Annotated in this window: 53 protein-coding genes and 1 tRNA gene (1 of these 54 running past the window's edge); 29 read left to right on the forward strand and 25 right to left on the reverse strand. The window is 71.1% G+C overall.

From position 1 onward, the window contains the following. The first annotated feature begins 252 nt into the window (after positions 1–252). Complete coding sequence (locus tag ACFXJ8_RS29320) at positions 253–1,527, forward strand: serine protease (protein WP_379647196.1); 1,275 nt, start codon at positions 253–255, stop codon at positions 1,525–1,527. Between the two features lie 162 nt (positions 1,528–1,689). Here the strand turns inward: ACFXJ8_RS29320 and ACFXJ8_RS29325 are convergent, their stop codons facing one another. Next, positions 1,690–3,159, reverse strand: a complete 1,470-nt coding sequence (locus tag ACFXJ8_RS29325) for a phosphodiester glycosidase family protein (protein WP_379647197.1) — start codon at positions 3,157–3,159, stop codon at positions 1,690–1,692. Positions 3,160–3,443: 284 nt separating this feature from the next. On the opposite strand from ACFXJ8_RS29325, the gene trpS reads away from it, so the two are divergent. Continuing rightward, positions 3,444–4,406, forward strand: a complete 963-nt coding sequence (trpS, locus tag ACFXJ8_RS29330; RefSeq protein WP_379647198.1) for a tryptophan--tRNA ligase — start codon at positions 3,444–3,446, stop codon at positions 4,404–4,406. 3 nt (positions 4,407–4,409) lie between these two features. Here trpS and ACFXJ8_RS29335 read toward each other — a convergent pair whose 3' ends face one another. Genes ACFXJ8_RS29335 through ACFXJ8_RS29345 form a run of 3 tightly spaced genes read right to left on the reverse strand, consistent with a single transcriptional unit; the run spans position 4,410 to position 6,955 of the window. Then, on the reverse strand, positions 4,410–4,727 hold the full coding sequence (locus ACFXJ8_RS29335) for a cupin domain-containing protein (protein ID WP_379647199.1): 318 nt from the start codon (positions 4,725–4,727) through the stop codon (positions 4,410–4,412). Next, the gene (locus ACFXJ8_RS29340; protein ID WP_379647200.1) at positions 4,724–6,340 is read right to left on the reverse strand and encodes a PucR family transcriptional regulator; all 1,617 of its coding nucleotides are present in this window, start codon (positions 6,338–6,340) and stop codon (positions 4,724–4,726) included. The genes ACFXJ8_RS29335 and ACFXJ8_RS29340 overlap by 4 nt, the downstream gene beginning before the upstream one ends. Before the next feature lie 60 nt (positions 6,341–6,400). Next, on the reverse strand, positions 6,401–6,955 hold the full coding sequence (locus tag ACFXJ8_RS29345; RefSeq protein WP_379647201.1) for a MauE/DoxX family redox-associated membrane protein: 555 nt from the start codon (positions 6,953–6,955) through the stop codon (positions 6,401–6,403). Between the two features lie 205 nt (positions 6,956–7,160). Here ACFXJ8_RS29345 and ACFXJ8_RS29350 point away from each other — a divergent pair, with 205 nt between their 5' ends. The 7 genes from ACFXJ8_RS29350 to ACFXJ8_RS29380 all read left to right on the forward strand — a co-directional run bounded on the left by ACFXJ8_RS29350 (position 7,161) and on the right by ACFXJ8_RS29380 (position 10,685). After that, on the forward strand, positions 7,161–7,646 hold the full coding sequence (locus ACFXJ8_RS29350; protein WP_379647202.1) for a spore-associated protein A: 486 nt from the start codon (positions 7,161–7,163) through the stop codon (positions 7,644–7,646). 37 nt (positions 7,647–7,683) lie between these two features. Further along, on the forward strand, positions 7,684–8,364 hold the full coding sequence (locus tag ACFXJ8_RS29355; RefSeq protein ID WP_379647203.1) for a hypothetical protein: 681 nt from the start codon (positions 7,684–7,686) through the stop codon (positions 8,362–8,364). Between the two features lie 4 nt (positions 8,365–8,368). Beyond that, entirely contained in the window at positions 8,369–8,884 is a 516-nt protein-coding gene (locus ACFXJ8_RS29360; RefSeq protein WP_379647204.1) for a hypothetical protein, read from the forward strand. A 14-nt stretch (positions 8,885–8,898) separates the two neighbouring features. Beyond that, on the forward strand, positions 8,899–9,396 hold the full coding sequence (locus tag ACFXJ8_RS29365) for a hypothetical protein (RefSeq protein ID WP_379647205.1): 498 nt from the start codon (positions 8,899–8,901) through the stop codon (positions 9,394–9,396). Between the two features lies 1 nt (position 9,397). Continuing rightward, complete coding sequence (locus ACFXJ8_RS29370; protein WP_379647206.1) at positions 9,398–9,535, forward strand: hypothetical protein; 138 nt, start codon at positions 9,398–9,400, stop codon at positions 9,533–9,535. 72 nt (positions 9,536–9,607) lie between these two features. Further along, positions 9,608–10,090 (forward strand): hypothetical protein, encoded by a 483-nt coding sequence (locus ACFXJ8_RS29375; RefSeq protein WP_379647207.1) that lies wholly within the window; start codon positions 9,608–9,610, stop codon positions 10,088–10,090. Between the two features lie 16 nt (positions 10,091–10,106). Further along, positions 10,107–10,685 (forward strand): hypothetical protein, encoded by a 579-nt coding sequence (locus tag ACFXJ8_RS29380; RefSeq protein WP_379647208.1) that lies wholly within the window; start codon positions 10,107–10,109, stop codon positions 10,683–10,685. Positions 10,686–10,733: 48 nt separating this feature from the next. On the opposite strand, the gene ACFXJ8_RS29385 is transcribed toward ACFXJ8_RS29380, so the two are convergent. The 4 genes from ACFXJ8_RS29385 to selD form a co-directional block, all read right to left on the reverse strand. Beyond that, positions 10,734–12,533 carry a BTAD domain-containing putative transcriptional regulator gene (locus ACFXJ8_RS29385; protein WP_379647209.1) on the reverse strand — a complete coding sequence of 600 codons (1,800 nt, stop codon included), beginning with the start codon at positions 12,531–12,533 and terminating at the stop codon, positions 10,734–10,736. 85 nt (positions 12,534–12,618) lie between these two features. Continuing rightward, positions 12,619–13,074, reverse strand: a complete 456-nt coding sequence (locus ACFXJ8_RS29390) for a rhodanese-like domain-containing protein (protein WP_379647210.1) — start codon at positions 13,072–13,074, stop codon at positions 12,619–12,621. A 26-nt stretch (positions 13,075–13,100) separates the two neighbouring features. Continuing rightward, positions 13,101–13,196, reverse strand: a tRNA-Sec gene (locus tag ACFXJ8_RS29395). A gap of 10 nt (positions 13,197–13,206) precedes the next feature. Next, positions 13,207–14,193, reverse strand: a complete 987-nt coding sequence (gene selD, locus ACFXJ8_RS29400; RefSeq protein ID WP_379647211.1) for a selenide, water dikinase SelD — start codon at positions 14,191–14,193, stop codon at positions 13,207–13,209. A gap of 33 nt (positions 14,194–14,226) precedes the next feature. On the opposite strand from selD, the gene selA reads away from it, so the two are divergent. Beyond that, positions 14,227–15,513: an L-seryl-tRNA(Sec) selenium transferase gene (gene selA / locus ACFXJ8_RS29405; RefSeq protein WP_379647212.1), complete on the forward strand. Its 1,287-nt coding sequence runs from the start codon at positions 14,227–14,229 to the stop codon at positions 15,511–15,513. Continuing rightward, positions 15,504–17,315, forward strand: a complete 1,812-nt coding sequence (locus ACFXJ8_RS29410; protein ID WP_379647213.1) for a SelB C-terminal domain-containing protein — start codon at positions 15,504–15,506, stop codon at positions 17,313–17,315. Before selA ends, ACFXJ8_RS29410 begins: the two co-directional genes overlap by 10 nt. On the opposite strand, the gene ACFXJ8_RS29415 is transcribed toward ACFXJ8_RS29410, so the two are convergent. Then, positions 17,312–18,019 carry a TetR/AcrR family transcriptional regulator gene (locus tag ACFXJ8_RS29415; protein WP_379647214.1) on the reverse strand — a complete coding sequence of 236 codons (708 nt, stop codon included), beginning with the start codon at positions 18,017–18,019 and terminating at the stop codon, positions 17,312–17,314. The two genes, ACFXJ8_RS29410 and ACFXJ8_RS29415, sit on opposite strands and share 4 nt — an antisense overlap. A gap of 55 nt (positions 18,020–18,074) precedes the next feature. Between ACFXJ8_RS29415 and ACFXJ8_RS29420 the strand changes: the two genes are divergently transcribed. After that, entirely contained in the window at positions 18,075–19,526 is a 1,452-nt protein-coding gene (locus tag ACFXJ8_RS29420; protein ID WP_379647215.1) for an MFS transporter, read from the forward strand. A gap of 27 nt (positions 19,527–19,553) precedes the next feature. Here ACFXJ8_RS29420 and ACFXJ8_RS29425 read toward each other — a convergent pair whose 3' ends face one another. Continuing rightward, positions 19,554–20,258, reverse strand: coding sequence for an alternative oxidase (locus ACFXJ8_RS29425; RefSeq protein ID WP_379647216.1), 705 nt, complete (start codon positions 20,256–20,258; stop codon positions 19,554–19,556). A 241-nt stretch (positions 20,259–20,499) separates the two neighbouring features. Here ACFXJ8_RS29425 and ACFXJ8_RS29430 point away from each other — a divergent pair, with 241 nt between their 5' ends. The 5 genes from ACFXJ8_RS29430 to ACFXJ8_RS29450 all read left to right on the forward strand — a co-directional run bounded on the left by ACFXJ8_RS29430 (position 20,500) and on the right by ACFXJ8_RS29450 (position 26,517). Next, entirely contained in the window at positions 20,500–21,774 is a 1,275-nt protein-coding gene (locus ACFXJ8_RS29430; RefSeq protein ID WP_379647217.1) for an aspartate aminotransferase family protein, read from the forward strand. Next, a complete protein-coding gene (locus tag ACFXJ8_RS29435; RefSeq protein WP_379647218.1) occupies positions 21,761–23,266 on the forward strand; it encodes a CoA-acylating methylmalonate-semialdehyde dehydrogenase in 1,506 nt (501 codons plus the stop codon). Before ACFXJ8_RS29430 ends, ACFXJ8_RS29435 begins: the two co-directional genes overlap by 14 nt. 161 nt (positions 23,267–23,427) lie before the next feature. Further along, complete coding sequence (locus tag ACFXJ8_RS29440; RefSeq protein WP_379647219.1) at positions 23,428–24,657, forward strand: extracellular solute-binding protein; 1,230 nt, start codon at positions 23,428–23,430, stop codon at positions 24,655–24,657. 187 nt (positions 24,658–24,844) lie between these two features. Then, positions 24,845–25,930 carry an LLM class flavin-dependent oxidoreductase gene (locus ACFXJ8_RS29445; RefSeq protein ID WP_379647220.1) on the forward strand — a complete coding sequence of 362 codons (1,086 nt, stop codon included), beginning with the start codon at positions 24,845–24,847 and terminating at the stop codon, positions 25,928–25,930. After that, entirely contained in the window at positions 25,927–26,517 is a 591-nt protein-coding gene (locus ACFXJ8_RS29450) for an FMN reductase (RefSeq protein ID WP_379647221.1), read from the forward strand. Before ACFXJ8_RS29445 ends, ACFXJ8_RS29450 begins: the two co-directional genes overlap by 4 nt. Here ACFXJ8_RS29450 and ACFXJ8_RS29455 read toward each other — a convergent pair. Together ACFXJ8_RS29455 and ACFXJ8_RS29460 are read right to left on the reverse strand one after the other, a co-directional pair. Beyond that, complete coding sequence (locus tag ACFXJ8_RS29455; protein ID WP_379647222.1) at positions 26,456–29,245, reverse strand: NACHT domain-containing protein; 2,790 nt, start codon at positions 29,243–29,245, stop codon at positions 26,456–26,458. The genes ACFXJ8_RS29450 and ACFXJ8_RS29455 overlap by 62 nt on opposite strands. 86 nt (positions 29,246–29,331) lie before the next feature. Continuing rightward, complete coding sequence (locus ACFXJ8_RS29460; RefSeq protein WP_379647223.1) at positions 29,332–30,759, reverse strand: aldehyde dehydrogenase family protein; 1,428 nt, start codon at positions 30,757–30,759, stop codon at positions 29,332–29,334. 214 nt (positions 30,760–30,973) lie between these two features. Here ACFXJ8_RS29460 and ACFXJ8_RS29465 point away from each other — a divergent pair, with 214 nt between their 5' ends. Then, positions 30,974–31,612, forward strand: coding sequence for a TetR/AcrR family transcriptional regulator (locus ACFXJ8_RS29465; protein WP_379647224.1), 639 nt, complete (start codon positions 30,974–30,976; stop codon positions 31,610–31,612). Here ACFXJ8_RS29465 and ACFXJ8_RS29470 read toward each other — a convergent pair. Continuing rightward, a complete protein-coding gene (locus ACFXJ8_RS29470; protein ID WP_379647225.1) occupies positions 31,557–32,981 on the reverse strand; it encodes a PucR family transcriptional regulator in 1,425 nt (474 codons plus the stop codon). The two genes, ACFXJ8_RS29465 and ACFXJ8_RS29470, sit on opposite strands and share 56 nt — an antisense overlap. Before the next feature lie 124 nt (positions 32,982–33,105). Here ACFXJ8_RS29470 and gabT point away from each other — a divergent pair, with 124 nt between their 5' ends. Together gabT and ACFXJ8_RS29480 are read left to right on the forward strand one after the other, a co-directional pair. Further along, positions 33,106–34,452, forward strand: a complete 1,347-nt coding sequence (gene gabT / locus ACFXJ8_RS29475; protein WP_379647226.1) for a 4-aminobutyrate--2-oxoglutarate transaminase — start codon at positions 33,106–33,108, stop codon at positions 34,450–34,452. Between the two features lie 151 nt (positions 34,453–34,603). Next, on the forward strand, positions 34,604–34,819 hold the full coding sequence (locus ACFXJ8_RS29480) for a hypothetical protein (RefSeq protein ID WP_379647227.1): 216 nt from the start codon (positions 34,604–34,606) through the stop codon (positions 34,817–34,819). On the opposite strand, the gene ACFXJ8_RS29485 is transcribed toward ACFXJ8_RS29480, so the two are convergent. From ACFXJ8_RS29485 to ACFXJ8_RS29495, 3 genes are all read right to left on the reverse strand, one after another. Next, complete coding sequence (locus ACFXJ8_RS29485; protein ID WP_379647228.1) at positions 34,816–36,036, reverse strand: saccharopine dehydrogenase family protein; 1,221 nt, start codon at positions 36,034–36,036, stop codon at positions 34,816–34,818. The genes ACFXJ8_RS29480 and ACFXJ8_RS29485 overlap by 4 nt on opposite strands. 68 nt (positions 36,037–36,104) lie before the next feature. Beyond that, a complete protein-coding gene (locus ACFXJ8_RS29490) occupies positions 36,105–37,301 on the reverse strand; it encodes a trypsin-like serine peptidase (protein ID WP_379647229.1) in 1,197 nt (398 codons plus the stop codon). A 56-nt stretch (positions 37,302–37,357) separates the two neighbouring features. After that, on the reverse strand, positions 37,358–38,350 hold the full coding sequence (locus tag ACFXJ8_RS29495; protein ID WP_379647230.1) for a trypsin-like serine peptidase: 993 nt from the start codon (positions 38,348–38,350) through the stop codon (positions 37,358–37,360). Positions 38,351–38,499: 149 nt separating this feature from the next. On the opposite strand from ACFXJ8_RS29495, the gene dxr reads away from it, so the two are divergent. From dxr to ACFXJ8_RS29520, 5 genes are all read left to right on the forward strand, one after another. Beyond that, complete coding sequence (dxr, locus tag ACFXJ8_RS29500) at positions 38,500–39,687, forward strand: 1-deoxy-D-xylulose-5-phosphate reductoisomerase (RefSeq protein ID WP_379647231.1); 1,188 nt, start codon at positions 38,500–38,502, stop codon at positions 39,685–39,687. A 35-nt stretch (positions 39,688–39,722) separates the two neighbouring features. Next, positions 39,723–40,889 carry a flavodoxin-dependent (E)-4-hydroxy-3-methylbut-2-enyl-diphosphate synthase gene (gene ispG / locus ACFXJ8_RS29505; RefSeq protein WP_379647232.1) on the forward strand — a complete coding sequence of 389 codons (1,167 nt, stop codon included), beginning with the start codon at positions 39,723–39,725 and terminating at the stop codon, positions 40,887–40,889. 825 nt (positions 40,890–41,714) lie between these two features. Beyond that, positions 41,715–43,295, forward strand: a complete 1,581-nt coding sequence (locus tag ACFXJ8_RS29510) for an alpha/beta hydrolase (RefSeq protein WP_379647233.1) — start codon at positions 41,715–41,717, stop codon at positions 43,293–43,295. A 51-nt stretch (positions 43,296–43,346) separates the two neighbouring features. After that, entirely contained in the window at positions 43,347–44,189 is an 843-nt protein-coding gene (locus tag ACFXJ8_RS29515) for a GNAT family N-acetyltransferase (protein WP_379647314.1), read from the forward strand. A 21-nt stretch (positions 44,190–44,210) separates the two neighbouring features. Next, on the forward strand, positions 44,211–44,336 hold the full coding sequence (locus ACFXJ8_RS29520; RefSeq protein WP_379647234.1) for a hypothetical protein: 126 nt from the start codon (positions 44,211–44,213) through the stop codon (positions 44,334–44,336). Positions 44,337–44,341: 5 nt separating this feature from the next. Here the strand turns inward: ACFXJ8_RS29520 and ACFXJ8_RS29525 are convergent, their stop codons facing one another. The 3 genes from ACFXJ8_RS29525 to ACFXJ8_RS29535 form a co-directional block, all read right to left on the reverse strand. Then, positions 44,342–45,034: a DUF4097 family beta strand repeat-containing protein gene (locus ACFXJ8_RS29525; RefSeq protein WP_379647235.1), complete on the reverse strand. Its 693-nt coding sequence runs from the start codon at positions 45,032–45,034 to the stop codon at positions 44,342–44,344. A gap of 325 nt (positions 45,035–45,359) precedes the next feature. Continuing rightward, complete coding sequence (locus tag ACFXJ8_RS29530) at positions 45,360–45,662, reverse strand: hypothetical protein (protein WP_379647236.1); 303 nt, start codon at positions 45,660–45,662, stop codon at positions 45,360–45,362. 28 nt (positions 45,663–45,690) lie between these two features. Then, positions 45,691–45,936 carry a hypothetical protein gene (locus ACFXJ8_RS29535; protein ID WP_379647237.1) on the reverse strand — a complete coding sequence of 82 codons (246 nt, stop codon included), beginning with the start codon at positions 45,934–45,936 and terminating at the stop codon, positions 45,691–45,693. Between the two features lie 45 nt (positions 45,937–45,981). Between ACFXJ8_RS29535 and ACFXJ8_RS29540 the strand changes: the two genes are divergently transcribed. Both ACFXJ8_RS29540 and ACFXJ8_RS29545 read left to right on the forward strand, forming a co-directional pair. Next, the gene (locus ACFXJ8_RS29540; RefSeq protein WP_379647238.1) at positions 45,982–46,347 is read left to right on the forward strand and encodes a VOC family protein; all 366 of its coding nucleotides are present in this window, start codon (positions 45,982–45,984) and stop codon (positions 46,345–46,347) included. Further along, positions 46,334–47,164 carry an SMI1/KNR4 family protein gene (locus ACFXJ8_RS29545; protein ID WP_379647239.1) on the forward strand — a complete coding sequence of 277 codons (831 nt, stop codon included), beginning with the start codon at positions 46,334–46,336 and terminating at the stop codon, positions 47,162–47,164. The genes ACFXJ8_RS29540 and ACFXJ8_RS29545 overlap by 14 nt, the downstream gene beginning before the upstream one ends. Positions 47,165–47,168: 4 nt before the next feature. Here ACFXJ8_RS29545 and ACFXJ8_RS29550 read toward each other — a convergent pair whose 3' ends face one another. From ACFXJ8_RS29550 to ACFXJ8_RS29570, 5 genes are read right to left on the reverse strand one after another with little or no spacing between them, the layout of a single operon-like run. After that, positions 47,169–47,546: a DUF3037 domain-containing protein gene (locus ACFXJ8_RS29550; RefSeq protein WP_379647240.1), complete on the reverse strand. Its 378-nt coding sequence runs from the start codon at positions 47,544–47,546 to the stop codon at positions 47,169–47,171. After that, positions 47,546–48,355 carry a HipA family kinase gene (locus ACFXJ8_RS29555; RefSeq protein ID WP_379647241.1) on the reverse strand — a complete coding sequence of 270 codons (810 nt, stop codon included), beginning with the start codon at positions 48,353–48,355 and terminating at the stop codon, positions 47,546–47,548. Before ACFXJ8_RS29555 ends, ACFXJ8_RS29550 begins: the two co-directional genes overlap by 1 nt. Positions 48,356–48,383: 28 nt before the next feature. Next, on the reverse strand, positions 48,384–49,214 hold the full coding sequence (locus ACFXJ8_RS29560; RefSeq protein ID WP_379647242.1) for a TIGR03619 family F420-dependent LLM class oxidoreductase: 831 nt from the start codon (positions 49,212–49,214) through the stop codon (positions 48,384–48,386). After that, positions 49,211–50,458, reverse strand: coding sequence for an LLM class flavin-dependent oxidoreductase (locus ACFXJ8_RS29565; protein ID WP_379647243.1), 1,248 nt, complete (start codon positions 50,456–50,458; stop codon positions 49,211–49,213). Before ACFXJ8_RS29565 ends, ACFXJ8_RS29560 begins: the two co-directional genes overlap by 4 nt. Beyond that, positions 50,455–51,228, reverse strand: a complete 774-nt coding sequence (locus ACFXJ8_RS29570; RefSeq protein WP_379647244.1) for an alpha/beta fold hydrolase — start codon at positions 51,226–51,228, stop codon at positions 50,455–50,457. The genes ACFXJ8_RS29565 and ACFXJ8_RS29570 overlap by 4 nt, the downstream gene beginning before the upstream one ends. A gap of 95 nt (positions 51,229–51,323) precedes the next feature. Here ACFXJ8_RS29570 and ACFXJ8_RS29575 point away from each other — a divergent pair, with 95 nt between their 5' ends. Together ACFXJ8_RS29575 and ACFXJ8_RS29580 are read left to right on the forward strand one after the other, a co-directional pair. After that, positions 51,324–52,781 (forward strand): serine/threonine-protein kinase, encoded by a 1,458-nt coding sequence (locus ACFXJ8_RS29575; RefSeq protein WP_379647245.1) that lies wholly within the window; start codon positions 51,324–51,326, stop codon positions 52,779–52,781. 90 nt (positions 52,782–52,871) lie between these two features. Continuing rightward, on the forward strand, positions 52,872–55,049 hold the full coding sequence (locus tag ACFXJ8_RS29580; RefSeq protein ID WP_379647246.1) for a PASTA domain-containing protein: 2,178 nt from the start codon (positions 52,872–52,874) through the stop codon (positions 55,047–55,049). A 23-nt stretch (positions 55,050–55,072) separates the two neighbouring features. Here ACFXJ8_RS29580 and ACFXJ8_RS29585 read toward each other — a convergent pair whose 3' ends face one another. Continuing rightward, positions 55,073–55,517: the 3' portion of a TetR/AcrR family transcriptional regulator gene (locus tag ACFXJ8_RS29585; RefSeq protein WP_379647247.1), read on the reverse strand. The gene runs 86 nt beyond the window's last position; 445 of the gene's 531 nt are visible here — the last part of the coding sequence; the start codon falls outside the window, past its right edge; its stop codon occupies positions 55,073–55,075.

The raw sequence follows: 55,517 nt of genomic DNA on the forward strand, positions 1-55,517 counted from the left end.
TACTGCACTCGGGAGGGTGTGGGAGAGTAGGTCGCCGCCGCGCAATTCTTTAACGTTAGGCCCTGTCCGGGGAAACCTGGACAGGGCCTTTCTGCATTTCCAGGGGTGCAGAGAGAGGCCCCGATCGGGAACCTCCTACTCCATCCATTTCCGTGAAACGGAAGTGGTTCGCAAGGAGGCTGACACCGGTTGGCAAGCCGTCCGACAGCACGTCCCCGCATTCTCACTCCATGACAACCCAAGGGGTGAGCCATGCGCAAGTCAGCAGCGGCAGCGGCGGGAATAGCGGCACTGGCCGCGCTCACGGCGGTGCAGGGGGTCGCGCTCGCCGAGCCCCGACCGAAGGACGTCGCGGTGGGCACCCGGCTGGCCGCGAAGACGAACCCGGCCGTTCAGCTGATCGACCAGTCCTACACGGCGACGGTCGTGATCCGTGAGCCGGTGCCGACCAAGGCTTTCCGGGCGCTGTTCGCCAAGGCGGAACGGCTGGCGAAGGCGGGCCGGATTCCCGCCGACCACCAGAGCCGGGCCGACTGGGTGCTGAGGACGGCGGCGAAGAACGTCAAGAAGTACCTCGCGCCCGGCAAGGCCGTACGGAAGGTCGCCACGGTGGCAGGCGGTAACTGCACCGGCTGGTGGGTCACGTCTGACGGCTACATGGTGACCGCCTCGCACTGCGTAGGCGCGGCCAACGCCGAGCTGCGTCAGCTGTTCGTCAGCCAGGCGCTGTCCACGACGGTCAAGAACGACGTGCGCGACTTCACCAGGTTCGCGTCCAGGTTCGCGCAGCCCGACGAGGAGATGGCGGGGCTGGCCGAGAAGTTGTTCGTCGCCCACCACCTCAGGGTCATGCGCCTGATAGACCTCAAGAAGCCGTTGAGCGTCGTGCTGCACGACGGCCAGGGCACGATCACCCTGGGCAGCCTCGAACTGGTCGCCAAGGGGAGCAACTTCCCAGGTGAGGACTTCGCGCTGCTGAAGATGGCGGGGGCGCGGGGCCTGCCGACGGTGTCGCTGGGCCGTGACGACGACGTCAGGGTGGGCGACTCTCTCTACATCAGCGGGTTTCCCGGCATCACGGTGGCCAACCCCAACCTGGATGCGCGGTCGAAGCTGTTCCCGTCGGTGACCGAGGGCGCCTACAACGTCAAGCGCAGGACCGTGGAGGGCGTGCCGTACCTGCAGGCACAGGCGCCCGCGTACCACGGCAGCTCGGGCGGGCCGGTGTTCGGCAGCGACGGACGAGTGATCGGCATGCTGATCGCGGGGAACGTGAAGTTCGATGGAGGGTTCACGGAGAACGCCAGCTTCGTGCTGCCGGTCGGCATCATCAAGAGGCGGCTGGCCGTTGCGTCGGTGAAGCCCGTCACGTCGGCGACGTCGCGGATCTACGGCTCGGGGCTGGAGGACTACTTCGCCAGGCGGTACGGGGCGGCGCTGAAGAAGTTCCGGTTGGTGCGGGAGCTGTACCCCGCGCATCCGTATGTGGGCGGGTTCATCGAGGACACGAAGAAGGCTCTGCGCTAGCCCGGCCGAGGCGCGGACGAGCGGCGGCCACCCAATCCAAGCGGGCCAGCTACGGCAACAAAGCCCTGCGCTAGCCCGGCGCCCGCGGCCCGCGCCCCCACGGCGGGGACGCGAGCCGAAACAAAGCGACCCGTCACAAAGCGGGCCGTAACAAAGGTGGCGCTAGGGAAGGATGAGGAGCGCGTCGCCGACGGCGCGCTCGCTGCCGTCGGACGGCTTGTTGACGACCTTGCCGCCCACGACCATCGCGGTCGAGCCGCCGCCGTCGAGGTTGATCGCCTGGACCGCGCCCAGCCACTTCATCAGCTGCGCCGCCTCGATCATGTTCGCGCCGACCGTGATGCCCGGCTTGCGGCCGTCGACGGTCGCCATGACCAGGCCGCCCGAGCGCGTCACTCCGACGAGCGTGCGCGGGTGCCGGCGAAGGATCATGTTGACCGAGTCGTGACCGTCGCGCTTGGCCGTCACCTTGATGCGGCCGTTGCGGACGAGCCCGACGCCGCCGCCGATGATGCTGACGTCAGGGGCGAGCACAACGCGGCGACCGGTGCGCTGGTCGATGACCTTGGCGTCGACGTTGACGGTCCAGCTCTCCCACGCGTGCTCCCACAGCCATTCGGCCGCCGTGCCGGAGCCGTGCAGGACCCGCGATCCGGCCGGTACGGCGCCGCCCGCCTGGCGCAGGGCGGTGACCTTGCCCGTGGCGTCGATGACGGCCTCGGCGCCGCCGTCGGCAGGGGTCTTGACCCCGTACTCCTCGGTGTAGAGGACGAGTTCGTCGGCGGCGGGCAGGCGGTTGACGCCGTTGACGTCGAGGCGGGTGCCGTCCTGGGAGACGGCGACAATGGTGCTCTTGAGCTCGGTGATGCGGGCCGTACGACCCTTGAGGACGAGGGCGGAGCGGCCGGGGACGGCTTCGCTCAGCATGCGACCGCGGACGACGGAGATGCCGACCGGCTCGCCGCGCAGGGCGGGCGAGGTGTGGATGTTGAAGAAGCCGCCGTTGACGGCGGCGATCGCGTTCTGCGCCTTGGCCATCGACGAGGTGGTCTCGCGCTTGGCGACGCTGGCGCCGAGGCTGGCGGCGTAGGCGCCGCGGAAGCCGCGCGGGTCGACGGTCAGGACCTGCATCTCCCACGGGCCCGTCGTCTTCACGCCGTCGTCGCCGAGGTAGTCGGCGCGGGCCTTGACCCCCGCCTCGGCCAGCTCCTTCGCGGCCTTGTCCGCCTTGGCCTTCTCCTTGAACGGCCACAGGCCCACCCGGACCATGTAGATCTCTTCGGCGGGGTCGTCGGACACCGCGGGACGGATGATCTTCTGGAGGGTGGCGGTCTGTCCGGCGGCCTCTACCTCGGCGGCCTTGGCCTCGGCAACCTCCCGCGTGCCGTAGTCGCGCCCGTTGGGCATGAGCACGGTCACCGTGTAGCCGTCGCCTGCCGTACCCGTCGAGACGGAGTAGAGGTCGATGCCGCCGGTCACGCTCTTGTGCGTTTTCGCCGGGACACCGCGCTCGCCGAGGGGGAACCTCGCTGACGGGAAGGGCGCCGACACCTCCTGCGCGATGACGGGCACCGCGGAGGTGACCGTGAGTGCGGCGGCCGTGGCCAGGCTGGCGAGGGCGCGTCTTGACATGAAAAAACTCCCCGTGGACGAGAACAAGCCGATCTATCCTGGCGAGATCAACTACGGGGAGGGGGCGAAACACGCGAACCCGTGGGAGACAGTTATCCAATTGACACGACAACGGCGCATTGTGACCGCTCGGCGTTACCTTCCGGTAGGCCGTACATATACTGGGCCCATGACTATCAGCATGTGGTGGCGGCCGGTCGACGGCCCCTGACCCGCATGCGCACAAGGCCGTCCTCGGACGGCCTTTCGTGGTGTCTGGGGACGTTTCTCGAAGGGGACCCAGAATGAACCACACCGTGCTGACAGGTGACCGGCCGACGGGGCCGCTGCATCTCGGCCACTACTTCGGCACCCTGGCCAACCGGGTGAGACTCCAGGACGTCCATGAGGTGTTCGTGCTGGTCGCCGACTACCAGGTGATCATCGACAGGGACCGGCCAGGCGGGATCCAGGCCAACATCGACGATCTGCTCCTCGACTACCTCGCCGTCGGCCTCGACCCCGGCAAGGTGACGATCTTCCAGCACAGCGCCATCCCCGAGCTGAACCAGCTGCTGCTGCCGTTCCTGTCGCTGGTCAGCGTCGCCGAGCTCAACCGGAACCCGACGGTCAAGGACGAGATCGCGCACAGCTCACAGACCGCGGTCAGCGGGCTGATGTTCACCTATCCCGTCCACCAGGCGGCCGACATCCTGTTCTGCAAGGGCACGCTCGTTCCCGTCGGCAAGGACCAGTTGCCGCACGTCGAGGTCACCAGGCTGGTCGCGCGCCGCTTCAACGAGCGCTACGGCGCCGTCTTCCCGGTGCCCGAGGCGATGATGGGCGGCGCGCCGCTGCTCAACGGCCTGGACGGCGGCAAGATGAGCAAGTCGCGAGGCAACGCCATCTCGCTGAAGGCGAGCGAGGACGAGACCGCGGCGCTCATCCGCGCGGCGCGCACCGACTCGGACCGGCACATCACCTACGAGCCCGAGACCAGGCCGGAGGTCGCCAACCTCCTGCTGCTGGCGGGCCTGTGCCTCGGCCGCGCCCCGCAGGAGATCGCCGAGGAGATCGGGTACGGCGGGGCCCGGCGGCTCAAGGAGTTGCTGACCGAAGCGGTCAACGAGTTCCTCCGCCCGATCCGCGAGCGCAGGCGCGAGGTGGACGTGGCCGAGGCGCGCCGGATCCTGCGTGAGGGGAACGCGCGGGCAAGGGAGCGGGCGGTGGACACGCTGGAGGAGGTGCGGGTGGCGATGGGCTTCTAGCGGTCAGTGCGCCTGGTAGACCTTGCGCAGTGTCTCGTGGACGGTCCAGGTGGTTCTGGCCCCTTCGGGCAGCAGGCAGACGTCGCCGGGTCCGACCTCGACGCTCTCGCCGCCCTCGACCGCGATGGTCGCCCTGCCCGACAGCACGACGAAGATCTCGTCGCGTTCCACGTCGGTCACCACGCCGGGGGTGATCTCCCAGATGCCGCGGCCTTCGTCCAGCTCGGCCACCGAGGTGACGGGCGTGCCGGAGACGATCTGGGCGGGGTCGAGCGGGTCGGGTTCGAGCTGGACGTCGGCGACGTGCATGACGCGGATCAACGGTTCTCCCTGCGGAAGGATTCGAGGGCCAGGAGGGCGACGTGAAGCGAGAGGCAGGATTCGACGTCGTCCAGGTCGGTGTCGAGGATGCGTTCGAGGCGGCGCAGGCGGTCGTAGAAGGCGGGTCGCGACAGGTGCGCCTTCTGGGCGGCGACCGCCTTGTTGCGTCCGGCGTCCAGGTAGATGCGCAGGATGCGGGTGAGGTCGCCGCCACGCTGGGCGTCGTGCGCGAGCAGGGCGCCCAGCTCGCGCTCGGCGAACGTCTGGATCCGCGCGTCGTCGCGCAGCAGGTGGAGCAGGCCGCGCAGGCGCAGGTCGGGCAGGCGGTAGTAGGCCCTACCATCCGGCTGGCGGACCGCGACGTCGGCGACCTGCTCGGCTTCGAGGAAGCTGCGCCGTACGTCACGGATGGACTCCACCGCCGAACCGGCGGCGAGCACGAACGTCGAGCCCGGCTTCCACCGCGCGCGCAGCCGCTCGGCCAGGGCGGTCAGCGCGGGCTCGACCTGCGTGCGGGGCGGCAGCGGGAGCAGCACGCCGACGCGGTCCTGGTCGAGCGCGCCGACGAGCGCGGGCAGTTTGGCGTCGCGGCAGACGGCGGCGGTGGCCTCGGCCAGCTCGCCGAGCCGGGCCTGGCTGTCGATGGCCTGGTCGACTGGTTCGACCAGGCGCAGGACGACGCTGACGAGCTTGCGTCCGGTGAGCGGCACGCCCACCGCGCGGGCACGGGCGGCGGCCTCGTCGGGGTCGGCGTAGGCGTGGGTGAGGATGCCGGTGATGATCGTGCCGTGCGCCTGCCGTTCGAGTGACTCCTGGTGGCGCTCCAGTAACCTGCCCAGCGCCAGCGTGGTGGCGGCACGCTCGGCCAGCACCATCTCGCGGGGTCCCGGCGCGGCGTCGCAGAGCAGGATCAGCCGCCCCCAGTCCTGGCCGCGCGCGCCGACGACGGTGACCAGCCAGCCCGAGGCGGGGTCGTAGGCGGTGCGCTCCTGCGGCGAGACGGCGCGCGACCTGCTCTCCCATCCGGCCAGCAGCACGCCGGTGTCGCGGCCGGCCGACTCGCAGGCCAGCACCTGGTGGGCGAGGTTCTCCAGCAGCACGGGCCTGCCGGACAGCCTGGCCACCTGGGCCAGCACCTCGGCGGGCGAGGCGCCCTCGACGGACAGTTCGGTGAAGACCTCGTGCAACTGCTCGGAGGCGCGCAGCTCCTCCAGCTGGATGTCGATGATCCTGGCGTGCACGGACTCGGTGATCTGCACGAACGGGGTCTCGCGGGCCAGCACGATCAGCGGGAACCCGTGCTCCTCCGCGGCCTTGACGACCGCGCGGGGCAGCTCGCGCACGAACCTGCGGCCCAGCTCCACGACCAGGCCGGCCGCGCCGACGGCCGACAGTTCGCCGATGTAGGCGGCCAGCTTCTCCGGGTCCTCCGGGAGGGCGACGCCGGTGGTGAGCACCAGTTCGCCGCCGCGCAGCAGGTGCGCGATGTCGGCGATCTCGCCGACGTGCACCCACCGCACCCTGCTGTCGAGCCGGTCCGCGCCCGCGACCACGCGGGGGTTGCCCCTGCGCACGGTCTCCAGGGCCAGAACGTCGGCAATAGTGGGCAGCACGCGTGGAGCTTATCCGATCAGGATGTAATTCTGGGCATTCAACCGCTTACAGGCTGTCGATTATTTGTCCACAAATGTCGGATCTGATCGCACCAGGTCGACCATCTGCGCGACCACCACCACGACCAGCCCGACCAGCACGCCCCCGGCCAGCAAGGCGGCGCGCTCGCCCAGCCAGGCCGGCGGTACGGCGAGGCCGAGCGCGGCCGGTACGGCGGCCAGGGCCAGCACGAGTCCCCTGGCGGCGGACGCCGGCGAGGCGAGGCCGCTGTCGTCGAGGCAGCCGCACGGCACCCGGCCGCGCCTGCGCAGCAGCACGACGAGATAGCCGGCGAAGCCCGCCTGCAGCGCGGCGGTCACGGCGGCTCCGGCGGCGAACACGGGGGCGAACACGGGGTCGGAGCCCGCCAGCCACGCGCCTGCCGTGACGGCACCCGCCAGCGCCTCGGCGGCCTCCAGCCACATCGCTTGCCGTACCAGCCAGGAGGGCAGCAACCGGTGGGCGCGCAGCACCCCGGCGAGCCTGGGGCCGCGCACGAGCCGGCGGGTGGCCGCGTAGAGCAGCAGCAGGGCGCCGGGCAGGGCGAGCGCGGCGAGCATCCCCTCGTGGTTCATCGGCTCCCGTCTTCCCCGTGACAGCACCTGGTCGCAGAAGGAAAGTGAACCCCCGCCGGCTTTCTGCGCGGTTTCCGGCGCCTGTCCGTGTCGGTCAATGCGTCGATCGTCCGGTTTGAGGATCTTGACCCGCCCCGGTGCCACACAAGATCGTCAACCGCGACGGCCGACACGCGGCCACCGTTCCGGAAGGAATGCGAACCCCATGCGCACCCTCTCGCGAGTCCTGGCGCCCGCGGCGCTGGCCGCACTGCTCCTTCACGCCGCCCCCGCCGGCGCCGACCCCGTGCCCGCCGACCCCGTTCCCGCCGACGCCGCCCCTGCCGACGACGCCGTCGCCGCGGCGACGCCGGAAAGCGTGTGCGGCGCGGGCTACCGGATCATCGACTCGCTCCCGATCAGCACCCCCAGGCTCTGGGCGACCGTCTACCTGCTCTACAACAGCGGCAACGGCTACAACTGCGTGGTCACCTGGAAGAAGACCAACCTGAGCGTGCGCACCTACACCGAGGCGCGGATCCAGGTGAAGGGGTCGAGCACCATCCACCGCAACGGCGGCGACTTCTACACCTACGCGGGCCCGGTGCGGGTCAAGGCGCCCGGCAAGTGCGTCCAGTTCGGCGGGGTCGCCTCAGACGCGCCCGGCGGCCAGCGCTTCCAGTCCCTGAGCCCGTGGGGCCACTGCGGCTGACCCGCATCCAGTGACAAAGACGAGGAAAGGCGGAATCGTGATCGTACGTACGCCTGACGGTCGCACACTGACCGTCGAGGGCGAGCCCCAGCCGTTCGTGGCGGGCTGGGCCTACGCCGTCTGGGCCTACGGCCCCGACGGCGGATACCGGCTGAACGTCTCCCCGGCGGGCTCCGCCGAGTCGGTGGCCAAGAAGATGGGCGACTGGCCCCGGTACGTGGTGCGCGAGGCCACGTGGAACGGCGGCCGGATCCTGTCCCTCGAGGAGCAGGAGCAGGCCTTCACGAACATGTTGTGGATCGGGCCGCACCACGAGGTCGCGACCGTCGTCAACGGCATCGGCGTGCCACTGGAGACGTTCATGGACCGGCTGTCCCTGTTCGACGTCCGTGACGCCGCCGACGGGCTGACGCTGCTGCCCCGGGCCGGATCGGGCCAGCAACTCGGCAACATGCTGGCGGTCAACGCCATCGACCAGCTCTGCTCCGTGCAGGTCGTGCCGGTCGCCCAGACCGCCACGTACCTGCCGAACACGGCTGGCAAGAGCGTGCGCGGCGGGCGCATGTGGCGCATTGACGAGACCGACCAGCGGGGGCGCGTGAGCTCCAGGTCCGCTCTGGTGGTCAACGAGACCACCGCGACCACGATCACCGCGGCGCAGCCGGACGATCCCCGGTTCATCGCCGCCGTGGAGTCCATCACCTGCGGCCTGGGCTGAGCCCATGCAGAACATCGTCAACTCACTGGCGGTGCTGGCCTTCCTGGCCAGCGTGCTGTCCCTGTTCGCGCTCTCGGCGATGCTCAAGATGATCAGGGACCTGCAGAACGCCGCGCTGAGGGCGCCGGCCGCCGTCCGCCACGACACGCCACGCGTCGTCGAGCGGTTCGCCTCCGCCGACGGCCGTCCCACCTACGTGCTGGTGGTCTCGTCCGGCTGCGGCAGCTGCGAGGAGCGCGCGCTGCACCTGGCGCGCGTCGCCCACGCGGTGCCGGACGGCCGCCTCGTCCTGCTCGCGGCCAGCCTGGACTGCGCCGAATGGGTGGCCGGCGCGCCGGTCGAGGCGTTGATCGACGCCGAGCTGCTCGGCCGCGTCGCCGTCGGCGCCACACCCACCCTCCTCAGATACACCGCCGCAGGCGTCGAGGAGTGGCGCAGGCTGGCCGGTTCGGACGACGACCTGGACAACTTGCTCCGCGTCAACGCGGCCAGCGCCGCCGACCAGAAGGGAACCAGATGAACCAAGGGAACCAGATGAACATCGACGTCGACCGGTACTGGTCACAGGTGCCGCACGCAGACGACGACGAGAACGTCGGCACCACCATCGTCAGGAAGGCCAGGCCGTCCCGCAGGACGGTGTTCAAGTCGCTCGGCGTGCTCGGCGGGGCGCTCGCGCTCAACATCGTCTCGGCGCTGCCGCCGAACCGGGTCAGGAGCGCCGAGGCCGTGGCCGGCAACGAGTACACGAACTGCGCCGGCTACAACAACTTCACCGGCTACAACAACAACAGCAAGGCATGCGTGGGCGCGCCGTACTCGAGGTCGTACTGCGGCGCCGACGGCTGGTTCAAGCGCGGCAGCGGCACCTGCTGGAACAGCTACGCCGTCAAGGCGTGCGGGAACGGCATGACCAAGCGGAACGCCTGGCGCTGGACGCACGGGGGCACCCCGTACCGGTGCGCCGACGGCCACATCGCCACCTGCGACGGTTCGAACACCCTGTACATCTGCTCGTGGTCCAACCCCTGACATGAGGGCCGCGTCGTGGATGGCCGTCTGTGCCGCCGTTCTGGCGGCGGTCCAGACGGCCTGGTCGATCCCGCTCGACGTGCCGGCGTGGATCCTGCTGGGCGTGACGGCCGGATTCTCGCTGTCGGGGTCGGTTTGAAGCCTCAACTCAGCGGATCTGCTGACCTCGTCGGTCTGGCGAGACAAGCTTCTGATCTTCAACTCCGGGCTGATGCTCGGCGCCCTGGTCTCGGGGGCCGTCGTCGGCGCGGTGGCGGGAATCGCGTCCGTGATCCCGGAGGTGGTGCGGCTGTGGGCGCTGCTGCCCGCCCTGCTCGTCATCATGTCGTTCGAGCTGGTCGGCCGGCCCCTGTCACTGCCCCAGAACCGCAGGCTCGTGCCGCAGGACGTCATTCCGAAGGCCGAGTTCGAGGGACCGCTGCAGTTCGGGTTCGAGATGGGCACGGGCGTGCGGACCTTCACGCCGACCGCGCTGCCGCACCTGCTGGTGGCCGTCATCGTGCTGGCCGGTGGGCTCGGGCCTGGGCTGCTGGCGGGCGTCGGCTTCGGCGTCGGGCGGGCGCTGATGCCGTACCTCAGATCGCGCAGCGCGGATTCGCGGCAGTGGGACAGGGATCTGCTGCGTGCACTGTCGCGGTTGGGGCAGATCTGTGCTGCGGGCTTCCTGCTAGCCGTGGCCGTCATCCTGCTGTGATTCGGGGAAGGACATCATGAACCAGCGCATCCGCCGCGCGGGCGCGGCAGTGGCCATCGCGGCCTTGTGGGCGACCGGCTGCGGCGCCTCGGCGGCCACCCCGTCGCCCACGGCGGGTACGGCGGGCGGGCAGGACCGGCCGCTGGATGCCTTGCTGCTGGAAGCGGGACAGCTCGGCGGCGGCCGCGAGTGGACGGCGGGCGAGACCGGCAGGTCGGCGTGGGCCGGCCTGCCGGCCGACCGGGTCCCGTGCGGGGTGAAGGCGATCGCCGCCGACACCGAGCAGACCGTCAGGCGTGACTTCCGCGCCGCCAATGGGGCCGCCAATGGGGCCGCCGGCGGGGCCACGGTGTGGGAGCTGGTCGTCGCGGCGCCCGGCGAAGGGGTGCAGCGGCTCAAGCGCTTCTACGCCGAGTGCGACGCCGTCGGCGAGGTGGAGTCGGTCGGCGGGCCCGCCACTGTCGCCCGCCTTGCCGGCGGCGTCCAGATCGCGACCGCCACTGACGACCATCTGCTCGTGGTGGGCGGGAGCCTGGACGAGGCGGAGCTGCGCCGTATCACCGACGTGGCCCGCACCCGCGCGTCGGGCGGCTGATCGCCTGACAAGAACCCACGCTCGGGCGCGGGCGTGCGGGAGCGGCGTTCACCGGGCGCGGGCGGGCAGGCGGGCCATCGACAACGTGCCGGGCTTCGGCTGCCGGTAGCGGCGCAGCACCATCGCGCGTACCGGAACCAGCAGCCGGTAGCGGCGGCCCGTGGCGCTCTCGAACGGCAGCACGCAGCCACGGTCCACGAGCGCGGCGAGCACCCCCGGCACGCTCGCGGCGTCCAGCGGCGGTTCGGCGCACTCCGCCACCGCGCAGTGGAGCCCGAAGTCGCCGGGGAAGGCGGCGACCCTGAGCAGCAGCGCCCGTTGCGGGCTCGTCAGCCCCTGCCAGACCTCGTCGAGTCCGTCGGCGAAGCGCGCCGCGGCCGGGTTCACGTCGTCGATGAGCGCGCCCAGGTCCTGTTCGGCCTGCTCGGCCAGCACCCGCACCGGGAAGGCGCGCGTGAGAGAGGCCAGGCTCTCTATGACCGCGGGCACCCCGTCGGCCAGCGCGCCCAGCCGCGCCAGCCACGGCTGGTCGTCGGGCCCGAAGTCCAGTCCTGGTACGGCCTCGGCGGCCCTGGCCCGCAGCAACCGTTCGGCCGCGGCGGCGTCCAGCGGCCCCAGGCTCCAGATGACCTCACCGGACACGCCGAGGGGCCGTCTCGCGGTGACCAGCACAGTGAGTTCGGGACTGGCGGCCGCCAGCCGCTCGGCCGCGGCTCGCGCCTCGCCCATCCGCCCGTCGCAGTCGTCGGCGACGAGCAACGCGGGCCCCGTACCCGAGGGCGGCGACAACGGCTCGTGCGGCCGCGCGACCCGCACTCCGCCCGGGAAGTGCCGGGCCTCCCGTACGGCCAGCTCCGCGCACAGCCGTGACTTGCCGATCCCCGGCGGGCCGATCACGGTGACCAGCCGCCGGCTGCGCAGCAGGTCGGCCAGCCCCGCGTGGTCGCGTTCCCTGCCCACGAGCCGCGCCCGCGCCCCCGGTCCGTGCTCCCCGTCTTCCCCGTGCTGTCCGTCTTCCCCGTGCTCCCCGCGCTGCCCGTACGCGGGGCGGCCTGCCTCACTCGCGCCGCCGCTCCTGCCCTGGTTCCCGTCCGGCGGGTCGCTTCCGGTGAGGGCGCGCAGGTGAGCCTGGCGTAACAGGGTGCCGGGCTCGATGCCGAGCTCCACCGCCAGGCGCCGCCTGATCCGGTCGAACGTCACCACCGCGGCCCCCTGCTGCCCCGTGGCGACCAGTCCCTCGATCAGGATCGCGTGCGCCTCCTCGTCCAGCGAGTCGGCCCTGCACAGCCGCTCCACCAGCCCGATGGCCGGCTGCGGCCGGCCCTCGTCGAGCGCCGCCCTGGCCGCACGCCTGGTCACCGCGTCCCGCTCGGCCAGCAGCGACTCGATGATGCGGCCGTCGGCACGCCGTTCGGGCACGTTCGCGAAGGGGCGCCCCCGCCACAGTGCCAGCGCCGCGGTGAGCCTCTCGCAGGTCGCGTCGTTCCTGGCGACCTCGCGGCGGAACACCTCCAGATCGGTGAGCCCGCCGTCCAGGTCGAGGTGGTAGCCGTCCGAGCCGGTGCCCACGCGCACCCGGGTCTCGCCCGACACGCGCAGCCAGGTGCGCAGCCGGCAGGCGGCCAGATGGAGGGCGCCCTTGGGATCGCGTGGCGGCTGGTCCTGCCACACGACCCTGATGATCTCGGCCGACGGCACCGGCGTTCCCGCCGACACGGCCAGCAGGCCGAGCAACGCCCGCAGCAGTGGAGCGGACGGCGTGAGCACCACTCTGTCGCGCATCAGTCCGACGGCCCCCAGCACGCCGACCGATACGCGTCCGACTTCGCGAACCTGATCAACGTTCATGTCGCTGATCGTGGGACAGGGCGCTTTCCGCGACCTTTCCTCGGCCTTTCGCCTCCCGCGGGCGGCGGCCGGCCGCGTTCCCGGCTCACCTGGCCGCCACCCTGCCCGCAACCGTGGCCACACCAGGGCCCTCGCCGGGACCTCTGGGCCTGACCGGCACGGCGGGACGGTTGGCCGGTAGGCCCGCCGCGATCCACGCCTGGAAGCCCCCGATCACGTCGGTGGCCAGGGCCAGCCCGATCTGGCGCAGGCTCGCGGCGGCCAGGCTGGAGGCGTAGCCCTCGTCGCACAGCACGATCCACCTCACGGTGGCCGAGGAGGCTTCGGGGACGCGGGCCGCGCTCCGCGGGTCGAGCCGCCACTCCAGGTGGTTGCGCTCGATCACGACGGCGTCCGGGACCTCGCCGTCCCTGCGCCGCTGCCACTCGGGACGGGTGTCGGCGAGCAGGCCGTCGCCGGCGCGTGTCATCGCCCACGCCTGCTCGGGGGTCAGCCGCGTCAGCCCGGTGCGGGTACGCAGCAGCAGATCGTCGATGCTCACGACGCTCCACGGGAGAGGGAAGGGATTGGCGGAGGCGGACGGGAATCGAACCCGCCGCGCCGAGATACTCGGCGCCACCGATTTTGAAGACCGGGAGGGCCACCAGGCACCTTGTCGCCTCCACCCCGCACCCTAGCGGATCATGATCGTGGCGTCTCCCGCCTCCACCAATTCGCCGATCACCGGCGCGCCCGGGATCTCGCCCGCCACCAGCAGCCCACCGGAGGTCTGCGCGTCGGCCAGCAGCAGGAGCGTCTCCTCGGTCGCCGAGCCGGTGTCGAGGTGCGGGGCCACCCACTCCAGGTTGCGCCGCGACCCTCCGGGCACGTACCCGTCGCGGACCGCTTCCCGCGCCCCGGCCAGCAGCGGCACGGCGGCGGCGTCGACGACCGCGCTCACCCCCGACGCCCTGGCCAGCTTGAACAGGTGCCCCAGCAGCCCGAACCCGGTCACGTCGGTGGCGCACGTCACGCCCGCGCCCAGCGCCGCCCGCGAGGCCTCGGCGTTGAGCGTCGTCATGATCTCGACCGCCTCGGCGAACACCTCGCCCGTGGCCTTGTGCCGGTTGTTGAGCACGCCAAGACCCAGCGGCTTGGTCAGTGAGAGCGGCGCGCCGGCCTTGCCCGCATCGTTGCGCATCAGCCGATCGGGGTCGGCCAGGCCGGTCACGGCCATGCCGTACTTGGGCTCGACGTCCGTCACGCTGTGCCCGCCCGCCAGGTGGCAGCCGGCTCGCGCGGCGACCTCCGCACCGCCGCGCAGCACCTCTCTGGCCAGCTCGTACGGCAGGCGCTCGCGCGGCCAGCACAGCAGGTTGAGCCCCACCACGGGCCGCCCGCCCATCGCGTACACGTCCGAGAGCGCATTGGCCGCCGCGATCCGCCCCCAGTCGTAGGGGTCGTCGACCACGGGCGTGAAGAAGTCGGCGGTGCTCACGATCGCCGTGTCGCCGTCGATCCTGACGACCGCGGCATCGTCGCCGGTCTCCAGACCCACGATCAGATCGCCCAGCGGATCGGCGGGTGTCACACCGAACCCGGTCAGCACCTCCTCCAGCTCGCCGGCCGGGATCTTGCACGCACAGCCACCACCCTGGGCGAATTGCGTCAATCTCACCATGATCAGACTCTAGAGCGATCTATCTTGAGCCGCATGACCGATCCGCGCCGATTCATACCGCGAACTGATGCCGTGCTAGCCGACCCGCGGCTCGGCGAGGCCTTGGCGCGGCTGGGCCGTACCCGGGTGAAAGCCGCCGTCATGGACGCGCAGCGGCGCGCGAGGCAGGGTGCCATCACGCCCGGCCAGGTGGTGGAGGCGGCCCTCGACGAGCTGACCAGGTCCGGGCCGCGCAGGGTCGTCAACGCCACCGGCGTGCTCCTGCACACCAACCTCGGCAGGGCGGCGCTGTCGGCGGCGGCGATCGAGGCGGTGCGGGCCGCCGCCGGCACCACCGACGTGGAGCTGGACCTGGCCACCGGGCGCAGGGGGCGGCGGGGCGGGACGGCCATGGCGGCGCTGGCCAGGGCGGTCCCCGACGCGGGCGCCGTGCACGTGGTCAACAACAACGCCGCGGCCCTCGTGCTGGCGGCCACCGCGCTGGCGCAGGGGCGCGAGATCGTGGTCAGCAGGGGCGAGCTCGTCGAGATCGGCGATGGCTTCCGCCTGCCCGACCTGCTCGCCTCGACCGGGGCGCGGCTGCGGGAGGTCGGCACCACCAACCGGACGCGGGTCGCCGACTACGCCGACGCCATCGGCCCCGACACCGGGTTCGTGCTGAAAGTGCACCCGTCCAACTACCGTATCGAGGGCTTCACGGCGTCCCCGGCGATCGCCGAGCTGGCCGGGCTCGGCGTGCCGCTGGTGGCCGACGCGGGGTCCGGGCTGCTGCGGCCCGACCCGGCGCTGCCAGGCGAGCCGGACGCGGCCACCTGGCTGGCTGAAGGCGCGGACCTGGTGACCGCCAGCGGCGACAAGCTGCTCGGCGGCCCCCAGTGCGGCCTGCTGCTGGGCCGCGCCGACCTGGTCGACCGGCTGCGCCGGCACCCGCTCGCCCGCGCCCTGCGGGTGGACAAGCTCACGCTCGCCGCGCTCGAGGCGACCATCGAAGGGCCGCCCCCGCCGACGGCGCTCGCCCTGCACGCCGACCCCGCCGACCTGCTGGCCAGGGCCACGGCGCTCGCCGTACGGCTGGCCGACAAGGGGCTGGCGGCCGCGGCCGTGACCAGCGTGGCCCGTGTCGGCGGCGGCGGCGCGCCCGGCGTCGAGCTGCCGAGCGCCGCCGTCGCCCTGGACGAGTCGCTCGCCGAGCCCCTCCGCCTGGGCGAGCCGCCCGTCCTCGGCCGCGTCGAGCGCGGGCGCTGCCTGCTCGACCTGCGGGCGCTGGCCCCTGACGACGACCGGATCCTGTTCGACGCGGTGGTGGCCGCATGCGGGTGATCGCCACCGCGGGACACGTCGACCACGGCAAGTCCACGCTGCTGCGCGCGCTGACCGGGATGGAGCCCGACCGCTGGGAGGAGGAGCGGCGCCGCGGGCTGACCATCGACCTCGGCTTTGTGTGGACCGGCGACCTCGCCTTCGTCGACGTGCCAGGCCACGAGCGCTTCCTGACCAACATGCTGGCAGGCGTGGGCCCGGTGCCCGCCGTGCTGTTCGTCGTGGCGGCCGACGAGGGCTGGCGCGTGCAGTCGCAGGAGCACCTGGACGCCGTCGCCGCGCTGGGCATCACCCGCGGGGTGCTCGCGATCACCAGGGCGGACCTGGCCGACCCGGGCGCGGCCCTGGCCGAGGCGCGGGCCAGGATGGAGGGCACCACGCTGGAGGGCATCCCGGCGGTGGCCGTCAGCGGCCGCACCGGCTCCGGCCTGCCCGAGCTGCGGGCCGCCCTCGCCGCGATGGCGGCCGCGCTGCCCGACCCCGACCCGGGATCCGACGTGCGGCTGTGGATCGACCGGGTGTTCACGATCGCGGGACGGGGCACCGTCGTCACCGGCACGCTCGGCGCGGGCACGCTGGCGACCGGCGACACCGTTCAGGCCGGCGGCGAGACCCTGCGGGTGCGCGGCCTGCACAGCCTCGGACAGGCGTGCGACGAGATCGCCGGGCCCGCCCGGGTGGCGGTCAACGTGCGCGGCGCCGCCGACGGCTTGCGGCGCGGCGACGTGCTGGTGACGCCCGGCCGCTGGCTGCCCACCACGGTCCTGGACGTACGGCTGTCGCCGCCAGGGGACGTGCCGCGCCGACCGCCCCGCCAGGTGGTGTGGCACATCGGATCGGCCGCCGTGCCTGCCACCGTCAGGCCGCTGACCACGGGCACGGCGGCTGACACGGGGGCCGGCACGGGGGCCGGCACGGGGGCCGGCACGGGGGCCGGCACCGCCAGGATCGTCCTGGCGGAGGCCCTGCCGTTGCGGATCGGCGACCGGGCCCTGCTGCGCGACCCCGGCAGCCGCCACCTGTGGGGGGCGACGGTCCTCGACGTCCGGCCGCCGGAGCTGCGGCGCAGGGGCGCGGCCGGCCGTCGGGCGGCCGAGCTCGCGGCGATGGACGGCCGCGGCGACCTCGCCGCCGAGCTGCGCCGTCGCTGTCTGGCCAGGCGCGCCGACCTGGCCGCCATGGGCGCCCCCACCGACGACCTCCCCGAAGGGACGGTGGCGGTGGGGGAGTGGCTGGCCGATCCCGCCTCGTGGGCGGCCTGGCGGGACCGGCTTGCCGCCCTCGTCCAGGCGCGGGCCGTCCGGGACCCGCTGGACCCTGGCCTTCCCCTGGAGGCGGCCCGGCAGGCCCTCGGGCTGCCGGACCGGACGCTGGTGGACGCGCTCGCCGCGCCCCTGCGGCTGCGGAGGGAGCGGGGACGGCTGCTGCCGCCGGGTGCGGCGCTCCCTCCCGCCACCGAGCGGGCGGTCCGTGCGCTGGAGGCCGGGTGGGCCGCCGAACCCTTCGCCGCTCCCGACAGCGAGCGGCTGGCCGCTCTGGGCCTGGACGCCCGCGCCCTGGCCGCGGCCGAGTCCGCCGGCCGGCTCACCCGCCTGGCGCCTGGCGTCGTCCTGCCTGCCGACGCCGCCGGACGGGCCGTGGCCGTGCTGGCCACGCTGCCCAGGAGGTTCACCACGGCGCAGGCCAGACAGGCGCTGGGCACCTCGCGCCGGGTCGCGATCCCGCTGCTGGAGAGCCTCGACGCGGCGGGTGTGACCCGCCGGGCGACGGACGGCGAGCGGGAGCTCGTCGGGCCCGACTAGGCGCCGAGCCGTCGCTCCAGGCCGTCGAGCACGCACAGCAGGCCGAAGTCGAAGTTCATCTCGCGCATGGCCCGATCGTCGATGCCCTCGTAATGCTTGTTGCGGGCCAGGAGCTCGGGATAGTCGGCCGCCGCCTGCTCCACGACCTCCCGCAGGCTCACGTCGTCGAAGTCGCCCGACTCCGCCCATGCGCGCCAGGCGACCTCGGGAATGGTCGTGCCGATGACGAACGCGATGATCGCCGAGCTCGCGTAGTCCTGCTCCCTTCCGCGGAATCCGGCCAGGTAGAGCGCCTTGCGTAGCAGCTCGCCCACGCGCAGCGAGTTGGGCCCGATGGCGGGCAGCCTGCCGATCAGAGCACTGGCCCACGGGTGTGCCAGGATCGTCTGCCGCATGCCGTAGGCGAAGGCGGTGGCGGTGTCCTTCCAGCCCGCCGTCTCGGGGTCGGGCACCGGCATCTCGCCCCAGATCTCGTCATAGGCCAGTTCGAGCAGCTCGTCCTTGTTGGCCACGTGCCAGTAGAGGCTGGTGGCGCCCGCGCCGAGTCTGGCGCCGAGCTTGCGCATGCTCAGCGCGTCGAGGCCCTCCGCGTCGAGCAGTTCGAGCGCGGCGCGGACGATCTGGTCACGGGTGAGCCCCTGCCCCTGCGCCTTGCTCTGCCGGGGTTCGCGGGTCCACACCGAGGTGAACTGCTTGCTGGTCACACCTTCAGCATAAATCAACTCGCACACTGTACGAGTGATGTCGTACGCTGTGCGAGTGAACTCGAACGCTGTACGAGACCCGCGTCGCTGGTGGTCTCTCGTTGTCCTGTGCCTCGCGCTCCTGCCACTGGTGGTGGACAGCACCGTCCTCAACGTGGCGATCCCCACCCTGATGCAGGAGCTGGGCGCCAGCCCGTCGGAGATCCAGTGGATCCTCGACTCCTACGTGCTCGTCTTCGCGGGCCTGCTGCTCACCACCGGAAGCCTGTCCGACCGGTACGGCAGGCGCCGCTTCCTCATCATCGGCCTGGCGATCTTCGGCGGCGCCTCGCTGGTCGCCGTCCTGGCCGCCGAACCCTGGCAGCTCATCGCGGCCAGAGGGCTCATGGGAGTGGGCGGCGCGATGCTCATGCCCTCGACCCTGTCCATCCTGATCACCACCTTCGACGACGACGAACGGCGCAAGGCCATGGCCGCCTGGAGCGCCGTCGCCATGCTCGGCGTGATCGCCGGGCCCATCGTGGGCGGCCTCATCATCGAGAACTACTGGTGGGGCTCGATCTTCCTGCTCAACGCGCCCATCGCGGTGATCGGCATCATCGCCGCCGTCGTCCTGATGCCCGAGACGCGCGGGCCCGCGCGCAGGCTCGACCCGGTCGGCGTCGTGCTGTCGGTCGTCGGGCTGTTCTCCCTCGTCTACGTCGTCATCGAGCGGACCTGGAACCCCGTACTGATCGCCCTGGCCGTGGCGTGCCTGGTCGGCTTCGTGCTGTGGGAGCGCAGGACGGCCGACCCGATGCTGCCGCTCGGCCTGTTCGGCAACCGCAACTTCAGCGGGTCGTCGTTCTCGATCCTGCTGATGTCGTTCGGGTCCGGCGCGGTATCGCTGATGCTCACCCAGTACCTGCAGTTCGTGCTCGGGTACGGCGCGGCGCAGCTGGGGGTGGCGCTGCTGCCGTACGCGATCTCGGCGGCGGTCTTCAACGGCGTCGGCGCGGGGCTCGGGCAGAAGGTCGCCAACCGGACGCTGATCGTGGCGGGCATGCTGGTGATGGGGCTGTCGTTCGCGGTGATGGCGATGAGCAGCGGCTACTGGTCGTTGCTCGTAGCCTTCGTGATTATGGGAGCCGGTGGCGGGATCGCGGGGCCCGCGGCGTACGCGACGCTCATGGGCGCGGTACCGGTGGAGCACGCGGGCGTCGGGTCGGCGTTGAACGACACCATCCAGCAGGTCGGCATGGCCCTCAGCATCGCCGCCCTGGGAAGCGTGCTGGCGGGGGTCTACACCTCGTCGATGCCCGAGTCGGCGCCCGAGGCGGCCAGGGAGTCGATCGCCCACGCGGTACGGCTGGGCCCGGACGTGGCGGCCGCCGGGCGGGAGGCGTTCAGCGCGGCGATGACCACGGGGGCGTGGATCGGAGCGGCGTCCTGCCTCGCGGCGGCCTGCCTCGCGCTGCTGGTCCTGCGCCCCTCCGTCCCCGTCTCACCGGCCCCCGCCGAGGTCTGACCCACGATCTTTGGCGCCCGCCCCCGCTCACCGGGCGGGGGCGTAGTGCGGGTCCTTGACGTTCTCCAGGCTGTCCAGCTTGTGCGTCCTCTCGTCGTGCCCGATCTGCCGCAGCAGGTCGGCCACCGACCGGTAGCGCCCGTACTCGTCGGCGTACGTCCCCGGATCGGGCATGAACTCCAGGTCCGGGTTCTGCGCCACGAACGTCATGTACTCGTGCTCGGCGTGGTCCTCGAACTCCGCGTTGAGCCGGTAGCTCGCCTCGGGCCTGACCAGGAACAGCACCCACGAGACGTGGTAGTAGAAGAACGAGATGAACCAGGGCGCCGCCTTGTGCAGCAGCCAGTTCTGCTTCATCCCGTTCCGCTCGATCAGGTCCTGCATGATCAGCAGGTGCCACTGCTCGTTGTCCTGGTCGGCGCGGGCCTCGACGATCCGCTCGAAGACCCTCTTGGCCAGAGCCGACTTCCCTGCGTAGCGGTGCACGCCCCAGTAGCCCACCCGCTCCCACGCCTGGTACGGCACGCGGGCGATGATCTCCAGCATCGCGAACTTGGTGAACGAGCCCTGCTTGCCGTACATGAGGTCGACGGGTTTGAACATCATCTTGGCCAGCAGGCTGTAGTCCATGCGCGGGGTGGCCAGGGTCTCCTGCTGTGCCCTGCGCAGCGCCTCGCGGTCGAGCTTGGGGGGTCCGGCGGGGGCCTCGGGGCGGTCGATCGTGATGGTCATCTCGGGTCTCCTCTTTCGTCGATGACCCGATGGTGCTCGATCGGCCCATACCGGGGCGTCCGCCGCCAGAGGGCATTCGTCATGCCTCTCGCGGTGTAGCCGGGCAGGAGGGCGTACGCCGCCAGGCGCACGGGACATCCCCTAGGGGGCCGGGGCGCATGGGCAGAGTGTAAGCGGATGTGGACTCATGCCGACAGGTTGGTGGTGGGATGCACGCCGAATAGCCGCGATACTCGAAAGCATGTCGGACCTTCTCGCGCGCCACAGGGCGGTAATCCCCAACTGGGTGGCCCTCTACTACAACGAGCCCATCGAGATCGTCAGCGGCAAGGGCAACCGTGTCGTCGACGCCTCGGGCAAGAGCTACCTCGACTTCTTCGCGGGGATTCTCACCAACATGATCGGGTACGACGTGCCCGAGGTGCGTGAGGCCGTCGAGCGACAGCTCGCCACCGGCGTCGTCCACACCAGCACCGTCTACCTGCTGCGCGGCCAGATCGAGCTGGCCGAGAAGATCGCCAGGCTGTCCGGCATCCCCGACGCGAAGGTCTTCTTCACCAACTCCGGCACCGAGGCCAACGAGACGGCCCTGCTGCTGGCCACCTACGCGCGCAAGTCCGACCAGGTGCTCGCCATGCGGCAGAGCTACCACGGCCGCTCCTTCGGCGCGATCGGCGTCACCTCCAATCGCGCGTGGAAGAACAACTCCTACTCGCCGGTCAACGCGACGTTCCTGCACGGCGCCGACCGGCACCTGCCGCAGTTCGCCGGGTTGTCCGACGCCGACTACATCAAGGTCTGCGTCGAGGACCTGCGCCACGTGCTGGCCACCGGCGTCTCCAACGACGTGGCCGCGCTCATCGCCGAGCCCATCCAGGGCGTGGGCGGCTTCACGATGGCCCCCGACGGGCTGTTCGCCGCCTACAAGGAGGTGCTCGACGAGGAGGGGATCCTCTTCATCTCCGACGAGGTGCAGACCGGATGGGGCCGCACGGGATCGGCGTTCTTCGGGATCCAGAACCACGGCGTGACCCCCGACATGATGACCTTCGCCAAGGGCCTGGGCAACGGGTTCGCGGTCGGCGGCATCGTGGCCCGCGGCGACCTGCTCGACAACCTGCACGCGGTGGGCCTGGCCACCTTCGGCGGCAACCCGATCTCGATGGCCGCCGCCAACGCCACGCTCGACTACGTCCTCGACCACGACCTGCAGGCCAACGCGGCCAGGACGGGCGCGCTCATCATCGACGGGCTGCGCGAGGCCGCCAAGCGGCTGCCGATCATCACCGCCGTCCGCGGCAAGGGCCTGATGTTCGCGGTGGAGCTGGCCAGCTCCGAGCTGGCCACCAGGTTCATGGAGGAGTCCAAGAAGCTCGGCCTGCTCGCGGGCAAGGGCGGCCTGTACGGCACGGCGATCCGCATGGCGCCGCCGCTCACCCTGACGATGGACGAGGCGGCAGAGGGCCTCGGCATCATCGTCAACGCTCTGGAGACCATCAACGATGAAGTTCGTTAACCACTGGATCAACGGCTCGCCGGCGGACGGCGACAGCCGTACCGCCGACATCTTCAACCCCGCGACGGGCGAGGTCAGCGGCAAGGTCGCGATGGCGTCGGTCGCCGACGTGGACGCCGCCGTCGCCGCCGCGGTCGCGGCCTTCCCCGCCTGGCGCGACGCCTCGCTGGTCAAGCGCGCGCAGGTGCTGTTCCGCTTCCGCGAGCTCATGTACGCCCACCGCGACGAGATGGCCGCGCTGATCTCCGCCGAGCACGGCAAGGTGCACTCCGACGCGCTCGGTGAGGTGGCCAGGGGCCTGGAGGTCGTGGAGTTCGCCTGCGGCATCCCGCACCTGCTCAAGGGCGGCTTCTCGGAGGGAGTGTCGACCCGCGTCGACTCCTACTCCATCCGCCAGCCGATCGGCGTGGTGGCGGGCATCACGCCGTTCAACTTCCCCGCGATGGTGCCGATGTGGATGTACCCCATCGCCATCGCCTGCGGCAACGCCTTCATCCTCAAGCCGTCGGAGAAGGACCCGTCGGCCTCGCTGCTCATGGCGCGACTGTGGCAGGAGGCCGGGCTGCCCGACGGCATCTTCAACGTCGTCCAGGGCGACAAGGTCGCCGTCGACCGCCTCCTGGAGCACGAGGACGTCAAGGCCGTCTCCTTCGTCGGCTCCACCCCGATCGCCCGCTACGTCTACGAGACCGGCACCGCGCACGGCAAGCGCGTCCAGGCGCTCGGCGGCGCGAAGAACCACATGCTGGTCCTTCCCGACGCCGACCTCGACCTGGTGGCCGACTCGGCCGTCTCGGCGGGCTTCGGCTCGGCGGGTGAGCGGTGCATGGCGATCTCGGTCGTGCTGGCCGTCGACCCGGTGGGCGACGAGCTCGTGGACAAGATCGTCGAAAGGGTCGCCAAGCTGACCATCGGTCCCGGCGACGACGCGCGTTCGGAGATGGGTCCGCTGGTCACCGAGGTGCACCGCGACAAGGTGGCCTCCTACCTCGACCTGGGCCTGTCCGAGGGCGCCAAGCTCGTGGTCGACGGCCGCGAGACCCAGGTGCTCGGCGGCGGCAAGGCGGCCGACACTCCCGGCTTCTGGCTCGGGCCCACGGTCCTCGACCACGTGCCCGCGGGTTCGCGCGTGCACACCGAGGAGATCTTCGGCCCCGTCCTGTCCGTGGTGCGGGTCTCCTCCTACGAGGAGGGCGTGGAGCTGATCAACGGCGGCGAGTTCGGCAACGGCACCGCGATCTTCACCAACGACGGCGGCGCCGCCCGGCGTTTCCAGCACGAGGTGGAGGTCGGCATGGTCGGCATCAACGTGCCGATCCCCGTGCCGATGGCCTTCTACAGCTTCGGCGGCTGGAAGGCGTCGCTGTTCGGCGACACCCACGTCCACGGCGCCGAGGGCGTGCACTTCTACACTCGTGGAAAGGTTGTCACCTCCCGCTGGCTCGACCCGTCGCACGGCGGCGTGAACCTCGGGTTCCCGACCAACAAGTAGTGCGGGACCCCACAAGGAGCTACGCCCCGCGAGCCAGGCGCTCGCGGGGCGTCGCCGCGTCTCCTGGCGCCTGACGTGGCGCGCTCCGGCCCGCCATCCCCGGTAAAATCGAGCACGTCCCGCTTGGTTGTCACGGAACACTCACTGGCCAGGAGTCCATCGTGCCCGATCCTTCCGCGTTTCCTCCTCGCACCGAAGGACGCGGCAGGCGCACGACGAGACACCGCCTCCCCGCCATGGCGCTCGCCACCGCGGCGTGCGTGGCGATGGCCGGGTGCGCGGCGGGCGCGAGCGCGGGCCGTACCATCACGGCGCGGGTCACCCCGAGCGCGAGCCCGACCCCCTCGTCCACCCCGGCCATCAAGACGACGCCGACCGCCAAGCCCACCCCGACCGCGCTCCCGCCGCAGAGCGACGGCACCCTGCAGATCCTCACCTACAAGGGCCACGCCGAGTCCGGCGGGGCGGGCCGCAACTGGGTGGCCGACTTCGAGAGCACGACCGGCTGCCGCATCGCCAGGCTCGACACCGTGCAGACGGCGCAGGACATGCAGGCCGAGGTGGGGAAGCGGGCCTACGACGTGATCTCGGCGGGCCCCGAGGTGGCCGCGCGCCTGATCGCCGACGGCCAGGTGCGGCCCATCGACACCGCCAAGGTCACCGGTTACGACGAGCTGATCGAGCGGCTGCGCGAGCAGACCGTGGCCGGCGGCAAGGTGTACGGCGTGCCGTACCTGTGGGGTGTCAACGAGATCATCTACGACGCGGCGAAGGTCAAGCCACGTGACGCGCTCGCCCTGTACGACAGCCAGCGCTCGGCGCTGCCCGACACCCCGCTGAGCGTCGCCGACGCCGCGCTCGCCAGCGAGGTCGCCGACCCCTACGAGCTGACCCCCGCGCAGCTCGACCAGGCCATGGCGCTGCTGGACAGGAACAAGCACCGGCTCTACTGGAAGGAGCCGATCACGCTGGTGCGGGCGTTCGCCACGGGCAAGGTCGACATCGCGCTGGCCACGCCGTACTTCAGGCTGCTGTTGCAGAAGGCGCACAAGGACGTCAGGGCGCTCGACGCGCCCGTCACCGGCTGGGTCGACTCCTGGATGCTGGCTACGAACACGGCCAGCCTCGACTGCGCCTACCGCTGGCTGAGCTGGACGGCTGAGTCCGCGACCCAGCACGACGCCATCGAGTGGGTGGGGCTCGCTCCGGCCAACCCCAAGGCCTGCAAGAGAGACGTGCGGCGGATCTGCGAGGCCTACGGTGTCGAGGACGAGGAGAAGCTGGAAAAGATCTCCTTTGCGGTACGCCCACCGGGGGATTGCAAACCAGCGGAACGGGAATGCACTGACTATGCCGCCTGGGCGGCTCGGTGGGACAAACTGGTGAGTTGATCGGGGGTGCGTTGACCACAGATTTACCATGCCGCGGGCGCGCCCGTCCCCCGCTGGGCGACGCCCGTCAGGAGCGTCCCGGGTGTTCCCCCGACCCCCGGGGCGCTCCTCTCTGCCAGGCGGAATATCCTGCCAGTGGTCACTGTTCATGACGATTGAAACTTCACTGAAAGAAGCGGAGATCGCCATGCAGTTCGGTATCTTCACGGTCAGCGACGTCACCCCCGACCCGACCACCGGCACGACGCCGACCGAGGCCGAGCGGATCAAGGCGATGGTCACCATCGCGCTGAAGGCCGAGGAGGTCGGCCTCGACGTCTTCGCGACCGGTGAGCACCACAACCCGCCGTTCGTCGCCTCGTCGCCGACGACCATGCTCGGCTACATCGCGGCCAAGACCGAGCGGCTCATCCTGTCGACGTCCACGACGCTGATCACCACGAACGACCCCGTGAAGATCGCCGAGGACTTCGCGATGCTGCAGCACCTGGCCGACGGCCGGGTCGACCTCATGATGGGCCGTGGCAACACCGGCCCCGTCTACCCGTGGTTCGGCAAGGACATCCGTGACGGCATCCCGCTGGCCATCGAGAACTACGCGCTGCTGCACCGGCTGTGGCGCGAGCCGGTCGTCGACTGGGAGGGCCGCTTCCGCACCCCGCTGCAGGGCTACACCTCGACGCCCGCGCCGCTGGACGGCGTGCCGCCGTTCGTCTGGCACGGCTCGATCCGCAGCCCCGAGATCGCCGAGCAGGCCGCCTACTACGGTGACGGCTTCTTCGCCAACAACATCTTCTGGCCCAAGGAGCACTACCAGCGGCTGATCGACCTGTACCGGCGGCGCTACGCGCACTACGGCCACGGCCTGCCCGAGCAGGCCATCGTCGGCCTCGGCGGCCAGGTGTTCATGCGCAAGAACTCCCAGGACGCCATCCGCGAGTTCCGGCCCTACTTCGACAACGCCCCCGTGTACGGCCACGGCCCCTCCCTGGAGGAGTTCATGGCCGAGACCCCGCTCACGGTCGGCAGCCCCGACCAGGTCATCGAGCGGACCCTCAAGTTCAGGGAGTACTTCGGCGACTACCAGCGCCAGCTGTTCCTGACGGACCACGCGGGCCTGCCGCTGAAGACCGTGCTGGAGCAGCTCGACATCCTTGGCGAGGAGGTCGTGCCCGTGCTCCGCAAGGAGTTCGCCGTCGGCCGTCCGGCCAACGTGCCCGACGCCCCCACCCACCAGTCGCTGCTGGCCAACGCCACCGCCGTAGGAGTGTGACCCCCATGAAGCTCGCCGTCGTCTCGGCCGGTCTCAGCCAGCCGTCCTCGACCCGCCTGCTCGCCGACCGCCTGGCGGCGGCGAGCGCCGCCCGGCTGCCCGAGGTGGAGATCGAGGTCATCGAGCTGCGCGACCTGGCCGTCGACATCGCCAACAACCTGGTGGCCGGCTTCCCCTCGGGACGGCTGCGCCGCGCCATCGACGCGGTTACCTCGGCCGACGGCCTCATCGCCGTCACGCCGATCTTCACCGCGTCCTACAGCGGGCTGTTCAAGTCGTTCTTCGACGTGATCGAGAACGACGCGCTCGCGGGCAAGCCGGTGCTGATCGCGGCCACCGGCGGTACGGCCAGGCACTCGCTGGCGCTGGAGCACGCGCTGCGCCCGATGTTCGCCTACCTGCGGGCGATCGTCGTGCCGACGGCGGTCTACGCGGCCTCGGAGGACTGGGGCGCCGAGGGCCTGCCGGGCCGCGTCGAGCGGGCGGCGGAGGAGCTGGCCGAGCTGATGGGCGGGGCACGCTCCGTCACTCGGGAGGACGACGAGGTCGTTCCGTTCGAGCAGCAACTTGCAGCACTGAGGCCCTGACGAGGTGTGAGATGACCGGCTCATAGGCGCAGAGCACCTCCAGCAGCTCGGCGGCGTCCTGTGGAGGCCGCATCGCCAGATCACCGAGAGCGGCCTTGATCCAGATGTGCTGGTTGCTGGCGACCTGGTACAGCTCGGTCGGGTCCTCCTGCTCGCCGAGAGTAAGCATCTTGAAGGTCGAGCGGATGGCTTCGACGTTGTCGGTGCCCGCGTCCTGGAGGGCGTAGAGCAGTACCGCCTCCTCCGGGGCGTCGGTGAACTGGATCTGTTGCCGCAGCAGGTTCGTGATCAGGTAGGGCCTGCGCTTCCACGCTTGCGTGCTGTCCACCGGGTCCGGCTCCCACTCGCAGGACAGGTCCAGGCGCAGCATCCCGTTGCGGGGCTCGGCGTGGATCGCGCGTACCAACGCGTGCCACTCGACCGCGTCCAGCTGCGACCGCCAGAGCAGCGCGTACCGCCGCCACTCCACCTCGCAGGCCTGCCGTCCCGGCATCAGCTCGCCGATGGGCAGCTCCGGCGAGCACACCAGAGCCAGGAGCGCGAGGTTGGCCGAGTAGGAGGCGTACCGCCTGGCCGGGCCGGCCACCCTGGGCCGGTAGGCGGTGGCGGCGGTGTCGGCCCTGGTGTCCAGGCGCTCGAACAGACGGATCACCAGCCCGGACACCCGCGAACGGTCGCCCGCCAGGAGCACCGTCAGGAACGCGAGGATGGGGAGCCGCTGCGCGACGACCGCCCAGGACAGCAGCGTCGCCAGGAGGCTGTCGTCCGCCTCTCGCAACACCATGCCGGACTGCTGCCCCACCATGTCGCGCAGCAGCGAGGCGACCAACCGCGCGATGAGGAACTCGGCGAACGTCGCGTGCAGGAACTCGTACGTCTGGAGAACTCTGCCGTCCTGGGTGGCCTGTGCCCGATGGACGAAGAAGAACCTGCCGAACGCCTGCTCGCCGGCCGACAGTGACCCGGCCAGCGAGTCGGCGTGCGGAGCGGTGAAGCGCATCGCGCGCAGGTCATGGTCCGCCTCTTCGGCGGTCGCCCACTGCCTTCCCCTGTTGAACATCGCGAACGCCACGATCGACAGCCGCTGGATCTCCTGCTCGACCAGCCCGCCGACGACGTCTCTCGGGTGGCTCTTCTCCAGCTCGCGCTCGACGAAGCGGCCGATCAGCCGCTCGTAGAGCTGCGGCAGGTCCAGGCCGCGTGCGGAATGATCGCGAAGGGCGTTGCGGTCGGCGTCGTACAGCGCGAGCATCAGCAGCAGGAGCGGCTGCTCGGCGAGGTGCTGCTGGAACAGCGCCAGCTCCAGGTCGAAGGAGGCCAGGCCGTTGGCCGTGAAGTGAGCGGCGTTGGTGGTGTTCCACACGCGGAGCCAGGCGGCGATCTGCTCCCTGTCGAACGGTTCGAGCCTGACCACCGTGGTGCCGTCCGGGTAGTCGGTGCGGTCGGCGACAGCGGTGCGAGAGGTGACGATAATCGCCACCGCCCTGCCCAGGGCGTGCTCTCGTTGCTGGAACCTGGCCGCCCTCGCCAGGTAGTCGCTCTGCCGTACCCCTGTGGCCTGCAGGAGCTCGTCGAAACCGTCGAGGATGACCACCGGCAGCGCGCCGCCCGCCGATTCGGCGAGCCGGGGCCACTCCATGCGCTCCCCGCTGTGCTGGTAGATCGCCTGCTCGATCTGCTCCTGGAGATCGGCTCCCGCTGACACCTCGCGCAAGGGGACCCTGATCGGCAGGAAATCCCGCTCGGGCAGCTGCGCGGCCAGCACCTTCGTGAGGACGGACTTGCCGGCGCCCGGCTGGCCGAGCACCATGAGCGGCACCCGTGCCGCTGCCGAGCCGGTCAGGTGCCCGGCCAGGAAAGCGGGCAGGTCGGTGCGCACCTCGATGGACTCCCACCACCCCTCCCAGCTCGGGTTGGCGCCCCGGCCCGCGACCCCGGCCCTGAAGCGGTGCGGGAGGTAGGCCTGCTCCAGCGAGGGGAGCGTCACGCCGATCGGCGCGTCCCCGCTCTCCGCGACAGGGCCGCGGAGCGCCTCCCGGTACAGCGCGCTCAGCGCGGCCAGCCGCTGGGCAGGGACGGCTCCGGACACCAGGGGCAGGAGCATCCGCGACAGATCGGCCAGTCCGGCCCGAGTGGCCTGGTGCTCGTTCACCCCCGCCCACAGGGCGAATTCGGGAACGTCGGCGGCGAGCCGCCGGTAGAGGTCGTCGTACAGGTCGAGCGCCAGGTCGGCCAGGGCCGCGGCCCTGAACCGCTCGCCGACCTCGTCCCAGACCGCCAGCCCCTGGAGGAACCTGCGCAGTTGCTTGGCCAGCTGCAGGTGGTAGCGGTGGATGACCTCTCTGGTCTCCTCGTACGGCCTGCCGCCCGAAGGGCATAGCGGGCTGCCGAGGTCCGGGGCGGGTTTGTCCAGCGAGACGCCCTTGACCAGCCGCTTCTTCTCGTAGTCGATGATCTCGGGCAGTCGCAGCGTCTCGACGGCCTCGAAGAAGGCGGTCACGACCAGGATCGTGTGCGCCGCCTCGATCCGCTCGGTCCTGGAACGCCAGTCGGTCGCCGAGCGCCACTCGCGCCAGCGCCCGAGCAGGTCGTTGCCCACTTTGATCAGCTCGTTCTTGGCGTCCACAAGCGGGGTGAACGCGAACACGGCACCCGTCGCCGTGTCGATCTTCCTGATCAGTGGATCGGGGCCGCCCAGCAGCCGGAGCGCGTCGACGTAGCGGTGCACCCGTGGATTATCGCCCGACAAGCCGGGAAACGCGCGGTGAATGATCGAGCCTGCGGGACGGGCATCGCCCCGCAGGCTCGAAACGGTCAGAGCGAAAGGCCCGTGAGGACCATGACCTTCTCGTAGGTGAGGTCATCCATCGCCGAGCGGAGGCCTTCGCGGCCGACGCCCGACTCCTTGACGCCGCCGTAGGGCATCTGGTCGGCGCGGTACGACGGCACGTCACCGATGATCACGCCGCCGACCTCAAGCTCGCGGTTGGCGCGGAAGGCGACATCGAGCGAGCGGGTGAACACGCCCGCCTGCAGGCCGAACTTGGAGGAGTTGACCTCGGCGAACGCCTCGTCGGCCGACGCGACCGACTTGAGAATCATGACGGGGCCGAAGACCTCCTCGCTGGAGACCTTCGAGTCCTCGGCGACGTCGGCGAGGACCGTGGGCGGGATCGTCGCGCCGTCGCGGGTGCCGCCCGCCAGCACGCGGGCGCCCGCGGCGACCGCCTCGTCCACCCACGCGGCGACGCGCTCGGCGGCGGCCACCGAGACCAGCGGCCCCACCTGGGTCTTCTCGTCGAGCGGGTCGCCGGTGACCAGGCCGGAGACCGCCGTGAGCAGCTTCTCCTCGAAGGCCTCGCGCACCGACTCCTCGACGATGACCCGCTGGACGGCGATGCAGCTCTGCCCCGCCTGGTAGTTGGAGAACAGCGCCACGCGCGAGGCGGCCCAGTCGAGGTCGGCATCGGCGAGGACGACGGCCGCCGCGTTGCCGCCCAGCTCCAGCGTCACGTGCTTGCGCGGCACCTGGTCCATGATCGCGTAGCCGACCGGGCCCGAGCCGGTGAAGGACACCACGGGCAGGCGCGGGTCCTGCACCAGGGCGGCGGCGCGCTCGTTCTCGATGGGCAGGACGGAGAACATGCCCTCGGGCAGGTCCGTCTCGGCCAGGATCTCGCCGAGCACCAGCGACGACAGCGGCGTGGCGGGAGCGGGCTTGACGATGACGGGGGCGCCGACCGCGATCGCGGGAGCGACCTTGTGCGCCACGAGGTTCAGCGGGAAGTTGAACGGCGTGATCGCCAGCACGGGGCCGCGCGGCTGCCGGGTGACGTAGCCGAGGCGTCCGGTGGCCGCGGGCTCGGTGTCGAGCCGCTGCACGCTGCCCGACCAGCGCCTGGTCTCCTCCGCGGCGAAGCGGAAGGTCGAGATCGCGCGGTTGACCTCGCCGCGCGCCCAGAAGATCGGCTTGCCGTTCTCGCCGGTGATCAGCTGGGCGATCTCCTCGGCCCGCTCGGCCAGCCGCTTGGCCACGTGGGCCAGCGCCTCCGCGCGCACGTGCACGGGCAGCGCCGCGGCCTCCTTCTGTACGGCGGCCGCCGCGGCGATCGCCTCCTCGACCTGCGCCTCGGTGGGCACCGAGTAGGTGCCGACCACGCGACCGTCGTGGGAGTTGGTAACGGTGAGCTCGGTGTCCCCCGTGGCGGGGCGTCCAGCGAGCCAGAAGGTGCGCACGTCCATACCCCGACGCTATGCCAGAACCCTGGGCGGGTAAGTTCTCCACGTTGCACAACCACGCCGGGGCAGCAGGCCGTAACGAACAAACGCTCTTTCCTGATTGTGTAACGAAAGTAGTGCTATTTAGGGATGTTTAGCTTGTCGAGTGGTTTGAGGGATCTCCGTACTGGCTAAGTCCTCTTGGTGCGGTTCCTCCGATCGTGAAAGGCCAAGCCCCATGACCTCCACTGCGCCGCTGGGGCTTCAGGGTGCCTACCTGCTGGGCGAGAGGACCTCCCACGACCAACTGCGCGGCCGTCTCCTCGAGGTCGCCGCGAACCTGCTGACCGCCGAGGGCGCCGACGGCCTGTCGATGCGCCGGATCGCCACCGAGGCGGGCTGCTCGACGACGGTCATCTACACGATGTTCGGCAGCAGGGAGGGCCTGGCGGAGGCGCTCTACCTGGAGGGGTTCGAGAGGTTTCGCCGCTTCCTCGAAGGCGTGCCCGCGCGCAAGGACCCCCTCGAGTACCTCACCGCCCTCGGCCCCGCCTACCGCGAGGCGTGCATGGCCGAGCCGGGCTTCTACACGCTGATGTTCGAGAAGGCCATCCCCGGGTTCGCGCCGAGCGAGCGGGCCAGGACGCTGGCCAGGGCCGCCCTCAACATCCTCGACAGGGTGATCTCCGACTGCATCTCCGCCGGATACCTCGTCCCGACCCAGCCCCGCAAGATCGCCGACGCGCTGTGGGCGGCGGCGCAGGGCGCGATCAGCCTCGAACGCGCCGGTCACCTGCGTGACGGCCGCACCTACGAGGCCGTCACGATGGCGACGATCTGCGGGTACCTGACCCCGAAGAGTGCCCCAAAGAGTTGAGCGCGATCCACAGCTCGGCGCGCACCCCCGGATCGTCGAGATCGCGGCCGAGCAGCTCGGAGACGCGCTTCATCCGGTAGCGCAGCGTGTGCCGGTGCACGCCCAGCCGTTGCGCCGCCGCGTCCCAGTGGCCGTTGGCCGTCAGGTAGGCGCGCAACGACTCGATGAGATCGGCGCGTGAGCCGTACTCGGTGAGGGGGGCGAGCAGCGCGGCGGCGAACGCGCCGGCCGCCGCCGGATCGAGCAGGGCCAGCAGGCCCTGCCCCGCCAGGTCGGCGAACCTGACCGTCCCGCCGCCCGCCTTGCGCGCCGCCTCCAGCGCGCGGCCCGCCTGGTCGATGCCGCTAGCCAGCTCGCCGTACGGCACCGGCGAGCTCACCCCGACCGGGCCCTCGGCCAGGGACGGGACCTCCGCGACCAGCGCGATCCCGCCACTGGTGAACGTGCGCGGCTCCAGCGGCTCCAGCGTCTCCGCCTCGGCCGCCACCACCAGGAAGGGCTCGTCGGGCAGCCGCCCGCCCAGCGGGGACAGCGCCGCGCGCGCCTGCTCGACCTCGCCCGCCAGCAGCAGCGTCAGTACGGCCGAGCGCACCCCACGCTCGGCCGTAACCAGCGCCCTGCCCTGCTCCAGCGACAGCGTGAGCAGGGAGCCCGCCGCGTTGATCACGGTGTGCGCGACGGGGGAGAAGGGGTGCGGGGCGCCGACCGCGAAGAAGCCGCGGATGCGCCTGGACGTGCCGCCGATCGGCTGCACGATCACGTGCTCGCCGGGGGAGGACAGCGCGAGGCTGGACAGCGGCCGTTCGGCGGGATGGCCGTCCCTCGACGCGCGGCGCAGCCGGTCGAGGACGGGCATGACGACGTCGAGACGCGCGTCTGGCGTGGCGTGCTCGACCTCGCCCGACTCGCCGAGCAGCGCCGCCCAGCCCTCGACCTCCCTGGCCAGCCGGTCGATCACCGCGTGCGTGCCCTCGGGCCGCAGCGCCGCCCGCGTCAGCCTGCCCTGCGCCGCGAACGCCCTGCTGATCTCCTCGTACTGCTCGGCCGCCAGCAGCTCGCTGACCGTCTTGCCGATCGCGATGAACGGCGTCTCGCGCGGCACCTCCAGCAGCGGAAGGCCCGCCGCCGAGGCCGCCTGGACCAGTTCCTCCGGCACCCGCTCGTGGGTCAGGCCGACGGCGAACCCGAGCCCGGCCACCCCGCGCTCCACCAGCCTTCTGACATACGACCCGAAGTCGGACGTCAGCCGCATCCCCGTGGTCAGCAGCAGCTCGCCGCCTTCCAGGAACGGCGTCGGGTCCTCCAGCTCACTCACCGCGACCCAGCGCACGGGGCGGTCGAGCGAACCGGCCAGCGGATGCAGCCGCATGCGGCGCACCACTGTCTGCAGAGAAGGCGCCATCGAGTGTTTGTCCATTCCGGCAAAGCGAGCTAGGGCCATTGTGCCATCGCGACACATCGAGACCTGGCGCCGCCCGCCGTACCGTCGCAGCATGAGCAACCAGCAGGGAGGCCCCGCGCTTCCGCAGGAGCGCCGCCTCGTCACCGAGATCCCAGGACCGAAGTCGCGGGAACTGCTCGCGCGCAAGCAGGCGGCGGTGCCGCCTGGCATCGGCACCACGCTGCCGGTCTTCGTGACCCAGGCCGGTGGCGGCGTCGTCGTCGACATCGACGGCAACTCCCTGATCGACTTCGGCTCCGGCATCGCCGTCACCAGCGTCGGCAACGCCGCGCCGCGCGTGGTCGAGCGGGTCAGCAAGCAGGTCGCCGACTTCACGCACACCTGCTTCATGGTCACGCCCTACGAGTCGTACGTCGAGGTGTGCGAGAAGCTCAACGAGCTCACGCCCGGCGACCACGAGAAGCGCTCGTTCCTCGTCAACAGCGGCGCCGAGGCCGTCGAGAACGCGGTCAAGGTGGCGCGCCTGGCCACCGGCAGGCAGGCCGTCGTCGTCTTCGACCACGGCTACCACGGGCGCACGCTGCTGACGATGACGCTCACCGCCAAGAACCTGCCCTACAAGCAGGGCTTCGGCCCGTTCGCACCCGAGGTCTACCGGGTGCCGCTGGCCTACCCGTTCCGCTGGCCGACCGGTCCAGAGAACTGCGCCGAGGAGGCTGCGGCCCAGGCCATCGACGCGATCACCAAGCAGATCGGCGCCACGAACGTGGCCGCCGTCGTGATCGAGCCGATCGCGGGCGAGGGCGGCTTCATCGAGCCCGCCAAGGGCTTCCTGCCGCGCATCGCCGAGTTCTGCAAGGACAACGGCATCGTCTTCATCGCCGACGAGGTGCAGACCGGCTTCGCCCGCACCGGTCAGCTGTTCGCCTGCGAGGACGAGGGCGTCGTGCCCGACATCATCGCCACCGCCAAGGGCATCGCGGGCGGCCTGCCGCTGGCCGCGGTCACCGGCCGCGCCGACCTGCTGGACAAGGTCCACCCGGGCGGCCTCGGCGGCACCTACGGCGGCAACCCGCTGGCCTGCGAGGCCGCGCTCGGCGTGCTGGAGACGATCGAGGCCGACGACCTGGTCGGCAAGGCCCGCCGGATCGGCGAGATCATGCTGCCCAGGCTGAAGGCCCTCCAGGAGCGCTTCGACATCATCGGCGACGTCCGCGGACGGGGCGCGATGATCGCGATCGAGCTGGTCAAGCCCGGCACCAAGGAGCCCAACCCCGAGGCCGTCGCCGAGATCGTCCGCAGGTGCCACGCCGAGGGTCTGCTCGTGCTGACCGCGGGCACCTACGGCAACGTGCTGCGCTTCCTGCCGCCGCTCGTCATCCCCGAGCACCTGCTCGAAGAGGGCCTCGGCATCCTCGAAAAGGCGCTCTCCGCATAACGACCCGAAAAACGGGCATCCGGCTTGCGCTGGATGCCCGTTTTTGCGTGTCGCCATCGCCGAGTTTTCACCGTCGCTTGGCACCGCGCTAAACGATCACCGGGCTATAACGGTTCCGGTACGACCCCCCAGCGCGAGCGCGAGGAGCGTGATGGACTGGCCCGGTATGGTGACCTTCGATGCCGACGGAATGAGCGCGGCGCAGTGCGACGGCGACGCGTGCGTCGTCTGCCACAAACGCTGGCCGCGCCCCAGGGTGCACGTCGGCCGCCTCCCTGACGACTCCCGCGTGATGGCGTGCGCCGACTGCGCGGAAGCCCTGTTTCCCCTCTTTCCCGCCAGTGTGGTGGCTTTTCCCGGCGGTTAGGCGACCTGCTGCCGCGGCTGCTCCCGCATCCCCCACGGCGAGCCGTACTCGTTGAGCAGGTCGAGGAACGGCACGGCGTCGAACGCCTCGGGGCCGAGCACGCCCTCGCCCTTCCACGTGCCCCGCGCGACCAGCTCCAGCGCGACGACGGGGTGGATGGCGGTCTGCCACACGACGGCCTGCGCGCCGTACTCCTTCATCGACCAGGCGTTGTCGACCACGTGGTACAGGTACACCTCACGCGGGGCGCCGTCCTTGCCGGTGCCCTTCACCCAGGTGCCCGCGCAGGTCTTGCCGCGCATCCTGTCGCCGAGCGTCGCAGGGTCGGGCAGCCGGGCGGCGACCACGTCACGCGGCGCCACCTCCTGCTGGCCGACCTTCACCTTGTCGGTGCCGTCGAGGCCGAGCTTGTGCAGGGTCTTCAGGACGCCGATGAACTCCTCGCCGAGGCCGTACTTGAAGGTGACCCGCTTGGCATCGATCCACCTCGGGACCAGCAGCACCTCCTCGTGCTCGACGTTGACACACTCCACGGGGCCGATGCCCTCGGGGAAGTCGAACACCTCGGGCTCGCTGAACGGCTCGGTCGTGCGCCAGCCGCCGTCCTCCCAGACCACCGGCGGGTTCAGGCACTCCTCGATCGTGGTCCAGATGGAGAAGGTCGGCGCGAAGTCGTAGCCCTCGACGACCAGGTTGGAGCCGTCCCTGATGCCGACCTCGTCGATCGTCTCGAACAGGTGGTCGGCGGCGTACCTGGCGAACACGTCCGCCAGCCCGGGCTCGACGCCCATCCCGACCAGCGCGAGCCTGCCCTTGGCGCGCCAGTCGCCGTCGCGCGCGAACTGCTCGTCGCCGAGCTTCACCCCCGTCAGCTCGTACGGCCTGCGCGGGTGCGGCCTGGACAGTGACATGGCCATGTCCAGGTAGTGCGCGCCCACCTCGAGCGCCGCGTCGAACAGGGGCATGGTGAAGCGCGGGTCGACGGCGTTGAACAGCACGTCGCAGCGGTGCTCGCGCATGGCCCGGGCCACCTGGGCCCGGTCGGAGGCGTCGAGCTGGATGGCGCTGAACCGGGGGTCGTTCACCTTGGCGACGGCGGCGGCCGCCCGGTCCTGTTTGGAGTCGGCCACCACGATGTGTTCGTAGAAATCTCGGCGGGCGGCGATGGGCACGACGGCGGAGCCGACGCCGCCGGCTCCCACAAGAAGGATTCTCATGTGCCGCAGACTACCCACTGACTGGTCATTCAGCCAAATATGTGGTGACGGCCGCCTGGCTCCCCTTGTCAGGCCCTTTCGGCGGTCGCGAACAGGGCCTTGGCGCTGTCGCCGAAGTACGGGCCGTACATGGTGGCGCGGTCGTCGCTGTACTTGAAGCTGCTCACGGAGGACACCGTGCCGCGCCCGGTGACCGCGTCGAAGTCGCTCATCCACGGCCCGCCGCTCGAACCCGCCGTCATGTCGCAGCGCAGGCCCTGGTCGCGGGTCTGGCCGTGGGGGTCGTCGCCGACCCTGCCCGCGCAGTAGATGAGCCGCTCGCCGTCGAAGGGCGGGTCGGCCGGGTAGCCGAAGCCGTACATCTGCCCGCCGCGGGAGGGGTTGAACACGATGTCCTGGAAGCCGACCACGTCGGCGACGTGCTCGCCGCCCGAGGTGTTGAGCGCGACCATGCCGACGTCGTAACTGTCGTCGGCCGAGCGCGACCACGGCCCCGCCACGAACATGCGGCGGGCGGTGAAGGTGCCGTACGGCCTGCCGCCCCCGGACTCGTAGCCGGGCACGAACGTCCAGTTGGCCGCCCAGCTGCCCTTGCCGTCCTTGACGCAGTGGCCCGCGGTGACCACGACGTCTCTGTTGGCGCTCTTGACCGTGCTGGCCGAGCAGACGAAGTCGACACCGTCCATCGTCAGGAACACCCGGCCCGTCGTGCGGGTGACCGCGCCGCCGGTCATCCAGCGGGAGCCGCTGGTCGTGGCCGCCGGACGGGCCGCCTGCCTGCGGGGGGTGGCGACCTTGCCGGTGGCACCGGCCAGCTCGGGCGCGATGCCCAGGCCCGTGCGGCTGCCGAGCCCGCTGAGCAGGCCGCCATCCTTGCCGCCCTTGACCAACTCGTCCTTGATCAACCCGTCCTTTGTCAGCCCGCTCCCGGTCAGCCCGTCCTTGAGCAGGCCGCCCGTGGCAGGCCCGCTCTTGGCCGGTCCGCTCCTGGTCAGCCCGCTCTTGGTCACTGTGCCGAGCAGGTCGATCGGCAGGGCCCGTGACATGCGCAGCGGTGTCCAGTAGTCGAGCACGCGGCGCTGCTCGTGCGAGCCGCGTGCGGCCGCGTGCTCGACGACGTCGGCCGGCCGTACAGGAGCGGCGACGTCCTGCTTCGGTGCGTGCTGCTTCGGGACGGGGTGGATGGGCGTGGCGCCGAGGAGTGCCGCGCCCATCAGGCCTGCGACGAGTGGCGCGGACGCAAGCAGGGGGAGGCTCGAGGTCATGGGCCCCGAGTCTGCACTACTAGATGTGTTCTTGTGACTACTTTCGGTAAATCAGCTCAGAGCGCGTTCGTATTCTGCGCGGCGTTGTAGACGGCCTGGGCCTCGACGCCGAAATACGGGCCGAACATCCAGTTGGGCGCGAAGTTGTACTTGAAACTGTTCACCGAGTTCTGCGTGCCGAGCCCGGTCCTCTCGTCGAAGCTCACGAACCATGGCCCGCCGCTCGAACCACCGGTCATGTTGCAGGTCAGCCCGTGGTCCTTCGACATCAGGAAGTCGTCGAACGCCCTGCCGCTGCAGTAGATCAGCCTCGACCCGTCGTACGGCGCGGCCGCCGGGTAGCCGAAGGAGTGCATCTGCTGCCGCCTGCCCTGGTTGAAGGCCACGCCCTGGCCGCCCACGGCGTCGGTCAGCGTCTTGCCCTGCAGCGGCGCCACCACTACGGCGGCGACGTCGTGGTTGATGTCCTCGCGGGCGTCCCACTGCGGCGTGGTCAGCAGCTTGGTGGCCACCCACGTGCCGTGCGGGCGGGCGCCCTTGTCGTAGCCGGGCACGAACACCCAGTTGGTGTGGAAGGCGCCGCCCATCTTCACGCAGTGCCCCGCGGTCATCACCACGCTCTTGTTCGCGCTGGTCACGGCGTTGCCGGAGCAGGAGGCGTTGCGGCCCTGGTAGGTGAAGAACACCCGGCCCGCGGTCTTGGTGATCGCCCCGCCGCCCGTCCACGGGGAGCCCGAACTCGCCTTGGCCGCCTGCGGGTCGATGGGCGCGGTCTCGGTGGGCGGTGCCTCCCACGGGACACCGGTGGTGGGCTCGCCGGGCACACCGAACCTGGCGGCGGACCGGGGGGCGGGCGGGTTGAGCGGCTGGGCGTCCTCCATCTTCTCGGCGGTCCAGTACCGCGTGACCTTCTTCTGCTCGGTCTTGGTCTCGGCGGCCTCCTCGGTAACCGGCTTGGGTCCCGCTCCCGCCTGTGCCGCCGCCGGTGGCAGTGTCGCTGTGCCCGCGGCGATGGTGAGGATGGAAAGCAGAGCGAGTCTGCGGTGCATGCGTACCTCCATTGACCGGAACTGAGGTTGGAAGTTAGCGGCACCAATATCCAGATTTCTCAACATTTGCGTAGATGGATATAGCGTTATTCGGACATTTATTTACATGAATTCACCTGGTTAACAGGCGTTGCGGGGGATGCGGAACAATGGGGCCCGTGGACTCAGACCTCTCCCGCACCGTGACCGTGCTCGGATCGACCGGATCCGTCGGCACCCAGGCCCTCGACATCATCGACCGCAACCCCGGGCGGTTCAGCGTCGCCGCACTGGCCGCGGGAGGAGGGCGGGCCGACCTGCTCGCCAGGCAGGCCCTCGCTACGGGCGCCAAGGTGGTCGCAGTGGCCGACGCGGCAGCCGTACCCACGCTGAAGGAGGCGCTGCCAGGGGTCACCGTGCTCGGCGGGCCCGAAGGGGTCGCCGAGGTGGCGGCCATGGAGTCCGACGTCGTGCTCAACGCGATCACCGGCGCGCTCGGGCTGACGTCCACGCTGGCCGCCCTGGAGGCGGGGCGCACGCTCGCGCTGGCCAACAAGGAGTCGCTGATCATCGGAGGGCCGCTGGTCAAACGGCTGGCCAAGCCGGGGCAGATCCTCCCCGTCGACTCCGAGCACTCGGCGCTGCAGCAGAGCCTGTGGGCGGCGGCGCCGCCGGGAAGCGGCTACGACCCCGAGGTGGTCAGGAAGCTCGTCGTCACCGCCAGCGGAGGGCCGTTCCGCGGGCGCAGGCGGTCGGAGCTGGCCGACGTCACGCCCGAGATGGCGATGGCGCACCCCACCTGGTCGATGGGCCCGGTCATCACGATCAACTCCGCCACCCTGGTCAACAAGGGCCTGGAGGTGATCGAGGCGCACCTGCTCTTCGACATCGGCTTCGACCGGATCGAGGTCGTGGTCCACCCGCAGTCGATCATCCACTCCATGGTGGAGTTCGTCGACGGCTCCACCATCGCCCAGGCCAGCCCGCCCGACATGCGGCTGCCGATCGCGCTCGCGCTGGGCCACCCCGACCGCGTCGCGGGCGCCGCCTCGCCCGTCGACTGGACGAAGGCGCACACCTGGACCTTCGAGCCGCTCGACGACGAGGCCTTCCCCGCGGTCGCGCTCGCCCGGCACGTCGGCGCCGAAGGCGGCACCGCCCCCGCCGTCTACAACGCCGCCAACGAGGTGTGCGTCGAGGCTTTCCGGCAGGGCAGGCTTCCCTTCCTCGGGATCGTCGACACTGTGGCGAAGGTCGTCGAACAGCACGTCGCAACTCCCGCCGAATCGGTGGAAGAAGTGCTCGCTGCCGACGCATGGGCCCGAGATGTTGCGAATGGGATGTTCCACACCACGTAACCGGACGGTCCCTATCGCTGCCTAGACTGGGGGACGTGACTTCCGTAGCACTGGGCATTCCGTCGGTCCGTCCCAAGCCGCTGGCCGAGCGGCGCCACTCCCGCCAGATCATGGTCGGCACCGTGCCGGTGGGAGGCGACGCGCCGGTCTCGGTCCAGTCGATGACCACCACGGTCACGGCCGACATCAACGCGACCCTGCAGCAGATCGCCGAGCTCACCGCCTCGGGCTGCCAGATCGTCCGCGTCGCCGTGCCCTCGCAGGACGACGCCGACGCCCTGCCGATCATCGCGAAGAAGTCGCAGATCCCCGTCATCGCCGACATCCACTTCCAGCCGAAGTACGTCTTCGCCGCCATCGAGGCCGGCTGCGCGGCGGTCCGGGTCAACCCCGGCAACATCAAGAAGTTCGACGACAAGGTGGGCGAGATCGCGCGGGCCGCCAAGGACCACGGCGTCCCGATCCGCATCGGCGTCAACGCGGGCTCCCTCGACCCCAGGCTGCTGCAGAAGTACGGCAAGGCCACGCCCGAGGCGCTGGTGGAGTCCGCGCTGTGGGAGTGCTCGCTGTTCGAGGAGCACGACTTCCGCGACATCAAGATCTCGGTCAAGCACAACGACCCCGTTGTGATGATCAACGCCTACCGGCAGCTCGCCAGGCAGTGCGACTACCCGCTGCACCTGGGCGTCACCGAGGCGGGCCCCGCCTTCCAGGGCACGATCAAGTCGGCCGTGGCGTTCGGCGCGCTGCTGGCCGAGGGCATCGGCGACACCATCCGGGTCTCGCTGTCGGCGCCTCCCGTCGAGGAGGTCAAGGTCGGCGCGCAGATCCTGGAGTCGCTCGGGCTGCGCGAGCGCGGCCTGGAGATCGTCTCCTGCCCGTCGTGCGGGCGGGCCCAGGTCGACGTCTACACCCTGGCCGAGCAGGTCCAGGCAGGGCTCGAGGGCCTGAAGGTGCCGCTGCGCGTCGCGGTCATGGGCTGCGTCGTCAACGGGCCCGGCGAGGCGCGCGAGGCCGACCTGGGTGTGGCCTCCGGCAACGGCAAGGGGCAGATCTTCGTGAAGGGCGAGGTCATCAAGACCGTCCCCGAGTCGCAGATCGTCGAGACGCTGATTGAGGAGGCGCTGCGCATCGCCGACGAGATGGGCGTGGAGGTCGACCTCGACGACGACGACGCGGGCGTGCAGGTCACCGTCGGCTGACGTCCGGACCTCGGGTGTGCGCGTCACGGTCGGCTGACGTTCGGAGCAGGCGCGTGCGGGTCACGGTCAGCTGACGCCCGGAGCGCGGGCGCCGCACCGTCGCCCGCTTCGGAGCCACCTGCTCCGGCACCAACCCCGTGCGGCCGCACCCGCCACTTCGTAGTCCCGCCCCCTGGGACGTCGGTCCCAGGGCCGCACTCTTCGCCCGCCTCGAAGGTCGTGCCTGGCACCACCCCTGGGCGCGACCTCCGAGGGGCCGCACCCGCCGCCGCTTCGTGAACCCCGCCCCTTGGCATACGACCGCCGCTGGGCGTTGCTTGCACGACTGCTGAGAGCCGGTCCCAGGGGCCGCACACTCCGCTCGCTGTACTCCCGTCCCGGAGCGGCGCGGCGGTGGCCGTTCGCACGAGGTCGCCCGACCACGCGGCAGGGTGCCGGGCGGCCCGAGAATGGTCCGGGTGGGCGATCTCCCGAAAACGCTTTGACGATCCGTGGCCACCCTGTCCGTGGTCGTCCTCGGCCGCTCCCCGCGCCCGGCCGCCGCGGACAGTCCGGTCGCTTTGGAAGGTTCGGTCGCCGCGGAAGGTCCGGTCGCCAGGGAAGGTCCGGCCGCTGTGGAAGGTCCGGCCGAAGGCGTCAGGGGTGCCGCGGCGGGTGAGAGCAGCCACGATACCGAGAGCAAGGACAGCGTTACAGATTGGTAATCAATTCTGGATACGCTACGTGTTCATCTAGTCGCACACGGCATCATCACCTCGTCAGACGGAAAAGAGGGAGTGCGGCCGGGTGAAGCGGGTTGTCGGGATCGGTGCGATATTGGCGCTGTTGACCACCGGAGTCAGCAGCGCCGCGGACGCCCAGGCGGGGGCGATCGGCGGCGAGGTCATCTGGGGGCCGTGCGGCAAGCGGAGCTCGATCACCGAGCAGGTGCTCGGCGGGGCGGGGCAGCGAACAGCGAGCACACCCGAGCAGCCGGGCGTGGAATGCGGCGAGGTCAGGGTGCCGCTCGACTACCGTGATCCGTACGGCCAGCACATCACGCTGGCGCTCAACCGGATCAAGGGCACGGTCTCCCGCGACGCCAACCACCTCGGCGTCCTGCTGGTCAACCCGGGCGGGCCCGGTGCCTCAGGGCAGGAGATGGCCAAGTACGTGGCCGCGCAGCTGCCGCCGCGCCTGGCCGCCCGCCTCGACGTCATCGGTTTCGACCCGCGAGGGGTGGGCAAGAGCGAGCCCGCGCTGCGCTGCGTCGACCCGGCGCGCTACTACGCCCCGCCCCGCCCCGACCAGGTGCCGAACGGCTCCGCGGCCGAGCAGGCGCTGCTCGGCAGGGCCAAGGAGTACGCCGCCCGCTGCGGCAACCTGTGGGCGTGGATGCTGCCCCACCTGACCACCGAGAACTCCGCCCGCGACCTCGACCGCATCAGGGCCGCGCTGGGCGAGGACCGCATCAACTACCTCGGCTACTCCTACGGCACCTACCTCGGCGCCGTCTACGCCACGCTGTTCCCCGGCAGGGTCAAGCGCCTGGTCCTCGACAGCTCGGTCGACCCCTCGGGCATCTGGTACAAGGACAACCTCGCCCAGAACCGGTCCTTCGAGCGCCGTCACCGTGACTTCCTGGCCTGGACGGCCAAGCACAACGCCGTCTACGGGCTCGGCCGCAACAGGAGGCAGACCTCCTTCGCCTACAACTCCATGCGTCAGCGGCTGGCCAGCAGGCCCGCGGGCGGCGTGGTCGGGGCGAGCGAGCTGGACGACCTGTTCACCGTGGGCGGCTACGCCAACGCGGTCTGGCCGCAGCTGGCCGGAGCCTGGTCGCGATACGTACGGCGGGGCGACGTGCAGGGCCTGGTCGACGCCTGGCGCCAGCACGCCGTCTACGACGCCGCCGACGAGAACAGCTACGCGGTCTACCTGGCCGTGCAGTGCCGCGACGCCGCCTGGCCGCGCGACTGGTCGAAGTGGCGGGCCGACATGACCAGATCGCACCGTGCCGCACCCTTCCTGACCTGGCCGAACGCCTGGTACAACGCGCCGTGCGCGTTCTGGGACGAGCCTGGCGGCACGCCCGTCAACGTCAGCGCCGATCCCTCGCTGCCGCCGATCCTGATGCTCCAGTCACGGCGCGACGCGGCCACGCCGTACCAGGGAGCCCTGAACCTGCGGCGGCGCTTGCCCGGCGCCCGCATGGTCGTCGAGCCGGGCGGCAACCATGGCACGTCGCTGGCCGGCAACGCCTGCGTCGACCGGCACCTGGCCCGCTACCTGGAGGACGGCACGGTGCCCGCGACCGACACCACCTGCCAGGGGATGCCGGCGCCCGTCCCCACCCAGCGGATGAGGGCGCCGGAGGGTGCGCGCGATCCCTGGCGGCTGCCGGAGTTGTTGCTCGGCGCCCGATAGATGGCGTGGTTCCTGTCAAAAGGGGGCAGGTCGCGTAGGCTGACCGGTGTGATGCTGCGTACATCGGCGTCGCGTGTGCTCGACGACAGCGATAGAGACGAAGTGCTCGCACTTCTCGACACCGATCCGGTCGCCAACGTCTTCGTCGCCTCCAGGGTCAGGAGCGTCGGGCTGCACCCGACGCGCCTGGGCGGGCAGATGTGGGGGTTCGGGCCGCGCGGCGCGCTCACCTCGCTCTGCTACGCCGGAGCCAACCTGGTGCCGGTCAACGCCGGTCCCGAGGCCGTGCACGCCTTCGCCGACCGCGCGCGCAAGCAGGGGCGCAGGTGCTCGTCGATCGTCGGCCCGGCGCCCGCGGTCGAGCTGCTGTGGGAGCGGCTGGAGCCGTACTGGGGGCGGGCCAGGGCGATCCGCTGGTCGCAGCCGGTGATGGCGACCTCGCAGAAGCCGTCGGTGCCCGCCGACCCGCTGGTACGGCGGGTGCGTCCCGACGAGTTCGACATCCTGCTGCCCGCCTGCGTCGCGATGTTCACCGAGGAGGTCGGCGTCTCGCCCAACGGTGGCGACGGCGGCGCGCTCTACCGCACGCGGGTGGCCGAGCTGATCCGGATCGGCCGCTCCTACGCCCGTATCGAGGATGGCAGGGTCGTCTTCAAGGCCGAGATCGGCGCGGTCACCCCGCGGGCATGCCAGATCCAGGGCGTGTGGGTCGCTCCCGCCGCGCGCGGCCACGGCCACGCGGTGGCGGGGATGGCCGCGGTGGTGGAGGCGGCGCTGGCCTGCTTCGCGCCGGTGGTCTCGCTCTACGTCAACGACTTCAACCACGCCGCCCGGGCCGTCTACCGAAAAGTCGGTTTCCGCGAGGTCGACACCTTCATGTCCGTCCTTTTCTAGCTTTCTAGTAGAAAGGGAGTCGTGATCCTTGTCACTGGAGCCACGGGAAACGCGGGCGAGTCGGTCGTGCTGCCGACGGTGGAGCAGGTGACGGGCCGCCCGCCGCGTCCCTTCGCCGAGTGGGCCGCGGCCGGTCTGTTCCGCTAGCTTTCTCAGCGGGTGGCGAGCTCGAGGTCGCCCGAGCCGCTGGACATGTCGATCACGCGGGAGGCCGAGGCGTCGTTCTTCGCGCCGACCTTCTCATCGCCCGAGTCCGTGCTGGTTGTGATCTTGTAAGGGCCCTCGGGCACCCGCACCTCGGTCCTGCCGGAGTCCGTGGAGGTCGTGACCTTGTCGGGCTGCTGCGCGAACACGAGCGTCATGTCGCCCGAGTCGCTCTCGGCCCGCACCCGCTTGGCCGTCAGGTCGCGGGCCTCGATCCTGCCGGAGTCACTCTTCGCCTCGACCTCGCCGGACAGCGCGCGCAGCGTCACCTCGCCCGAGTCGGAGCCGGCCTCGATCCTGAGCCCGCGCGGCACCTCTACCTCGTAGGCGACGTCGCAACTGCCCAGGCCCACCGTGACCGGGCAGGTGAACTCCAGCACCAGCGTGTCGCCCTGGACCTTGTGGGTGGGCTCCGGCTTGCTTTTGCGCCACGTCAGGGTCTCCGTCACGTGGATGCCCTTGCGGTCGGACTCGGTGACCACGATGGCACCCGAATCGCCCTCGATCTTGACAGCCGCGACCTTCTCGGCGACGTCGTAGGAGACTGTGTCGCGCTCCTTCGCGCCTTCGAGCCCGCAGCCCGTCAGCAGCACTCCGAGCCCCAGCAGGCCCGCCATCACGATCGTCTTCTTCGTCTTCACGCCCCATAGATTCCTACATGGGCGGGGGAGCGCCTTCAGGGAGGTCCCTGAAACCACCCCTGAGAGCCGGGGGACGGCCCCGGAGGGGTGTTCCCGACCGGCCCCGCAGCCGACCCTGATAGACGAACCTCGCCCGATGTCTCCCCTCCGGTACGGCAGGGCGACGTCGTCTGCGTCTCGGTGGCGGCCCTCCAGGGTGAACAGCTCGACCGGCGGCGCCGACGTCGAGGCGCGTCGCGCACCACCTGGTCCGGAGGAAGATCGGCCAGGAGGTGCACCTGTTGGCCGCGTTCAGGTGCCGCGCGACCGCCTTTCGGCTCTGCGGTCAGGTGAGGCCAGTCGACTTGAGGTGGCGGCGGAGGTGGCGGGCCGTGTGGGTGGTGGGCGTGGCCACCATCTGCCGCGGGGTGCCCTCGAAGACGACGCGGCCCCCGTCGTGTCCGGCCTCGGGCCCGAGGTCGACGATCCAGTCGGCGGAACGGACGACGTCGAGGTCGTGCTCGATGACCACCACGCTCGCGCCGGAGTCCACGAGCCGGTCGACGAGGCCGACGAGCCGCTCGATGTCCGCGATGTGCAGCCCGGTCGTGGGCTCGTCGAGGATGATCGTACGGCTGGGCGCGGCCAACTCGGTGGCGAGCTTGAGCCGCTGGCGCTCAGCGGGTGGTGACGCCCTCCATGAACGCCAGGTCGGTGTAGATCAGGCCGCTCCCCTCGCAGGCGGGGCAGCCTCCGGTCGAGTTGGGCGTGAACAGGCCGGCGGGCTGCCGGGTCGCCTTCGCGAAGATCTGGCGGACGGCGAGGCAGAGGGGATGGCGAGCGACCCAGAGGGCTCGTTCCGGTTCGGGCTCGAGCTGCTCCTCGACGGCCTGTCCCGCCGCATCGAGGGACCCTGACCCCACATCTGGGAGAATTGTCGGCACGTCGCCCAGAGCCAGGAGTCGCCGATGACCGTTCGCCGGGTCATGCCCATCCTCACCTCCGCGGCCATCGAGGAGAGCAGAGACTTCTACGCCCTCCTCGGCTTCGAGGAGGTGATGAACCACGGCTGGATCATGACGCTCGCCTCACCTGCCCAGCCCGCGGCGCAGCTGAGTGTCATGACCGCCGACCGGACCGCGCCGGTCAACCCCGACGTGAGCATCGAGGTGGACGACGTCGACGCCGTCTACGCGGCGGTGCTCACGACGGGAGCGGAGATCGTCCACCCGTTGCGGGACGAGGAGTGGGGCGTGCGCAGGTTCTTCGTCCGCGACCCCAACGGACGAGTGATCAACGTCCTGAGCCACCGATCCGGCCATGACGACGATTGACGAACTCGCCCGGCTCGTGCCACCACCCGCGGAACCGGTCGATGCGCGCGGCGACTGGAACGAGGTCGAGGCCGCCCTCGGGCTCGGGCTGCCCGCCGACTTCAAGGCGCTCGTCGAGCGGTACGGCCGCGGCCAGTTCGTCGACTTCGTCACGCCGCTGACCCCGTTCGGCGCCCACGACCTGCTGCTCCGGCATGCTCGGCGGCTACTGGACAGGGAGGGCGGCCACCACGGCCAGTACCCGTTCTATCCGGAACCCGGCGGGCTGCTGGAGTGGGCGGGCACCGACAACGGCGACTCGCTGTGCTGGCTGACCGAAGGCGAGCCGGACCAGTGGCGTGTCGTGGTCTGGAACCCGCGCGGCGTCGCCTACCACGCGCATGACGTCGGCGCGGTCGAGTTCCTGCACGGCTGGCTGAGCGGGCGGATCAGCACGCGGATCCTGTCCGACGAGTTCGTGGAGCCGTCGCCGTGGTTCGAGCCGTTCCGTGAGCGCGAACACGTCACCATCACGATGTCGGAGGGCGAGCTGCCCTACGACGAGCGGCTCAGGATCCTGCGGGACGCGCTCGCGCCCACGCAGGACCGGGGCGCCTACGACGACGGGGACGACGCCCGGCAGGACCACTTCGCCGCCGTGGACCTCGGCTGGCGGTTGACCTACGAGACGGCGTACGGTCACCAGCTCCGGGTCGCCTTCCCTCCCGGAGACGACGAGCGGGCCCGCGTCACGCTGTTCGAGGCCGCCCGCCGGATGGGCTGCCGGGTGCTGTCGACGACGACGCACCTCGGCGAGCCGATCTGGGCCAACCCCTGAACCGTCAGAGGCGGACCAGGCGGTCGAACAGGCGGGTGAGCTCGGCCTCAGGGTCGATGGTCAGGCCCGCGTGGACGGCCGAGGTCTGGACGACCGTGCTGCGGGGGGCGGTCAGCCAGCGGAACCTGCTGCCGAGCGACTCCTGCACCAGCGGTCCGGCCGAGTCGCCGCACGCCAGTTCGTAGCCCGCCAGCGCCAGCCGTACCTCCGCAGGGTCGGCGGCCGGGTCGAGGGCGCGCAGGCGGGACTCGTCGAGCTCGACCCGCGCGCACAGGTAGGCGCGCGGCTGGCAGTAGAGCAGGATGCCGACGTTGATCTGCTCGCCGCGCTCCATCTGCGGGATGACACGGATGACGGCGTACTCGTAGACGTCGCGTTCCATCACTGCTCTCCCTGCTTCCAGAAGGCGCCGACCGAGCCGGGGCCGCTCTTGGGCTCGTCCTTCGCGGAGGCGCGCAGCCAGTCGCGGGGGCCGTGGGCGCGGGCCAGCAGGTGCTCGACGTAGGCCTCCCGTACGGCCTGGGCCGACTCGAAGCCCTGCTCGTCCTCCAGCCATTCGTCGGGCACGAGCGCGGTGACCTCGGTCAGAAGCTCCCTGGTGATCTTCGCCGACAGTCGGTCGCCCGCCAGGGAGACGTCGGCGGCGAACGGGGCCAGCACGTGGTCGCCGGCGTCGAAGGGCCGCTGCGGGTCGGCGCTCTTCCAGCTGTAGTGGAACCACAGCGCGGCGCCGTGGTCGATGAGCCAGGTGTCGTGGTGCCAGACCAGGAGGTTGGGGTTGCGCCAGGTCCTGTCGACGTTGTGGATGAGGCCGTCGAACCACAGCACCTCGGCGGCGAAGCCGGGGTCGGGCCGCCAGGAGAGCGGGTCGAAGCCGAGCGCGCCGGGCAGGAAGTCGATCGCGACGTTGCGGCCCGCGCTGGCCTGCAGGAGCGCCTGGATCTCGAAGTCGGGTTCGCGCAGGCCGATCTGCGGGTCGAGGTCGACGAGCTTGAGCTCGGGGGTGCGCAGGCCGAGCCGCCTGGCCAGCTCCGCGCAGATGATCTCGGCGACGAGGACCTTGGGCCCCTGCCCCGCGCCGCGGAACTTCACGACGTAGGTGCCGAGGTCGTCGGCCTCGACCACCCCCGGCAGCGACCCGCCTTCCCGCAACGGGGTCACGTAGCGGGTCGCCGTGATCTCTTCCAGCATGGGACGAGGCTACCGGCTCGCGCGCGCCCTACATCCTGGCGATGACCTCCTCGGCGAAGCGCTCCATCGTGTCGATCTTGGGCTCGCCGGGCGAGAGCCACCAGGGGGCGGCCATCGTGCCCGTGATGCCCTTGTCGGCGAACCGCCGGTAGGTGTGGGGGTCGGGGAGCACCGCCAGCGGGGCGATGATCTCCAGCGCGTCCTCCTGCCTGCCGTACTCCTTCAGGTAGCGGCGCAGGTCGGCCAGGACGGCGTCGATCTGCTCCTCGGTGTAGATCCGGTTGCCGATCCAGCCGTCGCCCGCGCGGGCCGCCCTGCGCAGCGCCGCCTCGCTGTCGCCGCCCACGTAGATCGGGATCGGTACGGCAGGCGCCGGCGACATCGACAACGGCGGCAGGCCCGGCAGGTCCACCGGGGCGCCTGACCAGAGTTCGCGCAGGCGGGGGAGCATCTCGTCGAGCCTGCGCCCGCGCGTGTGGAAGTCCTGCCCGGTGGCGACGAACTCCTCCTTGCACCAGCCGACGCCCACCCCGAAGCCCACCCTGTCGCCCGACAGCACGGCGGCGGTCGACACCTGCTTGGCCACGGTGATCAGGTCACGCGCGGGAGCGATGTAGACGTTCGGCGAGAAGCGCAGCCGAGTCGTCACGGCCGCCATCGCGCCGATCGTCACCCAGACGTCCGGCCAGTGCGTCTCGGCCGTCCAGCGCATCCTGCCGTAGGGGTAGGGCGTGCTGAAGTCGGCGAAGAACAGGTGGTCCGACAGCGTGAAGGTGTCGAACCCGCAGCGTTCGGCCCCCACGGCCAGCTCGACGAACTCCGAGGTGTCGCAGAAGGAGGCGCCGAGCCAGAACTTCACTGGAACTCCGGGATGACCTTGGTGGCGAACAGCTCGAGGTTGCGCTTGACGGTGTCGAGGGGGAGCACGCCCTGCTGGCCCTGCATGTACAGGCCGAACCACTCCAGGTCGGGCATGCGGTCGAGCATGCGCTGGATGCCGCGCTTGACGTCGTCGGGGGAGCCGAACAGCGCCATCTCGACCTCGTTCATCCGCCGCACGTCGCCCTTGTCCGGCGAGATCGGCTGGTGCTTGTCGTCCTCCTTCTTGCGCAGCACCTCGAGGTAGCCGAACGGGCCGAAGAAGGCGGCGAAGTCCTTGGGGATGTTGCGGCCGTAGGTGTTGATCGCCTCCTCGGTCGTGTCCGCGATGCCGACGATCTTGAGGATGCCGGTGTGCTCGCCCAGCTTGTAGTGGCGGCCCTGTCTGGCCGACTCCTCCTGGTAGAGCTTGGCCTTGGCGGCGTGGTCGTCGGGGTTGGGGGTGAACATCCATGGCATGATGTCCTCCTGCGCGGCCCTGACGACCGAGCGGTCGGAGATCGTGAACGGCTGCCACAGCTCGGGATGCGGGTTCTGGTACGGCCTGGGGCAGACGCTGACCGCCTGGACCCTGTCGTCGTCGTCGAGCTCGCCGGGCGCGCCGAAGGTGCGGGTCCATTCGGTGGCGGGCCAGCCCTCGATCCCCTCGAAGGGATACGGCACCTGATAGTCCAAGATGTCGGACTTGTAGCGAAGAGTCTCCTGCGTCCAGGCCATCTTCATGATCTTGAGGACTTCGCCGAAGACGTCGAAGTTGCGGTTGTCGCTCGACGAGCCGTCAGACCTGGCCGCCGCCGCCTGCCAGCGCTGGCCCAGCACGTTCATCCACCGGTTCTGGTAGCCGCGCGCCACGCCCAGCCGCAGCCGCCCCTTGGAGAACTGGTCGAGCAGTGCCACGTCCTCCGCCGCCCTGATCGGGTCCCAGGCGGGCAGCACGAGACCGAGCGGCGCCAGCAGGATCCGCTCGGTCCTGGCGGCCAGGTCGGTGAGGAACATCAGCGGGTTGACCGAGAACTCCATCCCTTCCGAATGGAAGTGGTGCTCGGTCATCATCAACGCGTCGAAGCCGATCCTGTCGGCGTGCACCGCGATCTCCCGCACCTCGTGCAGCAGCCTCTGGTACGACTCGGTGTCCCGTCCGATCGGCCGCTTGGCCCGCGCGTTCTCCTCGGCCGCGTACCCCGAGCCGGGGATCTGGGGGTTCAGAAAGATGGCGAACTTCACCGGGAGATCTCCTTCAGCCATTGGTTGACCACGAGCAGGAACTCGGCGGGCCGTTCCTCGTGCAGCCGGTGTCCGCTGCCCTGCCAGCAGACCGTGCGCGAGGCGGGATGCTTGAACAGGCCCGACTCCCACGCCGCCTGCGCGGGGTCGGTCCAGAAGGTGAGCACGGGGCACTCGCGTCGAGACAGGTACGGCTCGGCCGCGCCCCGCGAGCCGATCGCCCCGTCCCCCGACCACAGCCCGTCGTAGGCCTCGGCCAGCACGTGCGGCGGCGTCGCCAGCAGCCGCCGCCGGTGCCACTCGCGCAGCCAGCCGGGCGAGGCGGGGGTGTAACACCACTCGTCGATCCGTACGGCAGGCGTCTCCCGCATCGCGACCGCCATGGCCACGACCTCGTCGGGACGCCCGTAGCCCGGATCCACCGCGACGACGGCGGCCACGCGCGAGGGGTGCTCGACGGCCAGCCGCGAGACGATCACCCCGCCCATGGAGTGGCCGACGGCCACGCACCGTTCGACCCCGAGCTGGTCGAGCAGCTCCACGAGGTCCTCGGCCATCCGGACGGGGTTGTTGCCCTTCTCCTCGGCCGAGGAGTAGCCGTGCCCGCGCAGGTCCACCGCGATCACGCGGTGCTTCCGGGCAAGGGTGGGGATGTGCGGGACCCACTGGTGGGAGTCGGCGCCCCAGCCGTGGACGAGCAGCAGCGTCGTGTCGCCCGATCCGTCGTCGGTGTAGAACAGCCGCACGCCCGCGACCGCAGCGAATCCCATGAGCGGCAAGCTACTCCAAGAACCGCTCCCGAGCAATCGCTTGGTTAGCTTGTGTCGATTCTTGATCGTGACGCCGCGTTCCTATAGTGGTCGCCATGCCGTCGAGCCCCCTCCAGCCAGCCGATCCCCGAGACCTGCGGGGGTACCGGATCCTCGCCCGCCTCGGTGAGGGTGGCCAGGGCGTGGTCTACGAGGCGCTGTCGTCCGACGGCGCGCGCGTGGCGGTCAAGTGGCTGCACGCGCGCAGCCACAGCACGGAGCGGCGGCTGCTGGCGGAGATCGAGAGCATCCGCAGGGTCGCGCCCTTCTGCACGGCGCGGGTGCTCGACGCCGGGATGGCCGACGGCCGGCCGTACGTCGTCAGTGAGCTGGTCGAGGGCGTCTCCCTGCACGCGCTGGTCCTGCGGGAGGGTCCGCGGGCGGGCGGGTCGCTCGACCGGCTCGCGGTGGGCACGATGACCGCGCTGGCGGCCATCCACCGGGCGGGCGTGGTGCACCGCGACTTCAAGCCGCAGAACGTGCTGCTCGACCGAGAAGGGCCGAGGGTGATCGACTTCGGGATCGCGCGGCTGCTCGACTCCACCAGCACGCTCGGCGCGCAGCCCGTCGGCACCCCCGCCTACCTCGCCCCCGAGCAGATCAGCGGCGAACCTGCGGGCACGCCGGTGGACCTGTTCGCGTGGGGACTGACCATGTCGTTCGCCTCCAGCGGGCGGGCGGCGTTCGCGGCCGACTCCTATCCGGCGGTGCTCGGCAGGATCCTGTACGGCACGCCCGACCTCGGGGAGCTGCCGGGGCCGCTGCGCGAGCTGGTGGTGGCGTGCCTGGCCAGATCGCCGGAGGAACGGCCGACGGCGCAGGAGGCGCTGGCCGCACTGCTCGCGGGCCCCGCCGAGCCTGTCGCGGGCCTCTCCCGGCAGAGCGCCGATCCTGTCACGGGCGGATCCCGGCAGGGGGCCGCGGAGTCGGTCGCTGTCACGGGCGAGTCCTGGCCCGAGGGAGGCGGGTCTGTCGCAGGCGGGTCCTGGCAGGGGGCCGTCGAGTCGGGGCCTCGGCGGATGCGGCGCGCTGAAGCGGAGGCGGCAGGTCCCGCGCAGGCGGGCACGCTGGTCTCCGGCGAGCATCGCGCCCACGCCCGCCCGACGCCGGGCCGGTGGAGGCGAACGCCGGCCGGATGGATCGCGGGTGCGGTCGCGCTCGTGGCGGCGGCCACCGCGCTGGCGGTTGCCGCCCCGTGGCGCGCCGACCCGCCCGCCCTGTCCGGCGAGTGGTCGGGCGCGGCGCACCACCCTAGCTCGAAGGTCACCTTCCCGGTACGGCTGAGCCTGCCGGGCGAGGCGGGCAGCGGGACCATGCGCTGGGGAGAGGGTCACCACTGCGCCGGAGTCCTCACCAGAATCGACCCGGCCACCTACGACCTGTCGCAGGTCAAGGGCGAGGGATGCCATCCGGGACGGGTGGAGTTCGCCGTCGAGGACGCGCGCGGCTACACGTTCCAGGTGATCAGAGCCGGCGAGGATGCCCCCCGCTACACCGGAAGTATCCAGAAATAGGACATCACAACGGCGTCACGGTCCGTTGACGCGCCGCGATCCCTCGACTTCAGTAGAGAGGTAACGGGTGGGCGGTGAGGGGAGGCGCCCGTGCCGAAACCGCTCAGGACGGGGGACCCTCAGCGACTGGGCGACTACGAACTGTCCGGGCGGCTGGGGGAGGGCGGTCAGGGGATCGTCTACCTCGGCACCTTAGGCGAAGAGTCCTACGCGATCAAGCTGTTGCACGGACCGGTGGGGGACGAGCCCGCCGCCTTCATGCGCGAGGTCGAGCTGGCCAAGCACGTGGCCAGGTTCTGCACGGCGCAGGTGGTCGACGCGGGGTTCGACGACGGCAGGCCGTACATCGTCAGCGAGTACGTCGAAGGACCCTCGCTCGCCAGGGGCGTGGCCCTGGAAGGGCCACGCGAAGGCGGCGCGCTCGAACGGCTCGCCGTCGGCACCGCCACCGCGCTGGCCGCCATCCACCGCGCCGGGATCATCCACCGCGACTTCAAACCGCAGAACGTGCTGCTCGGTTCCGACGGCCCTCGCGTGATCGACTTCGGCCTGGCCAAGGCGCTGGACGCGGCGGCGACGGTCAGCGGCAGGGGCGTGGGCACGCCCGCCTACATGGCGCCGGAGCAGATCACCGCATCGGCGATCACCGGGGCGGTGGACGTGTTCTCGTGGGGCGCGACGATGTGCTTCGCGGCCAACGCCTCCGCGCCGTTCGGCCAGGACTCGGTGGCGCCGGTGCTGCACCGCATCCTGACCGCGCCGCCCGCGCTGGGTCGGCTCGACGGGCAGCTCCGCTCTCTGGTCGCGCACTGCCTGGACAAGGACCCGCGCAACCGGCCCACCAGCAGGGAACTGCTGCTCGCGCTGCTGGGCGCGGGCGAAGGCGTGCCGGCGGAGGTGCTGCGCTCACCTCCGCCGCACATCCTCCGCGTCGCTCCCCACCCGTTGGCGGAGCCTGAAGCGACCGGCGCGGCCGAGGGCTACCTGTTGCCGGAGATCCCCGCGCAGCGCGGCGCCGAGTCCGTCGCGGGCGGCAGGCTGCGGTCACCGGCTCGCAGACCGGGATCGGGTACGGCGAAGGCCGGGCACCCGGTGGTTCCCCGGCCGGAAGAGCACCCCGCGAAGGGCTGGGACGAGGAGCGCCCCGGCTGGGGCGAGGGTCACCCCGGCTCGGGTGAGGGTCACCCCGGCTCGGGTGAGGGCCATCCCGGCTCGGGCGAGGCGCATCCGGCGAAGGGCTGGGGCGAGGGGCATCCCTCGTGGCCGGGCCCCGGAGGTTGGACACCGGAGGAGACCCATCCCGGCCGCTGGGCGGGGCCGGCGGCCAACAGGGTCTCGCTGGCCGTCTCGTGCGCGCTCCTGATCAGCGCCGCGGTTCTGGTCGCGGTGCTGGTTCCGGCGCTCCAGAGTGTCAGAACGCCGGCCGCCGCCGCGTCCAAGCCGGTGGCCGCGGCCTCGACGCCCGCCGCCCCGTCCGGCAAGCAGAGCGCGGGCAAGGTGAAGGACACCCCCGCGACGATCAAGCGTCCGCCGCCCGCCACGGCACCCGCGCAGCCGATCCTGTACTCGGTGCCGGGAGTGGTGGGAATGGACCGTTCCGCGGCGACAGCGGCGATCGAGGGCGCGGGGCTGGTCGTCGGATCGGTCACCGAGGTGGGCTCCTCGCGGCCCGCGGGCGAGGTGCTCGGGACCGCGCCCCAGCAGGGGAGCAGGGTGGCGCGGGGCACCAGGATCGACCTGAGAGTGTCGGCCGGTGGCGTCGAGGTGCCCGCGCTGGCGGGCCTGTCCCGCGAGGACGCCACGTCGGCGCTGACGGCGGCGGGGCTGAAGGCGGGGAAGATCAGCACGAGTTGCTCCGGTCTGCCCGAGGGCCAGGTGATCAGCAGCAAGCCGGGGTCGGGTGCTCGCGTGACGTCGGGCCGGGCGGTGTCGCTGACGCTGGCCCAGCACGGTGCGCGGGTGCCGTCGGTCGTGGGGCTGTCCAGGCGCGAGGCGCGGGCGTCGCTGAGAGACGCGGGCTTCGTCGTACGGCAGCGCGCCCGGATCGTGGGCGACGTCGACGCGGTGGACTCGGTGCTCGCGCAGAACGTGTCGCCCGGCACGTGCGCCAAGCCGGGGCGGGCGATCGTGATTACGGTGGGGGTGGCGGGGCAGTCGCTGCCCGACCCGACGGAGCCGTCCACGCCGCCCGACGTGGACCCGCCCGCGGGCACCGACCCCGAACCGACCCCCACCCCCACCTCGGGCGAGGCCACCCCCACCGGCTGACCCGCCCCGCACGATGCGCGGGGTCAGATGGCGAGGGCGGCGGCGGTCAGGGTGGGCAGGACACGCTCCTCCGGTAGGTCCATCGTCTGGACGACGCCCCACTGGAGCGCGCCGAGCACCGCCCATCCGCGCAGCCGCGTGTCGGGCGAGGGGTCAGGCCCGGCGAGCTTGGCGAAGATCTCGTCGCGGAACGTCCTGATCGCCTCGCCGGGCGAGCCGGGCGGGGCGTCGTCGGCGCCGCCCAGGTCCTCCATGACCAGCCTGATCACCGCGCGATGCCGTACGGTGAACGCCACCAGTGCCGTCACGAACGCGCGCCGGTCGGGGAAGTCGGCCCCGAGCAGGTCGAGCATCTCGTCCGCGCAGGGCGCGATCAGCTCGGCGGCCAGCTTGTCCTTGGGATGGAAGTGGTAGGCCACCGCGGTCTTGGTCAGCCCGACGGCGGCGGCGATGTCGGCCAGTGACGTC

It is taken from the genome of Nonomuraea sp. NPDC059194, assembly GCF_042754765.1.
In the GTDB taxonomy this organism is placed as follows: Bacteria; Actinomycetota; Actinomycetes; order Streptosporangiales; family Streptosporangiaceae; genus Nonomuraea.

Coding starts and splice junctions, on each gene's coding strand:
- ACFXJ8_RS29320 (WP_379647196.1), top strand. CDS start 253: ATGCGCAAGTCAGCAGCGGCAGCGGCGGGAATAGCGGCACTGGCCGCG.
- ACFXJ8_RS29325 (WP_379647197.1), bottom strand. CDS start 3,159: ATGTCAAGACGCGCCCTCGCCAGCCTGGCCACGGCCGCCGCACTCACG.
- trpS (WP_379647198.1), top strand. CDS start 3,444: ATGAACCACACCGTGCTGACAGGTGACCGGCCGACGGGGCCGCTGCAT.
- ACFXJ8_RS29345 (WP_379647201.1), bottom strand. CDS start 6,955: ATGAACCACGAGGGGATGCTCGCCGCGCTCGCCCTGCCCGGCGCCCTG.
- ACFXJ8_RS29350 (WP_379647202.1), top strand. CDS start 7,161: ATGCGCACCCTCTCGCGAGTCCTGGCGCCCGCGGCGCTGGCCGCACTG.
- ACFXJ8_RS29360 (WP_379647204.1), top strand. CDS start 8,369: ATGCAGAACATCGTCAACTCACTGGCGGTGCTGGCCTTCCTGGCCAGC.
- ACFXJ8_RS29365 (WP_379647205.1), top strand. CDS start 8,899: ATGAACATCGACGTCGACCGGTACTGGTCACAGGTGCCGCACGCAGAC.
- ACFXJ8_RS29370 (WP_379647206.1), top strand. CDS start 9,398: ATGAGGGCCGCGTCGTGGATGGCCGTCTGTGCCGCCGTTCTGGCGGCG.
- ACFXJ8_RS29375 (WP_379647207.1), top strand. CDS start 9,608: ATGCTCGGCGCCCTGGTCTCGGGGGCCGTCGTCGGCGCGGTGGCGGGA.
- ACFXJ8_RS29380 (WP_379647208.1), top strand. CDS start 10,107: ATGAACCAGCGCATCCGCCGCGCGGGCGCGGCAGTGGCCATCGCGGCC.
- ACFXJ8_RS29385 (WP_379647209.1), bottom strand. CDS start 12,533: ATGAACGTTGATCAGGTTCGCGAAGTCGGACGCGTATCGGTCGGCGTG.
- selD (WP_379647211.1), bottom strand. CDS start 14,193: ATGGTGAGATTGACGCAATTCGCCCAGGGTGGTGGCTGTGCGTGCAAG.
- selA (WP_379647212.1), top strand. CDS start 14,227: ATGACCGATCCGCGCCGATTCATACCGCGAACTGATGCCGTGCTAGCC.
- ACFXJ8_RS29410 (WP_379647213.1), top strand. CDS start 15,504: ATGCGGGTGATCGCCACCGCGGGACACGTCGACCACGGCAAGTCCACG.
- ACFXJ8_RS29425 (WP_379647216.1), bottom strand. CDS start 20,258: ATGACCATCACGATCGACCGCCCCGAGGCCCCCGCCGGACCCCCCAAG.
- ACFXJ8_RS29430 (WP_379647217.1), top strand. CDS start 20,500: ATGTCGGACCTTCTCGCGCGCCACAGGGCGGTAATCCCCAACTGGGTG.
- ACFXJ8_RS29435 (WP_379647218.1), top strand. CDS start 21,761: ATGAAGTTCGTTAACCACTGGATCAACGGCTCGCCGGCGGACGGCGAC.
- ACFXJ8_RS29445 (WP_379647220.1), top strand. CDS start 24,845: ATGCAGTTCGGTATCTTCACGGTCAGCGACGTCACCCCCGACCCGACC.
- ACFXJ8_RS29460 (WP_379647223.1), bottom strand. CDS start 30,759: ATGGACGTGCGCACCTTCTGGCTCGCTGGACGCCCCGCCACGGGGGAC.
- ACFXJ8_RS29465 (WP_379647224.1), top strand. CDS start 30,974: ATGACCTCCACTGCGCCGCTGGGGCTTCAGGGTGCCTACCTGCTGGGC.
- ACFXJ8_RS29470 (WP_379647225.1), bottom strand. CDS start 32,981: ATGCGGCTGCATCCGCTGGCCGGTTCGCTCGACCGCCCCGTGCGCTGG.
- gabT (WP_379647226.1), top strand. CDS start 33,106: ATGAGCAACCAGCAGGGAGGCCCCGCGCTTCCGCAGGAGCGCCGCCTC.
- ACFXJ8_RS29480 (WP_379647227.1), top strand. CDS start 34,604: ATGGACTGGCCCGGTATGGTGACCTTCGATGCCGACGGAATGAGCGCG.
- ACFXJ8_RS29485 (WP_379647228.1), bottom strand. CDS start 36,036: ATGAGAATCCTTCTTGTGGGAGCCGGCGGCGTCGGCTCCGCCGTCGTG.
- ACFXJ8_RS29490 (WP_379647229.1), bottom strand. CDS start 37,301: ATGACCTCGAGCCTCCCCCTGCTTGCGTCCGCGCCACTCGTCGCAGGC.
- ACFXJ8_RS29495 (WP_379647230.1), bottom strand. CDS start 38,350: ATGCACCGCAGACTCGCTCTGCTTTCCATCCTCACCATCGCCGCGGGC.
- dxr (WP_379647231.1), top strand. CDS start 38,500: ATGGGGCCCGTGGACTCAGACCTCTCCCGCACCGTGACCGTGCTCGGA.
- ACFXJ8_RS29515 (WP_379647314.1), top strand. CDS start 43,347: ATGCTGCGTACATCGGCGTCGCGTGTGCTCGACGACAGCGATAGAGAC.
- ACFXJ8_RS29540 (WP_379647238.1), top strand. CDS start 45,982: ATGACCGTTCGCCGGGTCATGCCCATCCTCACCTCCGCGGCCATCGAG.
- ACFXJ8_RS29545 (WP_379647239.1), top strand. CDS start 46,334: ATGACGACGATTGACGAACTCGCCCGGCTCGTGCCACCACCCGCGGAA.
- ACFXJ8_RS29550 (WP_379647240.1), bottom strand. CDS start 47,546: ATGGAACGCGACGTCTACGAGTACGCCGTCATCCGTGTCATCCCGCAG.
- ACFXJ8_RS29555 (WP_379647241.1), bottom strand. CDS start 48,355: ATGCTGGAAGAGATCACGGCGACCCGCTACGTGACCCCGTTGCGGGAA.
- ACFXJ8_RS29570 (WP_379647244.1), bottom strand. CDS start 51,228: ATGGGATTCGCTGCGGTCGCGGGCGTGCGGCTGTTCTACACCGACGAC.
- ACFXJ8_RS29575 (WP_379647245.1), top strand. CDS start 51,324: ATGCCGTCGAGCCCCCTCCAGCCAGCCGATCCCCGAGACCTGCGGGGG.